We start from the raw sequence: 56093 nt of genomic DNA, 5'->3' as shown, positions 1-56093 counted from the left end.
GGACACCGGCGCCCCGTTCGCCGTCGAACTGCGGGGCATCACCAAGGAGTTCCCCGGAACGCTCGCCAACGACCGGGTCGACCTGACCGTGCGGCGCGGCGAGATCCACGCCCTGATGGGTGAGAACGGCGCGGGCAAGTCCACGCTGATGTCCGTCCTGTACGGGCTGACGCGTCCGGACGCCGGGCGGATCCTGCTCGACGGGCGCGAGGTGTCCTTCGCGAGCCCGAGCGAGGCGATCGACGCGGGCCTCGGGATGGTGCACCAGAGCTTCAAGCTGTTCCCCTCCTTCACGGTCGCCGAGAACGTCGTGTACGCCGCCGAACCGCGGCGCTTCGGCTTCGTGGACCGGGCGGAGGCGGTCCGGCGGGTGGGTGCGCTCGCCGCGGAGCACGGGCTCGCCGTCGACCCGGCGGCGAAGGTCGGGGACCTGCCGGTGGGCGTGCGCCAGCGCGTGGAGATCCTCAAGCTCCTCCATCGCGGCGCCCGCACCCTCATCCTCGACGAGCCGACCGCCGTCCTGACCCCCGCGGAGGCGGACGCGCTCTTCGGTGTCCTGCGCTCCCTCGCGGACGAGGGCCGCACCGTCCTCCTGGTCACGCACAAGCTGCGTGAGGTCATGGAGGGCAGCGACGCGGTGACGGTGCTGCGCGACGGGCGGGTCGCGGCGCGCCTGCGGACGAGTGAGACGAGCGCGGACGGCATCGCGGCGGCCATGACGGGACGCGCGGTGGAACTGGACCGGGTGCATCCGGCGGGCTCGCCGGGCGGCACGGTCCTCGCCGTCGACGGTCTGACGGCGGACGGGGTGCGCGACGTGTCGCTCACCGTCCGCGCCGGGGAGATCGTCGGCATCGCGGGCGTCGCGGGCAACGGCCAGTCCCAACTGATCGAAGCGGTCACGGGGTTGCGGCCGGTCCTGGCGGGCCGGGTCACGCTCGCCGGGCGCGACGTCACGGACGCGTCGGCCGCGGAGCGCCGGGCCGCGGGGCTCGCGTACGTCCCGGAGGACCGCGCGGCGGTCGGCACGGCGCCGGCCGCGACGATCGCGGAGAACCTCGCCATGGGTCACCACCGGGGGCGCGGTCTGCTGCGCCCCGGCCGGCTCCGTGAGCACGCGCGCGTGCTCGTCGAACGGTTCGGCATCAAGGCGGCGTCACCGGGGCACGCGGCGGGCTCGCTCTCCGGCGGCAATCTGCAGAAACTCGTCATCGGACGCGAACTCGCCCACGAGTCCCCGCTGTTGATCGTCGAGCAGCCCACTCGTGGGGTGGACATCGGCGCCGTCCAGACCATCCACGACCACCTGGTCGCGCACCGCGACGCGGGCCACGCGATCCTTCTGGTCTCCGCCGAGCTCAGCGAGATCCGCGGCCTCGCGGACCGGGTCCTCGTGATGTACGAGGGCGGGATCGCGGCCGAGTTCACCCGTGAGGAGGCGGACGAGCGGCGGCTGGGCCTCGCGATGGCGGGCGGCGCACCGACGGGCTCCTCCGACTCCCCCGCCGAGACGCCGGCCCCGCCCGCCTCACCCGCGCCCCTCAAGGAGATCCCCTGACATGGCCGTCGAGAGCCTCTCCAAGGGGCGGTCCGCCGCAGGGCGCGCCCTGCGCTCCGTCGCGGACGGTGCCCTGCGCTCCCCCGCCCTGCACTCCGTCGTCGCCGCCGTCCTCGTCGGGGCGCTCTTCCTCGCCGGGACCGGGGCCGATCCCCTGGGGGCGTACGAGTCCGTCGTCAGCGGCTCGCTCGGGCCCGACGGGATCGGGTCCACGCTGACCACCGGGACCAGCATCCTCGGCCTCGCCGTCGCGCTGGCCGTGCCGATGCGGGCGGGCCTGCTGAACCTGGGCGGTGACGGGCAGCTGGTCCTCGGCGGGATCGCCGCCGCGGCCACCGGCCTCCACGTCCCGCTGCCCGCGCCGCTCGCCGTGGTGGCCGCGCTGCTCGCCGGCATGCTGGCGGGCAGCGCCTATGCCGCGCTCGCCGCGCTCTGCCAGAACCGGTTCGGTGTGCCGCTGCTGGTGAGCAGTCTGCTGCTCAGCTATCCGGCGATGTCCTTCGCTTCGTACCTCGCGCGCTTCCCGCTCAAGGAGGAGGGGTCGAGCCTGCCGCAGACCCGGCGGCTCCCGGAGGGTGTGGAGCTGCCCGCCTTCGGCTCGTCGACGGTCACGGTGGGGCTCGTGCTCGTCGTGGTCGCCGCGGGTGTCTTCGTCTTCACGGACGCCCGGACGGCCACCGGTTACGAGATCCGCATGACGGGGCTCAACCCGCGCTTCGCGGCGTACGCGGGCGTCGACGGGCCCCGGCTCACGCTGCGGCTCATGGCGGTGTCCGGAGCCGTCGCCGGACTCGTCGGCGCGATCGGCGTGCTCAGCTTCCCGTACCGCTTCATCGACGGTTCACTCACCGCCGGCGGGCACACCTGGACCGGTCTGACGGCCGCGCTCCTCGCCTCCGCCGCGCCGGTGGGGACGGCGGTCGCCGCGCTGTTCTTCGCCGCGCTCGACGTCGGCGGCCTCGCCATGGAGCGGGCCACGGAGGTGCCGCGCGAGCTGACGCAGGTGCTCCAGGCCGTCGTCATCGTCTTCCTGGCCGCGCGCCTCCAACTCACCTGGCGACGCGCCAAGAAGCCCGTGCGCCCCGAGGGGGACCTCTGATGTCCGTCGACTCCGCGCTGTTCCACTCGGCGCTCCTCGCGCTCACCCCGATCCTGCTCGCCGCGCTCGGCGGCGCGATCTGCGAACGGGCGGGCGTGTTCAACATCGGGCTCGAAGGCATGATGCTGATCGGCTGCTTCAGCGCGGTCGCGGGCAGCTGGTTCACCGGCAGCGCCTGGCTCGGTGTCCTGTTCGCGGCCCTCTCCTCCGCCGCGTACGCGATGATCCTCGCCGTGGGGACCATCACTCTGCGAGGCGACGCCGTCGTGCTCGGTGTCGCGCTCAACCTGCTCGCGGTCGGCCTGACCGGCTTTCTGCTGCGGACCGTCTTCGGCGTCCAGGGCACGTTCTCCGACCCGGACCTCGCGGGCCTCGGCGGCATCGACCTCGCCTTCCTCGGTCCCGTCCTGTCCGGCCACTCGCCTCTCGTCTACGTCTCCTGGGTGGCCGTCGCCGTCGCCGCCGTGTTCCTCGCGCGCCATCCGTGGGGACTGCGGCTGCGCGGGGTCGGCGAGGCGCCGGACGCGGCGGCGACGCTGGGGGTGAGCCCGGCGAAGTACCAGTACGCCGCCGTGCTCGCCGGCGGCCTGCTCTGCGGCCTCGCGGGCGCTCAACTGGCCCTCGGGAACGTCACGTTGTTCTCGGAGAACATGACGGCGGGGCGCGGCTGGATCGCCGTGGTCGCGGTGATGCTGGGCCGCGCCCGGCCGCTCGGGGTGCTGCTCGCCGGGCTGCTCTTCGGTGTCGCGGAGGCGGTCGGGTTCCGGCTGCAGGGCAACGGTCTGCCGCAGCAGGCGACCGACGCCGCCCCCTATGTGGTGACCCTGGTCGCCCTCTTCCTGTCCACGGCGCGCCGCAGGTCCACGGCGCGCGGCAAGCGCCCCCGGCGCCCCAAGTCTCTGGTAGGAGCATCCTCATGACGTCGCTCATCGACGCACTGCCCGTCACCCGTGTGCCCCGCGCAGGCCTGCCCGCGCAGGCGGTCGTCGTCGGCGACCCGGGCCGCGCGGCCGCCGTCGCCGACCTTCTGTCCGACGCGAAGGAGGTGTCGTACCACCGCGAGTACCGCACCTTCACCGGCACCTGGCAGGGCACCCCGGTCGTCGTCGCCTCGCACGGCGTCGGCGCGCCCGGCGCGATCCTCCTCTTCCAGGAGCTCGCCGAGGCGGGTGTCACCACGATCCTGCGGCTCGGCACGGCGGGCGCGATCCGTCCCGGCATCCGCGACGGGGATCTGGTCATCGCGGACGCGGCGGTGCGCGACGACGGGGTGACGCAGCAGTTGATCCCCGCCGAGTACCCGGCGTTCTCCGCGCCGGAGGCGGTGCTCGCCCTGCAGCGCGCGGCGCGGTCGGCCGGCGCGCCGCACCACCGGGGCGTGGTGTGGACGCGGGCCGCGTTCCAGCCGGGGTTCCTGCCGCTGCCCGGCGAGGCGTACGCGGCCGCCGGGATCGCCGCCATCGAGATGGAGCTGTCCGCGCTCCTCGTCTTCGCCTCGACGCACGGTCTGACCGCGGGCGGCGCGCTGGTCGTGGACGGTGCGAACGCGGATGAGCTGGTCGACGAGGAGGCGCCTTTCTCGACCGGGGCCTACGACCCGCACCGCGACGTGGTCGCCGACGGGGTCGACCGGGGCGCCCGGATAACCTTGGACGCGCTGCGCCTGCTGGCCACGGCCGAACGCTGAGCGACCGCAGATCGCAAACCACAGACCGCAGACCGCAGACCGCAGAGCACCGTCGCGACCACGGAGAACGGAACCGATGCACCCCACTGACCTGCCGGCCCAGGACCGCGGCGGCTCCATAGACCTGCTGGTGCACGGCGGCGACGTGCTGACCGTCGACGCGGCGGGCACCCTCGTGACGGACGGCGCGGTCGCCGTCCGCGGCGGCCGCATCGTGGAGGTGGGCCCCGCCGACCGGCTGCGCGCCGCGTACGAGGCAGCCGAGGAGATCGACGCGCGCGGCTGCCTCGTCCTGCCGGGCCTCATCAACACGCACACCCATCTCGCGATGACGCTGCTGCGCGGCATCGCCGACGACGTCACGCTCCAGGGTTTCCTGGCCCGGGTGATTCCCCGCGAGGCCGAGCTGCTCTCGCCGGACACGGTGACGGCGGGGATCCGCGGCGCCATCGCCGAGTCCGTGCGCGGCGGGGTCACCACCGCGCTCGACATGTACTGGTTCCACGAGGCCGCCGCGGACGCGGCCCGCGACGCCGGCTGGCGGCTGCTCACCGGACCGACGTTCATGGACGTGCCGGAACCGCCGGACGGCCGCCCCTACGGCGAGCGGCTCGGCTGGGCGGCCGCGCACCTGAAGGCGCACGCCCCGGCGCCGGGCACCCGCCCGGTCGTCTTCGCGCACTCCGCGTACACCCTGAACCCCGAGCAGCTCACGGCGATCGCGGCGCTCGCGCGGGAGCACGGCGCGCTGCTGCACCTCCACGCGGCGGAGAACGCGGGCGAGGTGGCGACCGTCACCGAGCAGCACGGCATGCGCCCGGTGGAGCTGCTCGACTCGCTGGGCGTGCTCGGCCCCGACACGCTGCTCGCGCACGCCGTCGACCTGACCGACGCGGAGATCGCGACGCTGGCCCGCACGGGCACGGGCGTCGCGCACTGCCCGGTGTCGAACCTGAAGCTGGGCTGCGGCATCGCGCGCGTGCCCGAGCTGCTCGACGCGGGCGTCACGGTGGGCCTCGGCACCGACGGCGCCGTGAGCTCCAACACACTGGACCTGCTCGGCGCGGTCAAGGTCGCCGCGCTCGTGCACAAGGCGGGCGGCGACCCGACGGCGGTCGGTGCCGAGCAGGCCGTGCGGATGGCGACCATCGAGTCGGCGCGGGCCCTGGGCCTCGACGGCCAGCTGGGTTCGCTGGAGGCCGGCAAGCGCGCGGACCTGATCGTCCTCGACCTGGAGCGGCCGCACCTCACGCCCCGGCACGACCCGTGGTCGATGCTCGCGTACGCCGCGTCGGCCGCCGACGTCCGGGACACTGTGGTGGAAGGGCGCGTCCTGATGCGCGGCCGCGACCTGCTCACCCTCGACGAGCCGGCCGTCCTGCGGGCCCTGCGGGACGCGGCGACGACCTCTGAAGCGACAACCTCCGACGCTGAAGCGACGACCTCCGAAGTGGCACCCTCCGACTCTGAAGCGACAACCTCCGAAGTGGCACCCTCCGTATGACGTTCGAACCCACCCGCGGCTTCACCGGCCGCGCCCGCGCCGCCGACCGCGACCCGCGGCTGCCGCCCGGGCAGTACGACGCGGGCGACGGCTGGCCCGTCCTGTCCGCCGAGGTCACCCCGCGCCTCGCCGCCGCCGACTGGACGTTCCGCGTCGACGGCCTGGTCGCGGCCCCGCGCACCTGGACCTGGGACGAGGCGCACGCCCTGCCCGCCTCCGAGTACCGGGGCGACATCCACTGCGTGACGAGCTGGTCCAAGTTCGGGGTGCGGTTCGGCGGAGTGAGCCTGGACACGTTCCTGGCCGCGGCCCGCCCGCTCCCCGGCGCGACGCATGTGATCGCGTACTCCCACACCGGCTACACCACGAACCTCCCGCTGGCCGATGTGACGGGCGGCCGGGCGTGGATCGTGTGGGAGTACGGCGACGAGCCGCTGCCCGCCGAGCACGGCGGCCCCGCCCGCCTGATCGTCCCCCACCTCTACTTCTGGAAGAGCGCCAAGTGGGTCGCCGGGCTGCGGCTCTCCGACCGCGACGAGCCGGGCTTCTGGGAGCAGAACGGCTACCACCACCGGGGCAACCCGTGGGCCGAGGAGCGCTACTCCGGTGACTGAACCTTCGTACACCCCCTCATCCACGCCGACGCCGACGCCGACGCCGTTCGTGCCGCCCACGGCGTTCGCCGTGCCCGGCCGCATCGCCGTGAGCAATCGCTCCGCCGCCCTGTGGCAGCGCGCCACCGTGCTGGAGATCCGCCGGGAGACCCCGGCCGCCTCGACGTTCCGCCTGAAGGTCCCCGAGTGGCAGGGGCATCTGCCGGGCCAGCACCTGATGCTGCGGCTCACCGCCGAGGACGGCTACGTCGCCCAGCGGCACTACTCGATCGCCTCGGCCCCCGACGGCAGCGGCGAGATCGAGCTGACCCTCGACCACGTCCTGGACGGCGAGGTGTCGGGGCATCTGCACACCGTGGCGCGGGTCGGCGACACGGTCGAGGTGCGCGGGCCGCTGTCCGGCTTCTTCGCCTGGCCCGGCGACCGCCCCGCGCTGCTGCTCGGGGCCGGTTCCGGCGTGGTGCCGCTGATGTCGATGGTCCGCCACCACCGCCTCGCGGGGCTCGACGTGCCGCTGCGGCTGATCGTCTCGGCCTGCACGCCGGAGGACCTGATCTACGCGAACGAGTACGGCGACGAGACCACCGTCGTCCTGACCCGCTCCGAAGGCCGCCTGAACGCGGGCCACCTGGCGCCGTTCCTGGCCGGTGCGGGGCAGCCCGAGGGTGGCTGGGAGGCGTACATCTGCGGCTCCAACGGTTTCGCCGAGCACGCCTCGCGACTGCTGGTGGACGGCGGCCAGCCGGTGGACCGGATCCGGATCGAACGCTTCGGCTGAAGCCGGGCGCCGGGGCCTCCCGCAGGGGACATAATCAGCTCACACATCGGATGTCTGTTGATGGTCAGGCCGATTCCCTGATCGGTTCCCCAATCGATTCCCCGACTCTTGAGGCGAGGTCCCATGGCGGTCACCGACGAGGCCATCGAGAAGATCAAGGGCATGATCGTCTCGGGCGCGCTGCGTCCCGGCGACCGGCTGCCCAAGGAGAGCGAACTCGCCGCCGAGCTGGGCCTGTCGCGCAACTCGCTGCGCGAGGCGGTGCGCGCCCTCGCCCTGATCCGCATCCTCGACGTGCGCCAGGGAGACGGCACGTACGTCACCAGCCTGGACCCTCAACTCCTGCTGGAGGCGCTGAGCTTCGTCGTCGACTTCCACCGCGACGACACCGTCCTCGAGTTCCTCGCGGTACGCCGCATCCTGGAGCCGGCGGCCACGGCGATGGCGTGCGCCCACATCACGGAGGCCGAACTGGACACGCTGACCCAGCAGTTGGACGCCCTCGGCGACGCGCCGTCCGTGGAGGAGCTGGTCGCCTGCGACCTGGAGTTCCACCGCGGCATCGTCCAGTCGTCCGGCAACTCCGTCCTCTGCTCCCTCCTCGACGGCCTCTCCGGCCCCACCACGCGGGCCCGCATCTGGCGCGGCCTGACCCAGGAGGACGCGGTCAGCCGCACCCTGCACGAGCACCGGGCGATCCTCACCGCGCTGCGCGACCGCGACGCGGAAGCGGCCAGGTCGTGGGCGACGGTGCACATCGCGAGCGTGGAGCAGTGGCTTCGCTCGACACTCTGAGACCACGAGGGCGCCGTTTCCCGGCGCCGAGCGTGGGCAGTGATCACGCACTCCCCCACGCAAGGGGGCTGCGGACGGACCCCGCCGACGCCGTAAGGTTGGGGCGTACGCAAGGGAACATCGGAAGGAGGCCTGGGTGATCGAGCTCGAGGGGGTTCCCGAGCTGGTCGACCCGGTCATGGTGGCCGCGTTCGAGGGCTGGAACGACGCCGGTGACGCCGCCTCCGCCGCGGTCGCGCATCTCGACAAGGAGTGGAAGGGCGAGGTGTTCGCGGCGCTGGACGCCGAGGACTACTACGACTTCCAGGTCAACCGTCCGACGGTCTGGCTTGACGGCGGGGTGCGCAAGATCACGTGGCCGACGACGCGGCTCTCGGTGGTCCGTGTCGGTGGCGACAAGCCGCGCGACCTGGTCCTGGTGCGGGGCATCGAGCCGTCCATGCGGTGGCGCTCGTTCTGCAACGAGATCCTGGGCTTCGCGCACGAGCTGGGCGTCGAGCTGGTCGTGATCATGGGTGCGCTGCTCGGTGACACCCCGCACACCCGCCCGGTCCCGGTCAGCGGCGTGACGTCCGACCCGGACCTCGCACGCACCATGGACCTGGAAGAGACCAAGTACGAGGGGCCGACCGGCATCGTCGGCATCCTTCAGGAGGCGTGCACGCACGCGGGCGTCCCGGCCGTCAGCCTCTGGGCGGCCGTCCCGCACTACGTGTCGCAGCCGCCCAACCCGAAGGCCACGCTCGCGCTCCTCAACCGTCTGGAGGACCTGATCGGGCTGCGCATCCCGCTGGGCGAGCTGGCCGAGGACGCGCGCGCCTGGCAGGTGGGCGTGGACCAGCTGGCCGCCGAGGACAGCGAGGTCGCGGAGTACGTCCAGTCGCTGGAGGAGGCCCGGGACACCGCGGAGCTGCCGGAGGCGTCGGGCGAGGCCATCGCCCGCGAGTTCGAGCGGTATCTGCGGCGCCGTGACGGCGGCGACGGCGCGGCGTACCTGCGGGACACGCCGAGCGACCGGACCCGGCCGCCGAAGCCGAAGCCCACGCAGCGACCCGGCCAGGGCACGGAGGGCGAGAGCGACAACGACGACTCCGGTCCGGCCGATTCCTCGGACGACTGAGGGTCCGTAGACGCGTTCAGCACAAGGGGACGGCACCCGTGCGGGTGCCGTCCCCTTGTGCTGCCCATGGCCGAATTGCACGGGGTTCCCTCTTCAACTTCCCTTCAAACACTGTTGCTCAAAAGAGGGGTGGACGTCGCGGCCCGGCCGTAGCAGGGTGTGCCCCGAAACCTGGCGCAGCGCACAGCACGGCACCCGAAGAAGTGAAGGGAGCGGTGAAGCGATGACCGAGCAGGCAGACCCGGCGCGGGACCCCGGAGCCGGCGGACCGGGCCCCGACGGAATGGGATTCACCTACCGAGAAGCCGAACAGGAGCTGATCGTCGTCGCCCGGCCCGAGGCCCGGCTGCGCGTCGGGGAGCGGGACGTCCGCTCGGCCTCCGGCTCCGATGTGTCGGCCCTGAACATGTTCCTCTCCGACGAACAGCTCTCTCTTGAACCGCTGTTCGGCAACGAAGAACGGCTGCGGGCCGCCGCGCCCCCGGCCGGCGGCGACGACGACCTGCCCGACCTGGCCCTCTTCTACCGCGTCCGCGGCGGCGATGACCGGTCGGAGGAGCTGCGGGCGCGGATGGCGGCGCTGCCGGGCATCGACACGGCGTACGTCAAGCCGGGCGCCGTCCCGGCCTCCATCGACCCGTCGCCGACCCAGCCGCACGACCTCGACGACGCGACCCGGCGCCGCAAGGAGGGCATGCCCGTCACGCCCGACTTCACCAGCCGCCAGGGCTATCTGAAGCCGGCCCCCGAGGGCATCGACGCCCGCTGGGCGTGGCAGCGGATCGGCGGCTCCGGCGAGGGCGTCACCGTCATCGACATCGAGGGCGCCTGGCAGCTGCGCCACGAGGACCTCGCCGCGAAGCTCGCGGGCGTCGTCGTCGGCACGCCCATCCAGGACCTGGCCTGGCGCAACCACGGCACCGCGGTGATCGGCGTCCTCGGCGGCGACCGCAACAGCCTCGGCGTCACCGGCATCGTCCCGGAGGCCGTGACGGCGGCCGCCTCCTTCCAGCCCCTCGGCACGGCGGCCACCATCCACGCGGCGGCCGAGCGGCTGAACCGCGGCGACATCATCCTGCTCGAACTGCACCGCCCGGGGCCGAAGTTCGACTTCGAGCCGCGCGATGACCAGAAGGGCTACATCGCCATCGAGTGGTGGCCCGACGACTACGCGGCGGTGCGCCACGCCACCGCGAAGGGCGTGCTCGTCGTGGGCGCGGCGGGCAACGGCGCCGAGTCGCTGGACGACGCGGTCTACGAACACCGGCCCGAGGGCTTCCCGTCCTGGTGGCGCAACCCCTTCAACCCGTCCAACCGCTCCTCCGGCGCGGTCCTCGTGGGCGCCGGCGCACCGCCGCCCGGCACGCACGGCCGCGACCACGGCCCGGACCGCTCGCGCCTGGCGTTCTCCAACTACGGCGCCCGCGTGGACGCGCAGGGCTGGGGCCGCGAGACCACGACGACCGGCGGCTCCTGGAACGGGCCCGGCGATCTGCAGGGCGGCGCCGACGAGATCGCCTGGTACACCGACACGTTCTCCGGCACGTCCTCCGCGTCGCCGATCGTCGTCGGCGCCCTGGCCGCGCTGCAGGGCATGCTGAAGGCCGCGGGCCAGCAGCCGATGACGCCCGACCGGGCGCGTGCGCTGCTGCGCTCCACGGGGTCGCCGCAGCAGGACGCGCCGGGCAGGCCCGCGTCGCAGCGCATCGGCAACCGCCCCGACATCAAGGCGGCGGTCACGAACCTGCTGCCGTCGGCGGTGGGTTCGGGGCAGGCCGAGCGGTACTGGGACGAGCTGCTCCCGTACCCGCCGGAACTCCCGCCGCGGCTCCGGCTGTTCGTGGCCGGGCAGTGGCGCAACCTCGACAATCCGTCCCCCGAGACGCGGCAGGCGGTGCACGCCGCCTTCGCCGGGGGCCGACCGGACGTCCGCGTCTGGTTCTCGGACGACGAGGTCGTCGGCCTCGTCGTCACAGGCTGAACCGATCGATCAGTCCGTCAGTGAGTCCGTGAGTCAGTGAGGGAAGGTGGCACAGGCATGAGTACCACCCCGCAGATGAGTCAACCGGGTCAGCACCAGGGACAGCAGCAGTACGGGCAGCAGCAGTACGGCCAGCAGCAGGGCCCGAGCACGGCCCCGCCGCGGCAGCAGGGACAGCAGCAGTACCAGCAGCAGCCCATCGGCCAGCCGCAGTACGGCTCCCAGCAGGGCATCCAGGGCCAGCAAGGCATGCAGGGCCAGCAGGGCATCCAGGGTCAGCCCGGCATGCAGCAGGTCCCGCCGCAGTTGCGCCAGCAGCTGCAGCAGCTCGGCCAGCAGCAGCCCTTCCAGCACCTGCTCCAGCAGTTCGGCCAGGAGCAGGAGCAGCAGATCCCGCAGGCGCACGCGCCGGAGATCTCCACCCAGACGCTCGCGTCCAACGTAGCGACGGCCTTCTGGGACGTCGTCCAACCGCTTCCCGGCCAGGCGGACATCCTCTATCTGCACATCGACAACGCCTGGCGGGCCTTCGTCAACCCCAGCCCGCACACCCGCGACGAGGTCCAGGAGGCGTTCGCCTTCGGACAGCAGGTGATCGGCTACTACGACACCAACAACCCCGGCTACCTGCTGGCCATCGTGGTCACGAAGTGACCCTCGTGTGAGTGAACGGCGGCGCCGGGCGGAGACTCCTCCGCCCGGCGCCTCGGCGACGACAGCCGCTGTACCGCTACAGGGCCACGCCGAGAAGCGCGTCCACCGCGCGCGACACGATGCCGGGGGCACCCTCGTCCGTACCGCCCTCGGCGTCCTGCCGCGCGGCCCAGCGGTCGACGGCGGCGAGCGCCTTGGGGGCGTCCAGGTCGTCGGCGAGGGCCTCGCGGATCTCCTCGACGAGCGCCTCGGCGGCGGGCCCGTCAGGGCGGGAGACGGCCGCACGCCAGCGGCCGAGCCGCTCCACGGCCTCTTCGAGGACGCCGTCCGTCCACTCCCAGTCCGCGCGGTAGTGGTGCGCGAGGAGGGCGAGGCGGATCGCGGCGGGGTCGACGCCGTCGCGGCGCAGCTTCGACACGAAGACGAGGTTGCCCTTGGACTTGGACATCTTCGCGCCGTCCAGGGCGACCATGCCGGCGTGGACGTACGCCTTGGCGAAGGGGTGCTCGCCGGTCAGGGCCTGGGCGTGGGAGGCGCCCATCTCGTGGTGCGGGAACGCGAGGTCCGATCCCCCGCCCTGGATGTCGAAGCCCATGCCGAGATGGTCCAGGGCGATGGCCACGCACTCGATGTGCCAGCCGGGCCGGCCGCGGCCCAGCGAGCCGCCGTCCCAGCTCGGCTCGCCGTCGCGGGCCGCCATCCAGAGCATCGGGTCGAGCGGGTTCTTCTTGCCCGGCCGCTCCGGGTCGCCGCCGCGCTCGGCGGAGAGCAGCTTCATGGCGGCGGCGTCGAGCCCGGACACCTCCCCGAAGTGGGGGTCGGACTCGACGGAGAAGTAGACGTCGCCGTCGAGGTCGTAGGCGGCACCCAGGTCACGGAGGCGCTCGACGAGCGGCACGATGCCGGGTATCGCCTCGACGGCTCCGATGTAGTGCTGCGGCGGCAGGAGGCGCAGCGCGGTCATGTCCTCGCGGAACAGGGCGGTCTCGCCCTCGGCGAGCTCGACCCAGTCCTTGCCGTCGCGGTTGGCGCGTTCCAGGAGCGGGTCGTCCACGTCGGTCACGTTCTGGACGTAGTGAACCTGCCGCTTGGTGTCGAGCCACACGCGCTGCACGAGGTCGAACGCGTTGTAGGTCGCCGCGTGTCCCATGTGGGTGGCGTCGTACGGAGTGATGCCGCAGACGTAGATACGGGCGACGGGACCGGGGTCGAGGGTGACGAGTCCACCGGTCGCGGTGTCGTGGATCCGGAGGTCGCGGCCCTTGCCAGGAAGGGCGGGGACCTCAGAAGCGGGCCAGGCATGCATGCCCTGAGCCTAACCGGACGGGGCGTCCGTATACGAGTGGGGATCATCGGAACGGTGGCTGATCCCGCACTCTTGCGCGATCGGCCGGTGTGTGCAGGGCCCGGTGCGGGTGATGCGGGTGGTTCTGTGCGGGCGGCTCTGATCAGACCGGTGGCCAGGGAATCGCGGGCCAGTCGCCCGTCGGCTCCGGGTGGCGTCCCGACTCCAGCAGGGCCGCGACCCGCGCGCGCAGCGCCTCGGTCTCCGCGGCGGTGATCAGCCCGCTCAGCCGCTCGGCGAGCGCGGCACCCTCCTTGAGGCCGTCCCGCAGGGCCTGGAGGGCCTCGACCGCCTCATCGGTCAGGGGCTCCCCCGCCCACCCCCACAGCAGCGTCCGCAGTTTGTTCTCGACGTGGAAGGTGACTCCGTGGTCGATGCCGTACAGCCGGCCGTCGGCGGGCAGCAGGTGGCCGCCCTTGCGGTCGCTGTTGTTGATCACGGCGTCGAGCACCGCGAGGCGGCGCAGGCGTACGTCGTCCGCGTGCACGAGGAGCGCCGTCCGCTCCTCGTCGACCTGCGCGAAGCCGACCGCTTTCCAGCCCTCGCCCGGTGCGTCGCCGTCGACCAGGGCGAGCAGTTCCGCGTCGCCCGAGGCCTCGATCCACAGCTGGCACATGCCCTCGCCGTGCGGTCCCGTCCGCAGGACCGTCGGCGGCACCAGGTCCCAGCCGGTGGCCCGCGACACCTCGTACGCGGCGACCTCGCGCTGCGCGAGCGTGCCGTCCGGGAAGTCCCACAGTGGGCGCTCGCCGGCGACCGGCTTGTAGACGCAGGCGGCCTCCTGGCCCTCGTACGCGACCGTGCAGTACAGGACCGCGTTCGAGGCCTCACGGATGCGGCCGCGCACGGTCAGCTCCCCGTGGGTGAGGAGCGTGACGGGGTCGACGCTCACGCTCCCCGCCGGTATCCGTTCTGGCGCGGGCATACATGTCCTTCCGGGTCGAGCGGGAGGCTGCACAGCGGGCACGGCGGGCGGCCCGCGTTCACGACGTCGAGGGCTCTTTTGGCGAAGGCGCGGGCCTGCGCGCCGGTGAGGCGGACCCGCAGCATCGGCGGGCCGTTCTCGTCGTCCTGCAGAAGCCTTTCCTCCGCGGCGGCGAGATCGTCGTCGGAATCGGCGTCCAGCTCGACGAGCGCCTGCGCCTCGACGACCATCCGCTCCTCCTCGCCGTCCCAGGCGAGCGCCATGGTGCCGACCCGGAACTCCTCCTCCACGGGGGAGTCGAGCGGCGCGCTGTCGGCGACCTCGGTAGGTGCGACGGCCGGCACGGGGGCGCTGCCCCCGCTGCGGCGCACGACCTCGTCGAGGAGTTCCTCCATGCGCTCGGCGAGCGCGGCCACCTGGGTCTTCTCCAGGGCGACGCTGGTCACCCTGACCCCGGCGGAGGCCTGGAGGAAGAACGTACGCCGTCCGGGCAGCCCGACCGTTCCCGCGACGAAACGCTCCGGGGGGTCGTAGAGGAACACCTGACGGGACACGACCTGTCTCCATTGGATCGACTGCAAGAGGAGTGCTTCAAAAGGGCTGCTTCAACCGCAAGAGGGCTGCTTCAACCGCTTCACCCTACTGCGGGCGACGATCACGGTGCGCCCGCACCGCCCCCGACTGTCGCGTCGCCGCTCGGCGGCTCCTCGCGCGGCGCCAGCGAGGCGAAGTCACCGGTGTCCCCGAGGCGTACGAGGAAGGGGCGCAGCCGGGTGTAGCGGATGACGGTGACGGAACAGGGCTCCACGGAGATGCGCTGGAAGAGGTCGAGGTGGAGTCCGATGGCTTCGGCGACGAGGGACTTGATGATGTCGCCGTGCGAGCACATCAGGTACACGGCGTCCTCGCCGTGCTCGCGCTCCACGCGGGCGTTCCACTCGCGGACCGCCTCGGCCGCCCTCGTCTGCATGGCCCGCATGGACTCGCCGCCGGGGAACGCGGCCGCGGAGGGGTGCTGCTGGACGACCTCCATCAGCGGCTCGTCGGTGAGCTCGGCGAGCTTGCGGCCCGACCAGTCGCCGTAGTCGCACTCCCCGATGCGGTCCTCCGTGTGCGCCCGGAGCCCGGTCCTGGCGGCGAGGAGCGGCGCCACGGTCTCCTGGCAGCGCTGCAGGGGGCTGGTGACGACCTCGGCCAGCGGCAGGGCCGCGAGCCGTTCGGGCAGCGCGGCGGCCTGTGCGGCGCCCCGCTCGTCGAGGGCCACGCCGGGGGTCCACCCGGCGAGCAGACCGGCGGTGTTGGCGGTGGAGCGTCCGTGCCGGACGAGGATCAGCGTGGGCATGCGGACCAGCCTAAGCGCCGAGGAAGTGCAACCCCCGGGGTGGCTGGGAACAATGCGCAGTGTGATTGTCGACTGTGCCATCTATCGCGAGGGGCGCCGCAGCGAAGGCCCCCAGGACTTCTCCGATGCCCTGGAGGAGGCGCGGGGGACGGGCGACGCGTTCGTGTGGATCGGGCTGCACGAGCCGACGGCGGAGGAGTTCGACGAGGTCAGCAAGGAGTTCGGGCTGCATCCCCTGGCCGTGGAGGACGCCCTCAAGGCGCACCAGCGGCCCAAGCTGGAGGTCTATGACGACTCGCTGTTCATGGTCCTCAAGCCGGTGGTGTACGAGCCGGACAGCGACACCGTCTCCTCCGGCGAGGTCATGATCTTCGTGGGTGACTCGTTCGTGGTGACCGTCCGGCACGGCGAGGGCGCACCCCTCGGCGCCGTGCGCCATCGTCTGGAGGCCGAACCGGACGTCCTGAAGCACGGCCCGACGTCGGTCCTGTACTCCATCGCGGACGCGTCCGTGGACCACTACCTGGAGGTCGCCGACGAGTTGCAGGCCGACCTGGAGGTCCTGGAGGCGGAGGTCTTCTCTCCGGAGGGCGGACGTTCGCGTCCCACGGCGTCGCGGATCTACACCTTCAAGCGGCAGATCCTGGAGTTCCGCCGGGCCACCGGGCCGTTGGCGCTGCCCGTGGCGCGCCTCTCCGGAGCGGGCCCTTTCAGCCCCTCCGTGCCGTTCGTGGACGAGACGGCGCGGCCGTTCTTCCGGGACGTCAACGACCACCTGACGCGCGTCAACGAGTCCGTGGAGGGCCTGGACCGGCTGGTCTCGGACATCCTGTCCGCGCATCTGGCGCAGATGAGCGTGCGGCAGAACGACGACATGCGGAAGATCTCGGCCTGGGCCGCGATGGCGGCGGTCCCCACGATGATCGCGGGCATCTACGGCATGAACTTCGACCACATGCCGGAGCTGCACTGGTGGTGGACCTATCCGGCCGTGCTCCTCCTGATGGCGGTCCTGGAGGTCGTCCTGTACAGGATGTTCAAGCGGCGCGGCTGGATGTAGTGCCGGGTTCGCCGTGAGCGGCGCGTCCCGGTGTGTGCGGCGTCAGGCGAACTCGGCGGCCGATGTCGCGGGCCCGCCCAGCGCGTCGCGGCGCCGGGGCGTCTTCAGGGAGACCATCCGCCGCCAGCCGCCCGCCCTCTCGTAACCGTGCAGGGCGTGGATGCCCGCGGCGAGCAGCTGCCGCTTGGCCGGGGCCCAGCCGAGGACGCGCCCCATGCGCTCCATCACCGCGAGGCTCACGTCGCGGTGGATGCGGATCTCGGCGAGCGCGCAGTCGCGCAGCGTGCGCTGGATGGCGGGGCCGTGCCCGGCGTACGCGAACCGCAGCAACTCCTCGTGGCAGTAGGCCAGATGGTTGTCCTCGTCATTGGAGATCATCCGCACCGCGCGGCCGATGTCCGGGTCGTCGGCGAAGTACCTGAGCAGCAGCCGCATCTGCTCGGAGGCCCGCTGCTCGGTCACCCTGCTGTGCGCGAGGTAGGTGACGATGTCCTGCACGGTGAGGGGCTCGGCGGCCTTCAGCCGGTCGTGCGCGAGGCCGATTCCGTGCCGCTCCAGGAGCATCGTGTAGTCGGTCTCGGGCGGGACGTCGACGGGCTGCAGGCCGCGCTTCTTCAGCAGGGCGCGGAAGATGCGGCCGTGCTTGTCCTCGTCGGCGCCGTGCCGGGCGATCTTGGGGGCGAGCGCGCGCTCGGTCTCCGGGACGAGTGCGGCGATGCGCCCGTTCTCCCAGCCGCCCTGGGCCTCACCGCTGGCCGCGATGGAGCAGAAGAGCCGGAACGACTCGTCGTTGTCGAGGATCTCTCTGAAGACACTCCTGGCCGACAGCATCACTGGCACCTCCATGCCCGACATGCCCTGCGCGCGGACCTGCGCGAAGAACGAGTCAAGTGCGAGGTTCCACCAGGGGCAACAGCTGTACAGGTCAGCTCCGCCGAACGAAGGACACCGGCACCGCCACGAGGCCGTAACCGTCGGCCCTGTGCGGCGTTGTTCCCGGTGACGGCCGTGGCGGGGAAGACCCCCCGAGCCCCCACCACGGCCGCGGACTTCCTCTTCCGCTACGCCAGCCCGGCGCGCTCCAGTGCCTCCGTGCCGGCCCGCAGCGCCGTGATCCGCTCCTCCAGCGTGAAGCCGGCGGGGGCCAGCGTCAGCGTGGTGACCCCGGCGGCGGCGTAGGCCCGCATCCGGTCGGCGATCCGGTCCACGGAACCGAGCAGCGTGGTCGAGTCGATCAGCTGCTGCGGCACGGCGGCGGCCGCCCCGTCCTTGTCGCCCGCCAGGTACTTGTCCTGGATCTCGGCGGCCTCCTTCTCGTACCCCATGCGCTGCGCGAGCTGGTTGTAGAAGTTCTGCTTCCGGCTGCCCATGCCCCCGACGTAGAGGGCGGTGTACGGCCGGAACATGTCGGCGAGGGTGTCCACCTGGGAGTCCTCGCCGACGGCGAGCGGCAGCGTCGGGACGACGTCGAAGCCCTCCATGGTCCTGCCCGCCTTCTCGCGCCCGGCGCGCAGGTGCTTGACCGCCGTCTCCTCCAGGTGCTCGGCGGCCGGGAAGATCAGCAGGGCGCCGTCGGCGATCTCGCCGGTCTGCTCCAGGTTCTTGGGGCCGATCGCGGCGACGTACAGCGGGATGTGCTCGCGCTGCGGGTGGACGGTCAGCTTGATGGGCTTGCCGGGGCCGCCGGGCAGCGGCAGCGTCCAGTGCTCACCCTCGTACGAGAGGCGCTCCCGGGTCATGGCCTTGCGGACGATCTCGACGTACTCACGCGTGCGTGCCAGCGGCTTGTCGAACTTCACGCCGTACCAGCCCTCGGAGACCTGCGGGCCCGATACGCCGAGGCCCAGCCGGAAGCGGCCGCCGGAGAGCGAGTCGAGGGTCGCCGCCGTCATCGCGGTCATCGCCGGCTGCCGGGCCGGGATCTGGAAGATGGCGGACCCGATGTCGATGCGCTCGGTCTGCGCGGCCACCCAGGACAGCACCGTCGCGGCGTCCGAGCCGTACGCCTCCGCGGCCCAGCACACCGCGTAGCCCAGCTTGTCGGCCTCCTTGGCCACGGCGAGATTGTCCGCGTCCATCCCCGCGCCCCAGTAGCCGAGGTTGATCCCGAGCTGCATGACAGATCCCCTTACCGCTGTACTCATGAGTAACGTCCCTGTGCCGGGGACTGTAAAGGGTGACCGAGTTCTCCACAATCACTGGTTCGTCCACAGGCCCGCCCACCGCCGGGGCCCGGCCAGTAATCTCAGCGCCCATGGAGCAGAGGCATCTCGGCCGGACCGGCCTTCGCGTGTCCCGCATCGGACTCGGCACCCTCACCTGGGGGCACACCGAGGAGAACGACGCCGCCGAGCTGTTGAAGGTGTTCTGGGAAGCGGGCGGCACCCTCGTCGACACCGCCGATGTGTACGGCGACGGGGAGGCCGAGTATCTGCTCGGGCGTCTGGTCGAGCGGCTCGTGCCCAGGCGCGACCTGATCATCGCCACCAAGGCGGGCAGCGTCCCGGACCCCGAGCGGCGCTTCGACGGCTCGCGCGGCCACCTGCTCGCCGCGCTCGACGCCTCCCTCACCCGCCTCAACACGGACTATGTGGACCTGTGGCAGGTGCACGCCTTCGATCCGGAGACACCTCTGGAGGAGACACTGCAGGCCCTCGACATAGCGGTCAGCAGCGGGCGGGCCCGCTATGCGGGGGTCTCCAACTTCTGCGGCTGGCAGCTCGCCAAGGCCGCCACGTGGCAGCTCGCACCGCCCGGCACCCGCACCCGCCTGGCCAGTACGCAGATGGAGTACTCCCTGCTCCAGCGCGGCGTCGAGCGGGAGGTGCTGCCCGCGGCCATCGACCTCGGAGTCGGCCTGCTGCCGTCCTCGCCGCTCGGCCGGGGCGTGCTCACCGGGAAGTACCGCCACGCCACCCCCGCCGACTCGCGCGGCGGTTCGGACCAGTTGGCGCCCTTCGTCGCGCCGTACCTCGACGACACGGCGGGCCGCATCGTCGACGCGGTCGCGACGGCCGCCGAGGGGCTCGCGGCCACCCCGCTCCAGGTCGCCCTCGCGTGGGTGCGGGACCGGCCGGGAGTGACGGCCCCGATCGTCGGCGCGCGCAACGCGCAGCAGCTCACGGCCGCGTTGTCAGTGGAGCCCCTTAGTCTTCCTGACGAGATCTGCCAGGCGCTCGACGACGTGTCGGCGCCGGTGCACCGCTATCCCGATCACGACTGGAGCACGCTGTGAGTACGGAACCCGCTGCCGCGGAGGACCCCGAGGCCGCTGCCGCGGAGCAGGCGGAGTCGCCCGGCGCGGAGGAAGCCGCGCCGGACACGTCGGGGACGCCGGAGCCACCGGAGACACCGCAGGCACAGGAGGCACAGGAGGGCGAAGTCGAGGGCGAGGCCAAGACCGAGGGCACCGAGCTGTCCGAGGCCGAGGCGGAGATCGCCGCGCAGCGGGAGCTGCGGGAGCGGATCGAGCAGCGGAAGGCGTCGAAGCAGGGACCGATCGGGGCCGGCGCGAAGCTGAGCGGGACCGCCGCCGATCTGCTGGCCGCCGTGCGGGCCGTGGAGAGCGGCGAGAAGCCCGTCGCGAGCGCCTTCCGTGACCCGCAGCCCGCACCGCGCAGGCCCGCACCGTCCGCCGCCCCGGAGCCCGTGCGCCCGCAGCAGCCGGAGCCGTCGCGGGCGCCCGCGACGGAGACCGTCGAGGCCGTCGCCGCCGTGCTCGCCGAGGGAGGCGCGCCGCCCGCCCTCGCCGCCCCGGCGGCGGCCGCGCTCGGTGAGGGTGCCGACGGGCTGCTGCGCGAGGACCCCTGGCAGTTGCTGCGGGTCGCCGGGGTGCGGCCCGAGCAGGCCGACGGGTTCGCCAGGGCGCTGCTCGGCCCGGAGTGCGGCCCTGACGACGAGCGCAGGGGCCGTGCGATCACCGTGTGGCTCCTGGAGCAGGCCGCCCTCGCCGGGCACACGGCGCTCGACTCCGCGGCGCTGACCGCCGCGCTCGGGCAGCGTGCGGTGCCGGACCCGGACGCGGCCGTGCAGAGCGCGCTCGCCGAGGGCGACGCACTCGTCTTCCAGGACGCCCTCGAAGGGACCGAGGTGCCGACCCGGCGACCGGACGGCGAGGGCGGGCGGGGCGGCGAGGGGGCCGAGGGGGACGAGCAAGACGCCGTCGAGGAGCCGGAGCGCCCGGTCCGCGTCCTGATCGGCCTGGAAAGGTACGCACTCGCGGAGGAGAGCCTCGCCGACGGCCTCGCCCGGGTGATCAACTCCCTGCCCAAGGAGGACGGCTCCGGCCCCCGGGACGCCGACTGGGAGGCCGCCGCCGCGCAGTCGTCGGGGAGCGCCGCCGAGCTGATCCGTGCCGTCGCCGGGCACGGCCTCGTGCTGCACTCCGGCGGCGAGGAGGCCCGCGCCGAGCCCGCCGCACTGGTCGCCGCGGCCACCGCGCTCGGCCTGCGGGTGTGCGCCGCCGCCCACAGCGCCGACGGACGCCGTCGCCTCGCGCGGGCGACGGGCTCGGAGGAGACCGCGGTGACCGTGGCGGGCCTGCTCTCCGGGGCACAGGGCCCCGGACGCGACGCGGACGGCGCGCTCGCGCTCGACCTCCTGGTCGTCCTGGACGCGCCGCAGCTGGACGTGGAGACCGCCGCGATGCTCGTCGAGTCGCTGCCGGACGGCGCCCGCCTGGTGCTCAGCGGCGACCCCGGCGTCCTGTGGTCGGCGGGCCCCGGCCGGGTCTTCGCCGACCTCCTCGCCGCGCGCTGCTGCCCGCAGGTCGTCTCGCGCACCCCCGACCCCGGCCCCCTCGGGGAGCTGACGTCCGGCATCGGCATCGGCGAGCTGAACCAGGTCGAGGCGCCCGGCAAGGAAGTCGTCCTCGTCCCGGTGCGGGACGCCGCAGAGGCGATCCACCGCACCGTGCAGCTCGTCGCGGACTCGGTGCCGAGGGCGATCGGCGTGCCCGCGGAGCAGACGCAGGTCATCACGCCGGGCCACGGCGGCGCGGCGGGCACCCGCGTGCTCAACGCGGCGCTGAAGGAACGGCTGAATCCGGGCCCCGGCCGGTTCGGCGGCTTCGACCCGGACGACCGGGTCGCGCACGTCCCCGCCCCGGGCCGCACGACGCTCGGCCGCGTGGTGCGGGCCGACGCGGAGGGGCTGCACCTGGAGTGCGACGGCGCCCCCGTCGTCGTACCCAAGGAGCGGGTGGAGCGGGAGGTGCGGCACGCGTGGGCGCTCACCGCGCACCAGGCCGCGGGGCAGCGCTGGCCCGCGGTGGTCGTGGTGCTGCCGGGCGACGCCGCGCAGGCGCTGACCCGCCCCTGGGTCTACACCGCGTTCAGCCGCGGGGAGCGGCACCTGTCGGTCGTGCAGGGCGTGGAGCAGGCGCTGCCTCGCGCGGTCGCGGAGCGCCTCTGGAAGGACCGGACGACGCGCCTGCAGACGCTGCTGCGCCCGCAGGTGCCCGCGGAGCCGGCCGCGGCGGCCTGAGCCGGCGGCTCGCGCGAGAAATGCGCTCGCCGCCCCCGGGAGAGGAGGCGGCGAGCGCAGGAGCGATTCGCCACGGAGGCGCGTCAGCGACGAGCTGTTCCGTCGGTGTCGTCGTCGGCGTCATCGGTGTCGTCGATCTCATCGGTGTCGTCTGCGTCGTCGATCTCGTCGAGCGGCACCGGCACGTCGGGGTCGATGTCGACGTCCGCGTCGAGGCCGTCGAGCCCGTCGTCGTCCGCTTCGTCGTCGAAGACCACGCTGACGTCGAAGCGGCACACCACCCGGTGCGGGTCGGCGTGGTCGAAGGGGGCGTCGAGCCACTCCCCCGGCTCGGCCGCGGTGTCCACCGCGGTGACCCAGAGCGTCGAATCGCCCTCCTCCAGACCGAACTCCTTGTGCCGGGAGGAGATCTCGTCCGGTTCGAACTCGCCGAAGAGGACGCCGAGGGCGCTGTGCACGGTGTCGGCCGAGCCGTTGCTCCCCGCGCCGCCCGCGTCGAGGTCGGCGACCCGCTGGGCCTGGGCCAGGAGCCGCTGCGGCTCCGCCACGGTGTAGTCGCGGCGGATCAGCACGCTCAGCGCGTTGGCCTCCTCCGGGCCCTGGTAGGGCGGCAGTGCGTCCTCCGTGCCGGGGATCTCGAAGGGCGTGACCTCGTCGTAGCGGTCGTAGAGGAGCTCGTCGTACTCCTCCGCCGCCGCGGCGAGTTCGTTGAACGCTTCATAGACGGCCGGATCGTCCTCGCCCGACCTGCGTTCGACCGCGGCCAGGTGGCGGTCGAGCGCGGTCTTGACCGCCTCGGCGGCGGCACGTACCTCGGCAGCGGTGGGCTGCGCAGCATCAGACATAGTGCAGACGCTATCCGTACCGGGCCCGTGCCCGCACAATAGATGCGATGCCGGAATACGAATTTGTCGACGTGTATGTACCGCGCGGGGTCACCCGCAAGGAAGCCACACGCCTGCTGACGGACCACGCAGAGTACGGACACTGGGAGTTGGACCGCCTGAGACTGCACCCCGACGGGAGCCGCAGAGTGCGGCTGAAGCGGCGGATCATCCGCCAGGTGCGGGCCACCTGGTGAGTGCCGCGCGCCCGGGGACGCCGGGCCGCGGCGCGGGAAAGACGGAGCGGGCCCCACGACGGTGGGGCCCGCTCCGTTCGGCGTGCTCGGACGGCGGGGTGGCTCAGGCGGCCGCCCGGGCCCTCCGGTAGAGCACCGCGCCCGCGAGCAGCGCGCCCGCGCCGAGCGGCAGTGCGACGCCGAGCGGCAGCTCACTGCCCGTCGAGGCGAGCTGCGACGTCCCCTCGGGCGGCGTCACGAGCTGCGCGCCCGGGTCGCCGCGGTCGTCGATCGGGGTGAGCGGGTCGTGCGGCGACTGGGAGCCGCCGGGGGTGCCGGGATCGCCGGGCTTCCCCGGCTTGCCCGGGTCGCCGGGCTTCCCGGGCTTGCCGGGGTTGTCCGGCTTACCGGGGTCGCCCGGCTTGCCCGGCTGCTCCGGCTTGCCCGGCTGCTCGGGCTTGCCCGGGTGCTCGGGGTCGGTCGGGGGCTTCTCGCCGCCCGGCGGCTTCCCCGCGTCTCCGGAGTCGTTGGCGCATTCGTTGCCCATGGCGGGGTTGCCGAGGCCGCCGATGGTGACGCTGTTGCCGCAGACGTTGACCGGAGCGTTGATCGGCAGCTGCACGTTGTTGCCGGAGCCGACGCCGGGTGAGTCGCCGGCGTGACCGTCGGCCTTGGCTCCGCCGCCGGACGGCTTGTGCGAACCGCTTCCCTTGCCTGAGGTGTTGGCGCAGTGGTTTCCTGCCGCCGGGTTGAGGACGCCGACCACGTTCACGGTGTTTCCGCACACGTTGACCGGAACGTCGATGGGGAGCTGGACGCTGTTGCCCGCCAGCACGCCGGGCGAACCCGAACTGCTTCCCCTCGCGCCCGAATCCGCCTGTGCGTGACCGCCGGTCGCGGCGAGCACGCCGGTCGCGGCCGCCACGGTGATCAGGCCTTTACGCGTGACCTGTCGCATAGCTGTTCCCTGCCTTTTGCCGTACATCCGGAATACGCCCGGACCCGCTGGCCCGGACGTGGAATACCCGTCGGCCCCGGAGCGCATGGCGTGCACTCCGGGGCCGACAAGCTCAGACCCTTAACGGGTGAGGCGCGGCAACGTCACTTGTTGACGCAGTAGTTGCCGAAGGTGGGGTTCAGCAGACCGATCACGGAGACCGTGTTGCCGCAGGCGTTCACCGGCACGTGCACGGGCACCTGGACGACATTGCCCGACGCGACGCCGGGGGAGTTGACAGCGGCACCCTGGGCACCGGCGTCGGCAGTGGCGATGCCCGCACCGGCGAGCACGAGACCACCGGTGGCAGCCACAGCGGCGACGACCTTCTTGAGCATTATTCCTCCTAGTTGGCAATGCAGTCCCAGCCGCGGACTGCATCACCTGTAACGAGGAGGGATCTCCATGGCTACGAGCCTATGGTCTCATTCACTCTTTTCAGTCAAGTACGTACGCACTGGCGATTGTTGGAGATACGTTTCGGTCAGGAAGCCTCGATGAAGCGGTCCAGCACCCGGACGCCGAACTTCAGGCCGTCGACCGGCACCCGCTCGTCGACGCCGTGGAACATGCCCGCGAAGTCCAGCTCCGGGGGCAGCTTCAGCGGCGCGAAGCCGAAGCCGCGGATGCCGAGGTCGTCGAAGGACTTGGCGTCCGTGCCGGCCGAGAGCATGTAGGGCACGGCGCGGGCGATCGGGTCCTCGGCCCGCAGGGCGGTCTGCATGGCGTCGACGAGGGCGCCGTCGAAGGTGGTCTCCAGGGCCTTGTCCGCGTGGACGTCCTCGCGCTTGACCCGCGGACCGAGGATCCGGTCCAGATCGGCGAGGAACTCCTCCTCGTACCCCGGCAGGTAGCGCCCGTCGACGTGCGCGGTGGCCTGCCCCGGGATCACGTTCACCTTGTACCCGGCGCCGAGCTGCGTCGGGTTGGCGGTGTTCTGCAGGGAGGCGCCGATGAGCTTGGCGATGCCGCCGAGCTTGGCGAGCGTCGCGTCCATGTTCTCCGGGTCGAGCTCGGTGCCGAGGGCGTCGCCGAGCTCGTCGAGGAAGTGCCGCAGCGTCTTGGTGACCCGCACCGGGAACTTGTGCCGCCCGAGGCGCCCGACCGCCTCGGAGAGCTCGGTGATCGCGTTGTCCTTGTGGATCATCGAACCGTGACCGGCGGTGCCGTCCACGGTCAGCTTCATCCAGTGCATGCCCTTCTGGGCCGTCTCGACGAGGTAGAGCCGCAGGTTCTCGTTGACGGTGAAGGAGAAACCGCCGACCTCGCTGATCGCCTCCGTGCACCCCTCGAAGAGGTCCGGGTGGTTGTCGACCAGGTACCGCGCGCCGTACGTGCCGCCCGCCTCCTCGTCCGCGAGGAACGCCAGGACGATGTCGCGCGGGGGCTTGCGGCCGCTGCGCATCCGCTCCCGTACGACCGCGAGGGTCATCGCGTCCATGTCCTTCATGTCGACGGCGCCCCGGCCCCATACGCAGCCGTCCGCGATCTCCCCGGAGAAGGGGTTGTGCGTCCAGTCCGCGGCGTTGGCGGGCACGACGTCCGTGTGGCCGTGGATGAGGAGCGCGGGCCGCGACGGGTCCTCGCCCTCGATCCTCGCGACCGTGGAGGCCCTGCCGGGGTGGGACTCGAAGATCTTCGGTTCGAGTCCGACCTCGGCGAGCTTCTCCGCGACGTACTCGGCGGCCTTGCGCTCCCCCGGGCCCGAGTGGTCGCCGTAGTTGCTCGTATCGATCTGGATCAGTTCGCGACAGAGGTCGACGACCTCGTCCTCACCGGTGACGGCCTTGCCCGTGCTGGACCCGCTCACGCTGGTTCCTCCCGCATTCGCTGCTGGTGGTCCCCTTCATCCTCCCTCTCCGGAGCTCCGCGCCCAAGGGCGGGCGGGTGTCGTCACGCGCCGTTCACAGCGGACCAGGGGGGTGATCGAGTACCCCTGGAGGCCTGGTAATGTTCTCTCTGTCGCCGCGGGGAACACCCCGCCAAGACAACACCCGGTCCGGGTGGCGGAATGGCAGACGCGCTAGCTTGAGGTGCTAGTGCCCTTTATCGGGCGTGGGGGTTCAAGTCCCCCCTCGGACACAAGCAAGGCCCCAGTCGCGAGACTGGGGCCTTTCGCGTGTGCGGTCGGCCACGGATGACAGGTCAGGTCGGCCTCGGATCAGGGCCGGCCTGCACAGTCGCGCCAGTGGGCGTGGTTGCGGCGGGCGGCCCGCGTGTCGTCGTGCCGCTCGCCCAGCGCGGAGCCGTAGCTCTCGGCGAGCTCGGCGAAGGCGGCCGCCGCGCGGTCGGGGTGGCCGCTCACCCCGAGCCAGTGCGCGTGCTGCCACCGGCAGCTCAGGGAGCGCACGTCGCCGGGGCCGAGCGCCCCCGAGGCGTCCACGGACAGCTCGGCGAACAGGTCGGCGGCCGAGGCCGCGTCCCCGCCGATGCCGCACCACCGGGCCCGCTCGTGCCGTGCCTGGAGCGTGTCGGGGTGGGTCGGCCCTCGTTCGACGGCCAGCCGCTCGACGAGCCGTGCGTACCCCTGGGCGGCTTCGGCCGCGTGTCCGTTCTCGCCCTCGGCGTGCGCCAGGGCCCGGTGCGCGAGGAGGGTGAGCTCATGGCGTTCGCCGAGCACGTGGTCGCACTGCGGCGCCAGCCCCCGCAGGGCGGTCAGCGCGCCGGCCAGGTCGCCGGCCTCTGCCGACGCGAGGGCCCGGCGCAGGCGCTCCGGCACCTCGGCGGGTGTCAGCGGGCGGAACGCGGCGTTCACGGCGAGGGCCAGCTGGTCGCTCGTCCCCGTGCCGCACCGCTGGGGCCTCGGCTCCCCCTTCGCGGCGAGGACCCGGGACGTGTGCCGGTAGACGGCCTCCAGCGTGAGCAGTTCCCGCTCCGCGGCGGAGCCGTCGCGGAGGAACCTGATCAGCTCCCCCGTGAACAGCGTGTGCCGGTCGCCCAGGGGGGCGCGGGCCGGGGCGTTCGCGGGGGCCGAGGCCAGGACGAACGTACCGGCGATCTCCAGCTGGCCGAAGTAGAGCGACGCGGTGTCCCCCATGGCCTCGATGGCCCGGCCCGAGAAGCAGCAGTCGAGCAGCAGCACGCGGTTCCTGGCGGGCGCGGACGCCATCGTCTCGCGGATCAGGTCGAAGCGCAGGCTCGACCAGCCGAGCAGCTTGGTGTCGCTGCCGGTGAGCAGGAGGTGGAGCAGGCCACGGTCGTCGAGTGCGCCGTGCCCCGCGAAGTAGACGAGGAACATGTCCTCCACCGCGCTCGCCGCGCGGCTGAGCGCCTCCCCCACGCGCTGGGGCTCCTTGACGTCCCGCAGCACTGTGCAGCGCGCCTCGGGCAACGCGCAGTTGCCGGGTCCTGTGAGCAGGGAGCGGAGGTCGTCGAGGTTGTTGTGGACGGCGGGGAGCGGGGGCAGTTCGTCGTCTTCGTAGCTGCCGCAACCGATGAGTACCGCATGCGAGTTCGAGCCGCTGGCCAGCCGCACGTCGTCCCCCTCTTGCCGCACCGCACCGCTGCCCAAATGATAGCGAGGCAACTCATTTGAGGAGTGGTGCTCTTACCGCTGTCCGAGGTTTCGGGCATGCTGGCCAATCCGAAGTCGGCTGCGACGGGTGGGGTTGGTCATGGGACGTTCGGACACGATGGACAACGCCGGCGAGTTAGGGCGCGAGGGAGGCCCGCACCAGGCTTCCGCCGTCTGCACGGCGTTTCAGAACCTGGTGGCCGATGCCGCCCTCGCCCTGGAACCGGACGCCTTCGCCTCGGCCGTCCGGCTGCTCGACTCGGTCAGGACGACCGGCAGCTGCCTCTACGTGATCGGCAACGGCGGGAGCGCCGCCACCGCGAGCCATCTGGCGTGCGACCTCGCCATGACCTCGGGCCCGCACGCCGCGGGCCTGCGGACGAACGCGCTCACCGGCAACACGCCGCTGCTCAGCGCGCTGGCCAACGACATCGGGTACGACCGGGTCTTCTCCGAGCAGCTCGCGCGCCTGCTCACGCCCGGCGACGTCGTGGTGGCCATCAGCGTCAGCGGCGACTCCCCGAACATCCTCGAAGGCCTCAAGACGGCGCGGGCGCGCGGCGCGCGCACGGTCGGGCTGCTCGGGGGCTCCGGGGGGAGCGCCGCCGCGCTGGTCGACGTGCCGCTGCTGGTGGACAGCGAGGTGTACGGGGTGGTGGAGACCGTGCATCTGGGGCTCGTGCACTCGCTGGCCCTCGCCCTGGGCACGGGCAGGGGCCACCCCCGGGACATCCTGGATCCGTCGCTCGACGGAATCCAGGGCTGACGGTGGTCCACGGGCCCGCGCGGGCGCCCCGTGCGCGTACGGCCGATGTGGTCCTCGTCTCCGACCGGGGCCCTGTGACGTTCCGGTCCACCCCGTCGGGTCCCGCGCCGGAACGGCGGTCGGGCAGTGTGACGTCGCTGCTCGACAGGTCGGCGCGCGCCCTGCGCGAGGACGTGTGCTGGCTGGCTCCGTCGACGAGCGACGAGGACCGCAGGGCGGCGCGGGAGGGCCGGTTCGACGGGCTGGGGCTCGGCTATGGATTCCTGCCGGTTCCGTGCCGGGCCGCGGACTACCGGCGGTACTACGAGGACGCGGGCGTACGAGGGCTCTGGTACGCGCTCCACGATCTCTGGGACGACCTTCCGCACGACCCCGGCCCGGGCGCCGCAGGTCCGGGGGCGTTCGGTGACGGTGCGGCTCTGCGGTCGTACCAGAAGGTGAACCGGGCCGTCGCCGCCGCGGCCGCAACCCGCTGTCATCCCCGTACCGTCGTCTGCTTCCAGGACTACCAGTTCGGCACCGCGCCCGGGTTCCTCCGGGCCCGGCTGCCGACGCAGACGGTCGGCTTCTTCCTGCACGCGGCCTTCGCGGCCCCGGCCGCTCTCGCGGTGCTGCCCGGGGTGGTCCGGGGGCTGCTGCTGCGCGGCATGCTCGCGGCGGACGTCCTCGGCTTCCAGAGCGAGCGGTGGGCGGACTCCTTCCTGCGGCTCAGTGAGGAGGCCGGGCACGAGGTCGACCGCCGGGCCGGGGTCGTCCGGCACGGCTGCCGGCGGACGCTGGTCCGCCGCTATCCGGCCCCGCCCGACCAGGAGTACCTGTCCGGCGTCTTCGGCACCCGGGAGGCGGACCGGTGGGCCGGCACCTTCCGCCGGCTGCGGCAGGGGGCGCGGCTGCTGGTGCGGGTGGACCGGCTGGACCCGGCGAAGAACGTCCTGCGGGGCTTCGAGGCCTTCGCGCTGCTGCTCGCCGACCGTCCGGAGCTGCGGCGCCGGGTCAGGTTCGTGGCGTGTCTGACGCCTTCGCGGCCCGGGGTGCCGGAGTACGCGTGGTACGCGGCCCGGGTCCGGGACGCCGTCGCCGCCATCCAGCGGGACCATCCCGGGGTGCTGACCGTGTACTGGGAGGAGGACCGGGTGCGGGCCATGGCGGCGCTGCGGGAGTACGACGTCCTGCTCGTCAACTCGGTGCACGACGGGATGAACCTGGTCGCCCAGGAAGGGGTGCTGGTGAACCGGCGGGACGGCGCGGTCGTCCTGTCGGCGCGGACCGGGAGCGCCGAGCGGCTTCGCGCGGGGGCCGTTCTCGTCCATGACCCGCGCGATGTGCGCGAGACCGCTTCGGCGCTCCGGCGGGCGCTCGCGATGCCGTCGCACGAGCGGGCGGGGAGGTCGCACCTGATGCGCGCGCCGCTCCTCGCGACCTCGCCCGAGGGCTGGCTGCGGGCACAGCTCGCCGACCTCGTGGCGGTCCGCGACGGGACGGGGCCGTAGCGCCGCCCGGCTTCCGTGCCGCCGGGAAGGCGGGATGGCAGGGCAGGCAGGGCAGGCAGGGCAGGCAGGGCAGGTGACGACAGGGCCTAGGTCGCCGTCCGGTCGACCAGGTCGCGGAGGGCTTCGTGCACCGCGTCCGTGCGCGGGTCGCCGAGCCGTTCCAGGTCCTCCAGCGCGAGGGTGTAGTAGACGGCGGCTTCCTTGAGCCGCCCCATCGCGGCCATGGTCGCGCCCAGGTTGAGTGCGGTCGTCGCGGCTCCCGGCTCGTCGCCGAAGGACCGTCTGATGCGCAGTGCCTCGTCGAAGGCGGCCAGGGCCTCCTCGTCGCGTCCGGCCGTCCGGTAGGCCTCGCCGAGGTGGTTGAGCGAGGTGCCCTGGCCGAACAGGTCCTTGATCTCGCGCTGGATGCCGAGGGCGCGGAGCCAGCAGCTGATCGCCTCCTCGATGCGGCCGAGGTCGCGGTGGGCGGTGCCGAGGCTGTTGAGGTCGATGCCTTCGTTCCAGCGGTCCTTGATCTCGCGGTGGATGGCGAGTGCTTTGTTGGAGCAGCGGATCGAGTCCTCTATGCGGTTCATCCGCCGGAGGGCGCCCGCCAGGTTGTTGAGGGAGGTCCCTTCGCCGTACTTGTCGCCGATCCTGCGGCGGATGGCCAGGGCCTCCTCCCAGACCTCGACGGCCTTCTCGAACTCCTGCGTGCCGCGGTAGGCGTTGCCGAGGCTGTTCAGCGTCCAGGCCTCTCCCCTGCGGCAGCCGGAGCGCCGCGCCCCGCGCAGGCCCAGTTCGTGGGTGACGATCCAGTCGCTCAGGAGCTTGCGGACGTTGAAGAAGCTCCACAGGACGACGGGCAGCTGCCAGGCGATCGCGTCCTGCTCCCACTGCACCGCCTGCCGGACCAGCGCGATGAGATGGGTCCGCTCGGTGTCGCACCACGCCAGCGCCTCCGCGCCGTCGGCGAAGCGGAGCGGCCGGCACCGGTCGGGCAGTTCGTCGAGGTCGATCCGGCGCCGGTGGGGCATGAGCTGCCTGTTCGCCGCGTCCGCCGTGTGCAGGTACCAGAGCAGACAGCGCCTGACGGACTCCCGCCGGGACTCCGCGGACTCCTCCTCGTACGCCCGCTCGGCGGCGTAGTCGTGGATGAGGTCGTGGAAGCGGAACCGGTCGGGCGCGACCTGTTCGAGCAGGTGGCAGTCGATCAGGCCCCGCAGATACAGGTTGGTGCGCATTCTGGAGTCGCCGGTCGCGGCCGCGGCGGCGAGCAGGCTGAACTCGCCCGTGGGGTGCAGGCCGAGGATGCGGAAGCAGCGCGCGCTGCCGGCGCTCAGCGCGCGGTACGACCAGGAGAAGGCGACGCGCACCTCGCGCTGCTCGTCGCCGGTGTCCTCGACGGCCGCGGCGAAGGTGTCGAGCCGGTGCCGCTCGTCGCCGAGGCCCTCCAGGAGGTCGGCGATGGGCCACTGCGGATACGCCGCGACGCGTTCGCCCACGATGCTGAGGGCCAGCGGGAGATGGCCGCAGCCGGCCGCGAGTTCCTCGACCGCGCCGCGTTCCTGCAGCACGCGGTCGCCGCCGACGATGCCCGTCAGGAGCTCGACTGACTCCCGTTCGCTGAGGGTGTCGAGGCGGATGCTGCGCGCGCCGTAGCTCCCGACCAGGCCCTGGAGGCGGTTCCGGCTGGTCACGATCACCACGCAGGTGGAGCTGCCCGGCAGCAGGGGGAACACCTGGGCCGTGTTGCGGGCGTTGTCCAGGAGGACCAGCATCTTCCGCTCGTGCAGCAGGGTGCGGAACAGGGCCGCGCGCGGTTCGAGTTCCTGCGGCACCTTGGCGGACGGCACGTCCAGGGCGTGCAGGAAGTCGGCGAGGACCTCCGCGGGTTCGAGCGGGTTGCCCGGGCCGTGGCCGCGGAGGTTGACGTAGAGCTGGCCGTCGGGGAACGCGTCGCGGGACCGGTGCGCCCAGTGCACCATCAGCGCGGTCTTCCCGACGCCGGGGGCGCCGCCGACGGAGGAGATCACCGCGGTGTCCGGGCCGCCCTTCCGCGGCTCCCCGAGAAGCAGGTCCAGCTCGGCGAGTTCACTTTCCCGGCCCACGAATCCGGGGCGGTCGAGCGGGAGTTGGTGGGGCACCGGGAGCGGCGGCCGGTCCGCCGTCCGCGCTTCGGGCGACTGGAACCGCAGCAGGCGCTCGATGATCCTGCGGCCGAACTCCGGGTCGTCCGTGACGGCCCGGGACAGCTCGTCGACCGAGCCGGCCGCGGGGCGCAGGCGGTCCGCCTCCGATGGGCGCTCCCGGTACCCGCCCGATGTGCGCAGCCGGTCGGTCCGCTCGTCGAGCAGCCTGCGGAGCCCCTCCCAGCTGGTCTGCGAACCGGTCGTGGGAGCGTCGCGCGTGGGCGCGCCCGCGGCCGGTCCTCGGATCTCCCCTGCTGACACAGATCCACCCCCGTGGGGTCAAGGCGAGTTGGGCGGATTATACGTCTTGCACAAGGATGCGAGACGTGTCCCGGACAGGAGGTCCGGGTATTCTCGCGGCGTCCGGTTCTCCTTGAGGAGGGTGCGTGACGAACGCATCAGCAGATGCCCTGGTCCTTTTCGGCGCGACCGGAGATCTGGCGCGCCGGAAATTGTGGCCCGCGCTCTACCGCTTGTCGCTGTCGGACCAGTGGGTGCCCCCGGTCGTCGCTGTCGGACTGCCCGGTCCCGGCCGGGCCGGTTTCGAGAAGTTCGTGGCCGCGGCCGTGCACGACATGTGCGGCCCGGCGGACGGCACGGTGGTGCGGCGGCTGCTGGCCGGGACCTGCTTCGTCGAGGGGGACACGACGCGGCGGGGCACGCTGGAGGAGGTGGCGGAGGCGCTGCGCCCGGCGGCCCGTCCCGTGTACTTCCTGGGCGTTCCGCCGCCGCGGGCCACCGCGACGATCGCGACGATGGGGGCCGTACGCCTCCCGCCGGGCGCCGTGCTCGTGGAGAAGCCTTTCGGCAATGACCTGGATTCGGCCCGGCGGCTCAACGCCTCTTTGCTCGAGGTGTTTTCCGCCGACTCCGTCCTGAGAATCGATCACTATCTCGGGAAGGAGGCCGTCGAGAATCTGCTGGCTTTTCGTTTCTGCAATCCCTTTCTGGAGTCGGCCTGGGACCGGAGAACCATTTCCCGGGTGCAGATCACGCATTGCGAGGTCAGGGGTGTGGACGGCCGGGGGGCGCTGTACGAGGGGATCGGGGCGGTCCGCGACGTGGTGCAGAGCCATCTGCTGCAGCTCGTCGGGATAGTGGCGATGGAGCGCCCGGCCGACCACACCGCGGAGGCCTTCCGCGAGCGGATCGCGGAGGCGCTCGCCGGGGTGCGTCCGGTGGCTCCCGGGCACCTCGTCCGCGGGCAGTACGCGGGGTACCGGGCGGAGGCGGGGGTGGCGGCCGATTCGACGGTGGAGACCTTCGCGGCGCTGCGGCTCGACCTCGACGCCGAGCGGTGGCGCGGGGTGCCGTTCCTGCTGCGCTCCGGCAAGGGTCTCGCCGCCACGGCGATCGAGGTGGTGGTCGACTTCGTGCCCACCGAGCACCGTCTCTGGTTCGCCCGGAAGGAGCCGGGGCCGGCCCGCGTCCGCTTCCGGATCGGCGGTGACGGCGGGGCCGTGCTGACGCTCAACGCCCGTGGGCCGGGGGCGGATCCCGGTCCGGTGCCGGTCGATCTCCGCCTCGACCTGGCGGACGTGCCGGCCGCGGACACCTCCGGGGGCGCGTGGGAGGCGTACACGCATCTGCTGTCGGACGCTCTGCTGGGCAGGACGGGACGGTTCGTGTCGATGCGCACCGTGGAGGAGTCGTGGCGTGTCGTGGCGCCCGCGCTGGAGGTGCGGGAGGCGCCGCTGGAGTATCCGCGGGGTTCGTGGGGGCCGCGGAAGTCGGCGGACCTGGCGGGGGGCGAGGGCTGGTGCGTGCCTCTCCCGTGACGGGCGGGGTGCGTGCGTCTCCTGTGACGGGCGGGGTGCCTGCCTCTCCCGTGACGGGCTGGGTGCCTGCCCCTCCCGTGACGGGCCGGGCGTGTCCGTCAGCCGGTGGCCCCGGGTCCTGTCTCCGCGTCCCGGAGCGCCATGCGGTAGGCACCCCGTACGCCGACCAGCGGGTCGAGGGCGAGCCGCACCGGGATCTCCGCGAGGAGGTCGTGGTGGCAGGCGCCCGGACTGACGAAGCGGTGCAGGAACTCCGTCTCCGCGCACAGGAATTCCGCCACCCCGGGGGCCTGGAGAACCCCGCTCGTCAGGGTGACGGTGCCACCGGCGGGCAGGCACACCAGGACCACGCCGCGCAGGTACTGGCCGAAGAGGGCGGCGAACAACCGGACGACCTCGACGCCGCAGGGGTCTCCGGCGAGCGCCGCCGAGGTGATGACCGGGGCGACGGCGGCCCCGGCCCCGCGCGCCCGGGTCACCCGCTCGTCGAGCGCGGGGGCGGGTGGCGTGCCGCGGCGCACGTAGTCGTACATCCGGTCGAAGCCGCGGAGCCCGCCGATGGACTCCTCGACGGTGACGGCCCCGTCGAACTCCGTCCTGAGGCTCGCCAGATAGCCGGCCTCGAAGTCGTTCTCGGGCTGCCAGGTGACGTGTCCCGACTCGGACGTGTGCACCACGCCGTGCGCGTCCAGGAGCGCGCTGCCGACTCCGCTGCCCACGGAGACGGCGAGGAGCTCGCCTCCACCGGCGGTCGGGTCGTGGCGGGTGCGCGGCTCGTGGCGGGTCAGCGGCCGCACCTCGTCCGGGCCGAGGTCCGCCATGCCGTGCGCGGTGGCCGTCATGTCGTTCACGACGCGCACCCGGACGCCGTGCCGCTCCGCGAACCCGGCGCGGTCGAACGGCGGCCAGGCGGGGAGGTTCGTCAGCTGCACGGTGCCGTGCGCGGGGACGCGGCCCGCGACCGCGAGCACCATGGTCGCCGGCCGCAGGTCCGCCTGGTGGAGACAGGTGACCAGCAGCTCCTCCAGAGAGGGGTGGTCGGCTGTCCGCACCTTCAGTTCCACGTGTTCCGGGTCTCCGGTCCGTCCGCCGCGCAGCCGGGAATGGGTGCCCCCCACGTCGAACGCGGCCACCGCTGTACGCACTGCATCACCACTTCGGAGTCGGGTCGGGCCAATTGACGTACGGCCGGACCGAGTTGTCGTGGGGCACAGTATGACGAGACGTCCATGCGCGGGCGCGGGCGCGGAAACGGATTTCGGTGGTGCGGCGATGTCGGTACAGATCCAGGTGACAGGCGGCCCGGCGGGGTCCGACACGACGCTGGTCCGGGAGCTGCACGCCTGGCTGCAGCGGGAGGACGAGCTCCGGGGGCGCGTCCGGCTGCGGAGCGCAGCCCCCGCGCCCGGGCAGATGGGCGCCATGACGGAGCTCGTCCTCACCGCGGTCAGCAGCGGCACGGTCGCCGCGCTGGTCGCGTCCGCGCAGCTCTGGATCAAGCAGCGCCGCGCGGACCTCTCCATCGTCGTCCGGCACCCCGACGGCAAGGAGGTGGAGATCGACGCGCAGCAGATCTCGGGGGCCGAGGAGTTCATCCGAACGGTACTGCGCGACGCTGACCCGGCCCCTTGACGGCGGGGCCGCCGCCCCTCCCTGACGGCCGGGCCGCCCCCCCCTGACGGCCCGGACCCCAGCCCCCTCAGGACCCGCCGGCGCCTGCCAGCTCCTTCAGGGCGATGTTGAGCCGGAGGACGTTGACGCGGGGCTCGCCGATGAAGCCGAGGGTCCGCCCGTCGGTGTGCGTGTCGACCAGCTTCTGGACCTGCCGGACGTCCAGGTGGTTCCTCGCGGCGACGCGGTGGACCTGGAGGTCGGCGTAGGCCGGGGAGATGTGCGGGTCGAGGCCGGAGCCGGAGGAGGTGACCGCGTCGGCGGGCACGTCGGAGGGCTTGACCCGGTGGTCCGCGGTGGAGTTGTCCTTGACGACGGCCGCCTTGGCGTCCTTCACCTGCCGGATGAGGTCCTTGTTGTCGCCGGAGAGGTTGGTGGCACCGGACAGGAGCAGCTTGTACTGCGTGTTGACGGTGTTCTCGCCGAGGCCGTTGGAGGGGCGGGGCTGGAACCACTTGAGGTCCGGTTCGGCCGTCTCCTGGCCCTTCTTCAGGGGGAGGTCGTAGCGCTGGCCGATGAGTTCGGAGCCGACGACCTCGCCGTCCGCGCTCACCTCGGAGCCGTTGGCCTTGTCGTGGAAGAGGGCCTGGGCGGCGCCGGTCACCGCGAGCGGGTAGAGGACGCCGCAGACCACGGTGAGGACGAGCAGGGCGCGCAGTCCCGCGCCGAGCAACCGGGCGGTGTTTCCTACGGAGTTGTTCATGGCCGAGTCACCCAATGCCGGGGATGAGAGAGATGAGTACGTCGATGATCTTGATGCCGATGAACGGGGCGACGAGTCCGCCCAGGCCGTAGACGCCGAGGTTGCGCCGCAGCATCCGGTCCGCGCTCATCGGCCGGTACCGCACGCCCTTCAGGGCCAGCGGCACGAGTGCGACGATGATCAGCGCGTTGAAGACGACCGCGGAGAGGATCGCGGACTCCGGCGACGACAGGTTCATGATGTTGAGCTTGTCGAGGCTCGGGTACGCCACCGCGAACATGGCCGGGATGATGGCGAAGTACTTCGCGACGTCATTGGCGATCGAGAAGGTCGTCAGGGCGCCCCGGGTGATGAGGAGCTGCTTGCCGATCTCGACGATCTCGATGAGCTTCGTCGGGTTGGAGTCCAGGTCCACCATGTTCCCGGCCTCCTTGGCGGCCGAGGTGCCGGTGTTCATGGCCACGCCGACGTCGGCCTGGGCGAGCGCGGGAGCGTCGTTCGTGCCGTCGCCGGTCATCGCGACCAGCTTGCCGCCGGCCTGCTCGCGCTTGATCAGCGCCATCTTGTCCTCGGGCGTGGCCTCGGCGAGGAAGTCGTCCACGCCTGCCTCGTCCGCGATGGCCTTGGCGGTGAGCGGGTTGTCGCCGGTGATCATGACGGTCTTGATGCCCATGCGGCGCAGTTCGTCGAAGCGCTCGCGCATGCCCTCCTTGACGACGTCCTTGAGGTGGATCACCCCGAGGACCCGGGCGCCGTCAGCGTCTTCCAGAGCCACAAGCAGCGGCGTGCCACCAGCCTGTGAAATGCGGTCGTTGAGTTCCTGCGCATCCTCGGCGACCTCGCCACCACGTTCCTTCACCCAGGCGACGACCGAACCGGTCGCGCCCTTGCGGACCTTGCGCCCGTCGACGTCCACGCCCGACATGCGGGTCTGCGCGGTGAACGGCACCCACTCGGCGCCGGTCAGCTCGCCCTGGTGCCGCTCGCGCAGACCGTACTGCTCCTTGGCGAGTACGACGATGGAGCGGCCCTCGGGCGTCTCGTCGGCCAGCGAGGAGAGCTGGGCCGCGTCGGCGACCTCGGCCTCGGTGGTGCCGCGCACCGGCACGAACTCGGCGGCCTGGCGGTTGCCGAGGGTGATGGTGCCGGTCTTGTCGAGCAGCAGGGTCGACACGTCGCCCGCGGCCTCGACGGCCCGGCCCGACATGGCGAGGACGTTGCGTTGGACCAGGCGGTCCATGCCCGCGATGCCGATCGCGGAGAGCAGCGCGCCGATGGTCGTCGGGATGAGGCAGACGAGGAGTGCCGTCAGGACGATCATCGAGGTCTGGTCGTCGGCCCCCGCGTAGATCGCGAAGGGCTTGAGCGAGACGACGGCCAGCAGGAAGACGATGGTGAGGGACGCCAGGAGGATGTTCAGGGCGATCTCGTTGGGCGTCTTCTGGCGGGCCGCGCCCTCGACCAGGTTGATCATGCGGTCGATGAACGTCTCGCCGGGCTTCGTCGTGATCTTGATGACGACGCGGTCGGAGAGGACCTTCGTGCCGCCCGTGACGGCGGACCGGTCACCGCCGGACTCGCGGATGACGGGGGCCGACTCGCCGGTGATCGCGGACTCGTCGACGGACGCCACGCCCTCGACGACGTCACCGTCGCCGGGGATGATGTCGCCCGCCTCGCAGACGACGAGGTCGCCGATGCGCAGGTCGGTGCCGGGCACCGACTCCTCGACGTCCCCGGTCAGGCGGCGCGCCACGGTGTCGGTCTTGGCCTTGCGCAGGGTGTCGGCCTGCGCCTTGCCGCGGCCCTCGGCGACGGCCTCCGCGAGGTTGGCGAAGACCGTGGTCAGCCAGAGCCAGGCGGTGATCGCCCAGCCGAACCAGTCCCCCGGGTCCTTCACGGCCAGCACGGTGGTGACCACCGAGCCGATCAGGACCACGAACATGACCGGCGACTTGACCATGACGCGCGGGTCCAGTTTGCGGAAGGCGTCCGGCAGGGACTTGAGCAGCTGGGCGGGGTCGAAGAGGCCCGCGCCGACCTTGCCGGCGTCGGCGGACGTGTGGCCGGTGGGGACGTCATGGTGGGGGGCGCGGTCCGCGGTGGCGACGGGTGCCGCGCCCCCGCCGGACCGGTCGGCCCGGTCGTCCCTGTCGTGCTGTGTGGTGTGAGTGCTCATGACGCCAGCCCCTCGGCAAGCGGTCCCAGCGCGAGCGCGGGGAAATAGGTGAGACCGGTGATGATCATGATGGTGCCGACCAGCAGGCCGGTGAAGAGCGGCTTCTCGGTGCGCAGGGTGCCCGCGGTCGCCGGGACCGGCTGCTGCTCGGCGAGCGAGCCCGCGAGCGCGAGGACGAACACCATCGGCAGGAAGCGGCCGAGCAGCATCGCGAGGCCGAGCGTGGTGTTGAACCACTGCGTGTCTGCGCCGAGGCCCGCGAAGGCCGAGCCGTTGTTGTTGGCCCCGGACGTGTAGGCGTACAGGATCTCGGAGAAGCCGTGCGCGCCGGAGTTCGTCATCGAGTCGGCCGGGGTGGGCAGGGCCATCGCGACGGCCGTGAAGCCGAGGACGAGGGCCGGGGTGACGAGGATGTAGCAGGCCGCCAGCTTGATCTCGCGGGTGCCGATCTTCTTGCCCAGGTACTCCGGGGTGCGTCCGACCATGAGTCCCGCGATGAACACGGCGATCATCGCCATGATGAGCATGCCGTAGAGGCCCGATCCCGTGCCGCCCGGCGCGATCTCGCCGAGCTGCATGCCGAGCATCTGGATGCCGCCGCCGAAGCCGGTGTAGGAGGAGTGGAAGGAGTTCACGGCGCCGGTGGAGGTGAGCGTGGTGGCCACCGCGAAGATCGACGAGCCGGCGACCCCGAACCGGGTCTCCTTGCCCTCCATCGCGCCGCCCGCCAGGTCGTAGGCCGGGGCGCCGTGGTGGAACTCGGTCCACATCATCAGCGCGGTGAAGCCGATCCAGATCGTCGCCATGGTGGCGAGGACCGCGTAGCCCTGCCGGAGCGAGCCGACCATCCGGCCGAAGGTCCGCGTCAGCGCGAACGGGATGAGCAGGATCAGGAAGATCTCGAAGAGGTTCGAGATCGGGTTCGGGTTCTCGAAGGGGTGCGCGGAGTTGGCGTTGAAGTAGCCGCCGCCGTTCGTGCCCAGCTCCTTGATGACCTCCTGGGAGGCGACGGCGCCGCCGTTCCACTCCTGCTTGCCGCCCATGAACTGGCCGACCTCGTGGATACCGGAGAAGTTCTGGAGGGCGCCGCAGGCGACCAGGACGAGTGCGCCGATGACGGCGATGGGGAGCAGGACACGGACGGTGCCGCGCACCAGGTCGGCCCAGAAGTTGCCGAGCTCACCGGTGCGGGAGCGGGCGAAGCCGCGTACCAGAGCGATCGCGACGGCGATGCCGACGGCCGCGGAGACGAAGTTCTGCACGGCGAGGCCGCCGGTCTGCACGACGTGGCCCATGGCCTGTTCGCCGGAGTACGACTGCCAGTTGGTGTTCGCCACGAACGACGCCGCGGTGTTGAACGCCTGGTCCGGGTCGATGGACGTGAAGCCGAGCGAGCCGGGCAGCGAGCCCTGGAGCCGCTGCAGCAGGTAGAGGAAGAGGACACCGGCCGCGGAGAAGGCGAGGACGCCGCGCAGGTACGCGGACCAGCGCATCTCCGTGTCGGGATCGGCACCGATGGCCTTGTAGATCCACTTCTCGACGCGAAGGTGCTTCTTCGAGCCGTAGACGCGGGCCATGTAGTCACCGAGCGGGCGGTGTGCCAGCGCGAGCGCCGCTATCAGCGCGAGCAGCTGGAGCACACCGGCGAGGGCGGGGCTCATATCCGTACTCAGAACCTCTCCGGAAAGACGAGGGCGAGGACGAGATAGCCCAGGAGAGCGACGGCCACGACGAGGCCGACGATGTTCTCGGCGGTCACAGCTTGGTCACCCCCTTGGCGACGAGGGCCACCAGCGCGAAGACCGCGATCGTGGTGACGACGAAGGCCAGGTCGGCCATCGTGAGCTCCTGAAGGACGTGGACGGTGCAGTGCTTGCTCGGACGGTTAGAGGTAACCGCCCTTTCGGCCGCCCACGACCTTCGTTGACACCCTCCATACGGCGCGTTCAGCCGTCTTGACGGCTCTCTTACGGAACGCTGAGCTCGGCGAGGCGCGCCAGGGCGTCGCGTGCGGAGTCCCGCTCCGCGTCGGTGAGCGGGAGCTCGGCGGCCCGGGTCAGGAGCCGCTCGGCCAGGTCGTCCTCGCCGAGCCGCCGGGCGATGTCGCCGCGCAGGACGAGCAGGCGCAGTTCCTGCTCGGGAGTGGGCCGTTCGTCGGTGAGCCCGAGCGCCCTGTCGATGATCTTGGCGGCGCCCGGCAGATCCTCCTTGGAGTCGGCGAACAGGTCGGCCATGTGCAGTGCCCGCGCGTAGGTGCCCTTGGGGACGGGGCGCATCGACTGGTCCTCGCTGATCGGCTGCCCGACGCGGATGCTGTTGCCGCCGGGGTCGGTCATCAGGAACTGCCGCATCCCGTACGACATGTCCTTGAGCGGCCCGATGCGGGGCAGCCCCCGGGTGGGGATCTTTCCGTACGCCGCCTTGAGCCCGGCGCGGAAGGCCGTGTGCAGGGCCGCCACGTCGTCCGTGAGGACGTAGCAGCCGGAGTAGGACTCCCGGGGGTCGTACTCCTTCATGGCGAAGAACTGCAGCTCGATGGTGCCGCGTTCGACGGCGGCGTACGGATAGGGGCTCTTCTGCAGGAAGGTCGTCTCGAAGCCCAGCGCGGTGTAGAAGTCGACCACCGGCTGGATGGTCCGGCACGGGAGGAGCGGGATCGTTTTCTCGGGCATGCGCGCAGCCTAGTCAAACTTGAATAGCTTGAACAGGAAGGCCGCCCCGCCCGGACGGGATCAGCCGGTCAGGGCGTGGCCCGTCGTCGCGTCGACGTGGGTCGGGATCTCGTCGTGGCGGTCGCCGACCGTCAGGGTGCCGGTGGGTTCGAAGAGGAGAATGCGGGCGCCCCCGGGGGCGTACGGGCGGTGTTCGATGCCGCGCGGGACCGTGTAGACCGAGCCCTGCGGGAGCGTGACCCGGCGCTCCCCCGCCGGTTCGCGCAGGTCGATGTGGAGCTCGCCGCCGAGGACCAGGAAGAACTCGTCGGTGTTGTCGTGGACGTGCCAGACGTGTTCGCCCTCGACCTTGGCGACGCGTACGTCGTAGTCGTTGACGGAGGTGACGATGCGGGGGCTCCACAGGGCGTCGAAGGAGGCGAAGGCCTGGTCGAGGGCGATGGGTTCGGTGTTCACGGCGGTGGGTTCAGTGTTCATGAGGTGATCCTCCGTTGTGCCGGGCCACCGCCACGAGTGCTAGAAATCGCACATGCCGCAAGAATCCTCGCAGCCGCCCGCCGGGCGGCCGCCGCACCGCGTCGTGGTCGTCGTCGACGAGGGCACCAACCCCTTCGAAGTCGGCGTCGCCACGGAGGTGTTCGGACTGCCACGGCCCGAACTCGGCCTGCCGGGCGCGCTGTACGAGATCGTCCTGTGCGCCCCGAGGCCGGGCGTCCGCATGAACCACGGGTTCTTCACCCTCGCCGGCGTGCCCGGACTCGACGCCGTGGACACCGCGGACACGCTGATCATGCCGGGCCGGCCCGACAACACCGTGCCGCGCGCACCGGACGTGCTCGCCGCGATCCGGCGGGCCCACGCGCGCGGTGCCCGGATCATGAGCTTCTGCACCGGCGCCTTCGCGCTCGCCGAGTCGGGCATCCTCGACGGCCGCCGGGCGTCCACCCACTGGCAGTGGGCCGACTCCTTCCGTGAGCGGTTTCCGGCCGTGCAGCTCGAACCCGACGTGCTGTTCGTGGACGACGGCGACATCCTCACCGCGGCGGGCAGCGCGGCCGCCATCGACCTGGGTCTGCACATCGTCCGCAAGGACTTCGGCGCGGAGGTCGCCAACTCCGTGAGCAGGCGACTCGTCTTCGCGGCGCACCGGGACGGCGGACAGCGGCAGTTCGTGGAACGGCCCGTTCCGGAGGTGCGGGACGAGTCTCTCGCGCCGGTGCTCGCCTGGGCGCAGGAGCGGCTCGGCGACCCCCTCACCGTGGCGGGGCTCGCGGCCCGCGCCGGGGTGAGCACCGCGACCCTGCACCGGCGCTTCCGGGCCCAGCTGGGCACCACTCCGCTGGCCTGGCTGACCGGCGAGCGCGTGGCGCTGGCCTGCCGACTCATCGAGCGCGGCGAGGAGCGTCTGGACGTGGTCGCGCACCTCAGCGGTCTGGGCACCCTGGCCAACCTGCGGGCCCGGTTGCGCCGCGAGACGGGGCTGAGCCCGTCCGACTACCGGCGGAGGTTCGGCCCCGGCACGCCCGTGGCGGCTGGCCGGATCCCGGCTGCCGCCACGGCCCGCACCCCGTGAAGACTGGCCTGTCCCACCCTCGCCACCCAGCAGACTCGCCACCCAGCAGAGGCGGACCGCCATGCCGAACGGAGCGCAGATCCTGATCAACGGCCTTGTGGACGCGGGTGTCCGCGCCTGCTTCGCCAACCCCGGCACCTCCGAGATGCACTTCGTGGCCGCGCTCGACGAGACGCCAGAGCTGCGGCCCGTGCTGTGCCTCTTCGAGGGTGTGGCCACCGGCGCCGCCGACGGGTACGGGCGGCTGACGGGCCGCCCCGCGTGCACGCTGCTGCACCTCGGGCCCGGCCTCGCGGGCGGCCTGCCCAACCTGCACAACGCGCGGCGGGCCGCGACGCCCGTCGTCAACGTCGTCGGCGACCACGCCCTGCACCACAAGCGGCTCGACGCGCCCCTGGAGTCCGACATCGGGGCGCTGGCCGGCACCGTCTCGGCCTGGACCCGGCGCACCTACTACGCCACCGAACTCGCCGGTGACGTCGCGGCCGCCGTCGCCGCGGCGACCGGTCCGCCCGGCGCCGTCGCGACGCTGGTCGTGCCCGCCGACGTGTCCTGGTCGGATGCGGGCGAGCCGCCCGCATCCGTGCCGGCCGTCCCGGCGCGGCACGGCCTGGTGTCCGTGGATGCCGTGACGGGAGCCGCCGAGGCGCTGCGGTCCGGTGCGGACGTCGCTCTGCTGCTCGGCGGGGCGGCCGTGCGCGGGGCCGGGCTCGCGGCCGCGGGGCGGATCGCCGCGGCGACGGGGGCGAAGCTGCTGTGCGAGACGTTTCCGGCCCGTCTGGAGCGGGGCGCGGGGCGGCCCGCCGTCGAACGGCTCGGCTACTTCGCGTCGGGCGCCCTCGGCCAACTGGCGGGCCTGCGGCACCTCGTGCTCGCCGGTGCCGCGTCACCGGTGGCCTTCTTCGCCTATCCGGGGCAGAGCGGGGCGCTGGTCCCCGAGGGGTGCGTCGTGCACCGGCTCACGGCCGGCGCGGAGGACGTGACGGCGGCGCTCGAAGGGCTCGCCGAAGTGGTCGGGCCCGGCGTGGGCCGCGTACAGGAGGAGGCGGGCAGGCCGGCGCTGCCCAGCGGTGAGCTGACCGCCGAGTCGGCGGCTGCCGTGATCGGGGCGCTGCTGCCGGAGGGTGCCGTCGTCGTCGACGAGGCCAACACGTCGGGGCTGTGGCTGCCCGGCGCGACCGCCGGTGCCCCGCCGCACGACTGGCTGACGCTGACCGGTGGCTCGATGGGGCAGGGGCTGCCGCTCGCGGTGGGGGCGAGCGTGGCCTGTCCCGACCGGCCCGTGCTCGCGCTGGTCGGGGACGGCGCGTCGATGTACACGCCGCAGGCGCTGTGGACGCAGGCGCGGGAGGGGCTCGACGTCACGACGGTCGTCTTCGACAACCGGTCGTACGCGATCCTCAATCTGGAGCTGGGGGCGGTGGGCGCGGCCGCGGGCGAGACGCGGGCGCGCCGGCTCCTCGACCTGTCGGGGCCGTCCCTGGACTTCACCGCGCTGGCGCGCGGGATGGGGGTGCCCGCGGAACGGGCCACGACGGCGGAGGAGTTCGCGGCTCTGCTCAAGCGGGGCTTGGCGGAGCCGGGTCCCTTCCTGATCGACTGTGTGGTGCCGCCCCTGGCGTGACGCCGGCCCCGCCGTCCCGTGTCAGGTGTCCCACAGCCCTTCGTGGCGGCGGTGTGCGTCCGTCAGGCCCTCGTTGAAGTACTTGTCGTAGTACTCCGTCTCCACGTGGTGGACCTGGAGCCACACCCCCGGGACGTGGATCGCGTCCGTGTGGGCGGGGAAGCGGCGGTGGGTGCGCAGGATGTACTCGCAGATGTCCCGCGCGCAGTCGATCACCCGCTCCTCGTACTCGCTCGCCTCCGCGAGGTACCGCAGGCCGTACTCCTCCTTGTAGATGCGGGCGAAGACGTCCTTGTCGCCGTAGGTGCCGCCGGGGCCGAACTTGGCGCGGATCACCGCGTCGACCGCCGCCGTCATGGTGCGGTGCGCGGGCGGGCACGCCGCCTCGATGAGGGGCTGGCCGTCGGGTGCGGTGAGGCCGACCGGGTGGGAGCGGAGGTTCGCGTACTTGGGCAGCGGGACGTGCCAGCGCCACAGGTCCGGCAGGCGCCAGCGCGGGGTGACGAAGGTGAAGCCGAGCATCCTGCCGTACGCGCGGGAGAACTTCGGGTCGCCGAGGGCTATCTGGGGGTTGATGGAGGCGTGGATCCAGGCGCCGAGACCCATCGCCTCGGCGCTGAGCATGAGGTTCTGCAGGAGCAGGTCCGCCTCGATCTGGGTGCGCAGCGGGCCGAGTGCGCCGAGCGGCAGCTTGATGTCGCCGTTGAGGAAGCCGTTCTTGACCCACTTCTTCACGCCCGCCGGCCGGTAGAGGTTGCGGTCGTCGACCAGGGTGGGGCGGACGTCGTCCGGCTGGGTGAGCAGGTACATCAGGGCGTTGATGTACTGGTGGGAGAGGTCCACCACCGGGAAGAGGACGGTCGTCCCGGGGAGGTTGGACAGGAAGCGGTTCGAGTCGAGGTAGGCCGGGAAGTCGCGCCGGTCCTCGGGGACGTCCAAGCGGTGGTCCAGGACGCGGACCTTCGCCTGCCGGGCCCGCTCGACCAGGCTCGTCGCGTCGAGCGGGGTGGTGGGGGCCGGGTCCAGTCTGCGCAGGAAGTACGTGCCCGAGTCGTTGATCAGGAAGAAGTGCGTGCCCTGCGCGTTGTCGGGGCTGCCCGCGGTGCGGCCCGCCATGGTCATGTTGGGCTTGGCCATGATGGGCTTGCCGTCGCGCGGGTCGTCGAAGGGCCGGTCCGGCATGGTGAGGCCGGTGCAGCCGGTGAGCGCGATGAGCACCGCCTCCTCCAGCTCGGTCAGGGGCCGCGGCTCGTGCGGCGAGCGGTAGCTCATCGAGCCCGCGGGGACGGCGGCGCCGCGGCTCACCCGGTGGGTGCGGCGGCGCCAGACCGTCTCCAGGAGGGGCCGGGCGAACAGGTCCGCGAGGCCCGGGTGGCCGGGGTCGCCGTCAGCCGTCCGCACGCCCGCCACCGTCACTGATCGGCTGCACCTGGCGCCACGGCGCGAACGCGCTGGCGCCGCGCGGCAGCAGCCCTGCGAGGTCCGGGCAGTGCCGGAGGAGGACGGATTTCATGCCGCCCTTCTGGACCCAGTCGATGCCGAGCGGCGTGTAGATCTCGGGGCGGAAGTCGACGGTCAGGAAGCGGTCGCTCTGCAGCCGCCGGGTGGCCATCAGGATGAAGACGCGGAACGCCGTGTCGCTGAAGCCGAAGCCGTGCGGCGGGTTCTCGGCGAACAGGCCGACCACGGTGTCGATCTCGTCGACGGAGCGGTAGACGTCCTTGAGGCGGGCGACGGTCTCGGGATCCTGCGACAGGTCCTCGAAGCGGCGGATGCGCTGCTTGTGCAGGCCCTCGCGGAAGTCGTTGTAGCGGGGCACGCCACGCCTGCGGGTGCGGACGAGGTCGACGACGGACAGGTCGATGATCTCGCCGTCGCGCTCGAAGTGCTGGAGCGCGCGCGGGAAGTTGTGCAGGGTGATGGCGCCCGGGTGGGAGATGCCGAAGGAGTACAGCGTGTCGGCGAGGCCCGTCTTGCGGATGGCGGCCTCGGCGGCGGCGCCCTGGATGTCGTGGAAGCCCAGGGTCTCCAGGCGCTGCCCGAAGTGGTGCTCGCGCATCTCGAAGTCGTCGGGGATCAGCGGGTGCATGCGGTAGACGGTGACGAAGTCCTCCGTCAGGGAGTACGGCGCGCCGTGGTGGTCCGGCAGCGTCCTGGGTATGCCCGTCAGCGAGTGCGACTCGAACAGCCAGAGGCCGAGCTTGTTGAGCCAACTGCTCGGCGGGCCCTCCCAGTTGGTGCGCAGGCCGATGTCGATGGCCTCGGTGGCGAGGATCGCCGGGGTCCACTCCACGGTGTGGATCTTGGCGATGAGGGCGGAGACGACGAGGCGCGCGGTGTGGTAGACGCTCTCCTGGCTCATCGACGGGTAGGCCTGCCGCAGCGCGTCGCAGACGGCGTTGTGCTCGCGGGCGAAGAGGGTGTGCATGGCGCTGAGGCCCATCCACCAGCTCTCTGCGAAGCCGGTCAGCGGAATGCCGTTCGGGCCGATGGGCAGGTGGCCCTCCTCCAGGCGGAGTTTGGCGCCGCCGTCGGGCTCGCGCAGGAACCGGGCGGTGTGCTCGTTCTCGCCGTACACCTCGGAGCCGTCCCACCAGTGCGACGCGGTGTTGGCGAAGAGGATCGGCGGCTGGTCGCCGGGGAGTTCGACGCCTTCGTTGTCGGCGAAGCGCATCACGCGCTCGGCGGGCCCGCCCGGGGTGTTGTACCAGGTGGTGCCGGGCGGCAGCGGCACCTCGACGGACTTGCCGCCGGGCTTGTGGCGGCGGTGGTTGACCCAGTCGTGGACCTGGAACTGGATCCAGGCTGCGGCCAGGACGTTCAGCGAGGTGGCGGGCAGGAACGTGTCGCGGTGCAGCAGCTCACGGCTGACGGTGACCGGGTTGGGGACGTCGAAGAGGTCGGGCCGGTAGACGGGCTTGAGGTTGCGTCCGAAGGGGGCGCCCACGGCTCCCATGGCCGGCCTGGAGAGGTCGTTGTACGTCCCGTCGTAGGAGCGGACGGTGCGCAGCTGCTCGTCGACCGGGGCGGGCACGGACATGGTCTTCGGCGGCGCCTCGTGCACGTCGGTGTCGATGAGGTTGAAGCGGCGCAGCGCCTTGCGGAGGAAGACGAGGTTGAGCAGACCGGCCTGCAACGGCAGCTTGTGCCACGGCACGTAGCGGTTGAGCAGCCGGAGAGCCGCGTCGGCGGGCACGCCGACCACCTTGTTGCGCAGGGGTTCCTCGGTGACGAACCGCAGGCCGTGCCGGTGGGCGGCGCTCGCCTCGTACGCCGCCTTGCGGGCCCGGTTGAGGTTGCCGAGCGGGCGGAAGTCCTCCGTGGTGAACCAGGGGTTGAAGCCCATCACCTCCACGCGGCCGCCCGCGGCACGCGCCTCGGCGGTGTCGAGGTCCTGGCTGGGGATGGTGAGCGTGGCCACGGGCACGGCGGGGGCGACAGACTCCAGCCACTCCACCGAGCCGTCCTCGACCGGGGTGCGGCGCTCGTCGACGTACCGCTGCAGGCACAGCTCGAAGGTGATGTCCTGCCGGGCGAGCCGGGTCTCGAGGTCGCGGCGCAGGTACTGCGGGTCGCGGCGCTCGGGGTCGGACTTGGCGGTGGCCGCGCCGCCCGCGGGGCGCAGCAGGTAGCGGACCGGGCCTGCCTCGCCCCACAGGATGGCGCTGCGGCTCCAGTACGTCTCGGCGGCGAGGCTGTGCACGGTGCGCCGGGTGGCGGCCCGGACGTTGCGGCGCATCCTGGTGGCGGTGGCGAGGCCGACGGTGAGGGGCAGTTCGACGAAGAGCGCGACGGCTTTCCGCAGCCGGGTCGTCGCGCCCGCCATGGCCTTGGCGAAGGCGACGAACTCGCGGGCGTCGCGGGCGTGCGAGACCGGGTGGTTGGTGGCGAGCAGGTCGTGGTGCTCCTCGGTGGAGACGGCCACGCGCACGGCGGCGCCGCGCAGGTCGGGGGCGCCGTCGGCCTGCCGGATGCCGCCCGCGTTGGAGAGCCGCACGGTCGCCGGGTACTCGGCGCCGAGCTGGGCGAAGCCGCAGCGCAGCGTGTCGGGCAGGTCGTCGTGGAAGCGCAGGCGGGCGTTCTCCACGCCGAGCGCGGCCTTCTCGTGCTGGACGCGCCCGATGTCCGCCGCCCGGGCCGCGCGCCGGTTCTTCTCCTGGACCTTCATCAGTTCCTTGGCCAGTCGCTCGAAGAGCCGGCGCTCCGCTTCCGGGCTGCCGCCCAGATAGCGCTCGTAACTCTGCTGGTGCTGTCCGGTGTCGGCCATCGGGCGCCTCTTCCTTCGCACGTTCCTTCGCACGGCTGGTGGCGGTACTGCGTACGGGACAGGGGGGCAGGCAGACGCTACTGGCGGCACCGGTCGGCCGCAGCGATGGTTCCCGCCTATGTGCGGGGCCGCCCGGGTGCCTCGAACTGGCGGGCGGGCCAGGGCGTTTGGGCCCGTGGGCGGGGTGGTCCCGGGTGCGGCGGGCGACGGCGGGTGTTCCGTTCACACCCCGTGTGAGTCTCCGTTCCCATCAGTCCCACGCGCGGGGCGCGCGCGATGGCCAAGTCCCGTCGGGTGCCGGCCGCCGCGGCGCCGGCGAGTTGACGGTGTGCCGGGCCGGTGGTGTGCTCGCAACTCCGTTGCAGTCACCGCTCGTTGTGGGGGAACGCCATGCGGGACGACTTCGCCAGGGGGCCGAGCTTCGCGGAGCTGCGCCCGTTCAAGGAGCCCACCGAGGGCGCGCCGGGGCACCCGGCCTTCCCCGTCCACCGCGACCTGGTGGACCTGCTGGCCGCGGACAAGGGCCTGCCGGACACCGAGGGGCCCGTCCCGCACACCATGGCGACGTGCGCGGCGTACGCGTACGCCGGTGCGGGACGGGTCGGCGACCCGCGGACCGTCGCCATGATCATGTCCAGGCTGGGCCTGGAGGAGAACCGCTGCCGGGTCTTCGAGCAGCGGGTGGACGCCATGTACATCGCGTCGGCCGCGTATCTGATCCAGGACAAGGACCGGCGGGTGGTGATCCTCTGCTACCGCGGCACCCAGCCCGAGGACATCATCAGCATCCTCACCGATGCCGACGTGCGCCCCGAGACGCTCTGCGTGGACCTCGCGGGCGAGCGTCACGAGGTGCACGCGGGCTTCTACCGCAACATGCGCGCCACCCGCCATCTGATCATGCAGGCCCTCGACCGGGCGGCCCGCGGCGAGTCGGTCGACCCCGAGGAGAAGGGCGTACGCGGCGACGGCATGGAGGCGCTGTACATCACCGGGCACAGCCTCGGCGGGGCGATGGCCGCGCTGATGGGTGTCGTCCTGGCCCACGAGCCGCGCTTCCACTCCGTCGCCGAACGGCTGCGGGCCGTCTACACCTTCGGCCAGCCGCTGCTCGGCGGGCCCGAGTTCGCCGACGCGTGCGCGCGGGCCACCGACCACCGGGGCGAGTACGTGCTGCGCGACCGGCTGCTGCGCTACATCTTTGACCGTGACGTCGTGCCCGCGCTGCCGCCGCGCCCCGTCGGGCCGTACGCCCCCTTCGGCCGTGAGCTGCACTACCGCAGGCCCCGCGGGGTGGCCGAGGGGACGCTCGCCTTCGCGGCGGAGACGGCGATCGACGCGGTTTCACTCCCGGGCGACCTGCTGCGCGGGCAGCTGCGCCGGATGGCGGGCCGCAGGGCGCGGGCGGCGGGACGCTCGCTGGCCGAGCTGGCGCGGGGGTCGCGGGCCGGCGGCTGGGCCGAGGTGCACGACCCGGGCCTGCACTATCCGCAGATGGACAGCCTCGCCGGGCTCGCGGTGGTGGCGCCGCTGGCGTTCTTCGCGGCGCGTCTCGCGTTGACGCGGACGATTCCGTTCACGTATTCGTTCGAGGACCACGGGCCGGGGCACTACGTCAACGCGCTTACTCCGCCGGGGGTGTTGAGCGAGTTCGGGGATGTGCGGTGAGGTACTTCGTCCCTAGTCGATAAAGGTGCCGTCGACGTACACCCATGCCCCGTCGACGCGCTCGAAGCGGCTCTTCTCGTGCAGGGAGTCGGGGCGGCCGCTGTCGGTGTAGCGGGCCCGGAACGTGACCGTGCCCGTGGTGTGGAACGCCGTGCCCTCCGTGGTTTCCTCGATGTCCAGGCCCACCCAGCGCAGCGCCGGGTCGAACTCGACGCGCGGCGGCCTGGTCCGCGGGTGCCAGGTGCGCAGCAGGTAGCCCTCGTCCCGTACGGCGAAGGCGCTGTAGCGGGAGCGCATCAGCTCCTCGGGGGTGGCCGCTGCGGCCTCGCCGCGGTGCAGCCTGCCGCAGCACTTCTCGTACGAAAGGGGCTGCCCGCAGGGGCAGGGCGTGGCGGTGGGGCGGGGCGCGCGTCGGGACATGGCGTCCATTGTCGCCGACCGTCCGCGGCTCCCGGCTTCAGGGCGCGAGGATGTCCAGCTCCTCCAGGGCGCCGAGGGCGATCTCCCGCGTCAGCGCCTCGGCGCGCACCGCGTCGCCCTCCCTGACCGCCTCGGCGACCTGGACGTGCAGGGTGACGGCGGGCGGGTCGGGGTCCTCGAACATCACCTGGTGCGCGGTACGGCCGGTGAGGACCTCGGCGACGACATCGCCGAGCCGGGCGAACATCTCGTTGCCGGACGCGTTGAGGATGACCCGGTGGAAGGCGACGTCGTGCTTGAGGTAGCCCTCCAGCTGGTGTCCGCGCGAGTGGGCGACCATCCCGAGGGCGCACTCGGTGAGCTCCGCGCACTGGGCGGCCGTGGCGTGCCGGGCGGCGAGCCCCGCCGCGACCGGTTCGACGGCCGACCGCAGGACGGTCAGGGAGCGCAGCTGCCGCGCCCGGTCGGTACCGGCGAGGCGCCAGCGGATGACCTGTGGGTCGAAGACGTTCCACTGCTCGGCGGGCAGCACGGTGACGCCCACGCGGCGGCGGGACTCGACGAGGTGCATGGACTCCAGGACCCGCACCGCCTCCCGCATCACGGAGCGCGACACCTCGAAGCGCTGGCCCAGCTCGTCGGTGCGCAGCACGCTGCCCGGCGGGTACTCGCCGGCGGTGATGGCGGGCCCGAGGCTTTCCAGGACGCGGGAGTGCAGCCCCCGGGCGTGTGCGGTCATGACGGAAGCCTACGAGGAGCGGCACGGGAACAATAAGTCAGACTTTTATGTCACAGACTCTTGAATTCGTCAGACCTAATGGGTTTCAGTGACGTGAACAACCGACCGATGTCGATGAAGACAGCGAGGCAGTACGCGATGCAGGATCGGCGCACCCCCCACGTCGTCGTGGTCATGGGCGTGGCAGGGACCGGCAAGACCACGATCGGGCCCCTGCTCGCGGACCGGCTCGGCGTTCCCTACGCCGAGGGCGACGACTTCCACCCGGCGGAGAACATCGCGAAGATGTCCTCCGGCACGCCGCTCACCGACGACGACCGGTGGCCCTGGCTCGACGCCATCGGCGCCTGGGCGCACGGGCGGGCCGGGCTCGGCGGGGTGGTCAGCAGCTCCGCGCTGAAGCGGAGCTATCGCGATCGGCTGCGGGCCGCCGCTCCCGATGTCGTCTTCGTCCACCTCACCGGTGACCGGGCCCTCATCGAGGACCGGATGTCGCATCGGCAGGGGCACTTCATGCCGACGGCGCTGCTCGACTCGCAGTTCGCCACGCTTCAGCCTCTCGGGGCGGACGAGGCGGGCGTCGCCGTCGACGTCGCCGGGTCCCCGGAGGAGATCGCCGACCGGGCCGTCGAGGCGCTCGGTCGTCTTGGCTGAGCGCTCCCGCCGGTAGTTCTTCGACTGCGGGCCGCTTGTGGCTGGTCGCGCAGTTCCCCGCGCCCCTGAGGGGCGCACCCCGTACCCACGTCCAAGGAAGCCACCGTGACCCATCTCAGCGTCGAGATGTTGGCAGCGGAGTCCGTCGAGCCGATCACCTCGGCGGGCCATGCCCAGCTGGGGATCGCCGTCCTCGCGGGCATCGCCGTCATCGTCCTGCTCATCACCAAGTTCAAGCTGCACGCCTTCCTCGCGCTGACCGTCGGGTCGCTCGCGCTCGGCGCCTTCGCGGGGGCGCCGCTCGACAAGGCCATCACCAGCTTCACCGGCGGCCTCGGCTCGACGGTCGCGGGCGTCGGTGTGCTCATCGCGCTCGGCGCGATCCTCGGGAAGCTCCTTGCCGACTCCGGCGGGGCCGACCAGATCGTCGACACGATCCTCGCCAAGGCGGGCGGGCGCGCGATGCCCTGGGCGATGGTCCTCATCGCCTCGGTGATCGGCCTGCCGCTCTTCTTCGAGGTCGGCATCGTGCTGCTGATCCCGGTCGTCCTGATGGTCGCCAAGCGCGGCAACTACTCGCTGATGCGGATCGGCATCCCGGCGCTGGCCGGCCTCTCCGTGATGCACGGGCTCATCCCGCCGCACCCCGGCCCGCTCGTCGCGATCGACGCGGTCAAGGCCAATCTCGGTGTCACGCTCGCGCTCGGCGTCCTCGTCGCGATCCCGACAGTGATCATCGCGGGCCCCCTGTTCTCGAAGGTCGCGGCCCGCTGGGTCGACGTACCGGCTCCCGAGAAGATGATCCCCCAGCGCCCGTCGGAGGACCTGGACAGGCGTCCCGGCTTCGGCGCGACGGTGGCGACCGTGCTGCTGCCCGTCGTGCTGATGCTGGCCAAGGCGCTGGTGGACATCGTGGTCGACGACCCCGAGACCACCGTGCAGCGGGTCTTCGACGTCATCGGGTCGCCGCTGATCGCCCTGCTCGCCGCGGTGATCGTCGGCATGTTCACGCTGGGCCGGGCGGCCGGGTTCACCAAGGACCGGCTGTCGACGACCGTCGAGAAGTCCCTCGCCCCGATCGCGGGCGTGCTGATGATCGTGGGCGCGGGCGGCGGCTTCAAGCAGACGCTCATCGACGTCGGCGTGGGCCAGATGATCCTCGACTTCTCCAAGGACTGGTCGATCCCCGCACTGCTCCTGGCCTGGCTGATCGCGGTGGCCATCCGGCTCGCGACGGGCTCCGCGACGGTCGCGACGATCTCCGCGGCGGGTCTGGTGGCGCCGCTCGCCGCCGACATGTCGACCTCGCACACGGCGCTGCTCGTGCTCGCGATCGGTGCGGGTTCGCTCTTCTTCTCGCACGTCAACGACGCGGGGTTCTGGCTGGTCAAGGAGTACTTCGGCCTGGACGTCGGCCAGACGATCAAGACGTGGTCCGTCATGGAGACGATCATCTCCGTGGTGGCCGGAGCGCTGGTCCTGCTCCTGTCCTTGGTCATCTAGCGCGCCGTGTCCCGGGGCTCCGCCCCGGACCCCGCTCCTCAAACGCCGGAGGGGCTGACTTGGTCAGCCCCTCCGGCGTTCTGTTCACGCCCCCGGTGAGGAGGACGCCTTCTCCAGTTGGAACGCCTCGTTCCCGAGGCCGATCCGCGCATGGGCCTCCGGGTTCCTGGAGCGGAGGACCAAGCCGTAGAGGACGCCGATCACCGCCGCGGCGAAGATGACGCCGGGCAGCACCCAGCTGAGCGCCGACCCCTCGCCCGCGCCGACGAGGACGTCGAAGTCCTTGACGGTGTAGCCCGCGATGACGAGCAGTCCCACTGCGGCGAGCGCGGACGCGGCGATCCGCCAGGCCTGGGCACGCGCGGCGCCCCGGCGGGCGAAGAAGACGATGACGGCGACGGACGCGGTGGCCATCAGCAGGATCACGCCGAGGGCGCCGATGTTGCCGCCCCAGGTGAACAGGTGGAGGACGGGCGCCGTCGGGTCGCCCGCCTTGCCGTCGTCGGCGAGGGCGAAGCCGATCACGACGACGACGGAGACGACGGTCTGGAGCAGCGACCCCGTGCCCGGCGCGCCCGTGGCCGTGTTGGTGCGGCCGAACGCGGCGGGCAGCAGCCCCTCGCGGCCCATCGCGAACGCGTACCGCGCCACGACGTTGTGGAAGCTGAGGATCGCCGCGAACATGCCGGTGACGAACAGGACGTGCAGGACGTCGGTGAAGGTGCCGCCGAGCCGGGACTCGGTGAGGCCGAAGAGCAGGCCCGCGCTCTGTTCCTGGGCGGCCGGGACGATGCCGGACGGGCCGGCCGCGACCGTCAGCGCCCAGGAGCTGAGCGCGAAGAAGACGGCGACGAAGCCCACCGCGAAGAACATCACGCGGGCGACGACGACCTGCGGGCGGCTGGTCTCCTCGGCGTACACGGGAGCCTGCTCGAAGCCCGTGAAGGCGGCGATGCAGAAGCAGAGCGAGGTGGCCACGCCCGCGCCGGTGAGCGTGTCCGGGTTGAACGCGTGCAGCGACAGGCCCTCCTTCGCCGGGTCGACGACGGCCGCGATGTCGAAGATGACGACGAGCGCCACCTCGATGAGGAGCAGTACGCCGAGCACGCGCGCGTTGAGGTCGATCTTCAGCCAGGCGAGGACGCCGACGAGGGCCACGGTGACCAGCGCCGGTATCCACCAGGCGACCTCGACCTCGAAGTACGTCTGGAGCAGCCCGGACACCTCGAAGCCGAGCAGTCCGTAGAGGCCGGCCTGGAGGGCGCTGTAGGCGACGAGGGCGACCAGCGCGGCGCCGGCGCCCGCGGTGCCGCCGAGGCCGCGGGATATGTACGCGTAGAAGGCGCCGGCGTTGTGGACGTGCCGGCTCATCTCGGCGTATCCGAGGCTGAAGAGCGCGAGGACGACGCCGAGGATGAGGAAGAGGAGGGGCTGCCCGACGACGCCCATCACGCCGTAGGTGGTGGGCATGACGCCGGCGACGACCATCAGGGGGCCGGTCGCGGCGAGCACGGAGAGCAGCAGTCCCGCCGTGCCGAGCCGGCCCGCGCGCAGCGCCTGCTCCTGCCCCTTGTACGTGCTGATCCCGGTGCCGCCCGCCGGGTCGCTGGGGGATCTGGTTCCGCTCGGGCTCGAACTTCCCGTCGCCATGGCGCGGTTGTCCTTTCGGGGTTTCGGAGAGTGCTTCAGGCCGCGCCGAACGCGGTGGCCCGCGCGGCGGTGAACGCCTCGTACGGGTCCCGGTCCGGGTACGACCAGGGGGCCGGGGTCGCGTGCCGTCCGATGCGGTGGAAGAGCGCGGCGGCTTCGGCCGCCCTGCCCTCGCAGGACTTCGCGTGGGCAAGGAAGTTGAGGTCGACGTGGCAGCGCGGGTGGGCGGGCTCGTCGGGCGTCTCCCACTCCAGCCACCAGTCGAAGGCGGCCTTCATGACGCCGCGGGCGCGCCGCCCGACCCAGTGTCCGGACGCGGCCGGGTCGGGCGGTTCCAGGCCGGCGGTGGCGAGGACGCGGTAGCGCTCGGCGTGCGCGACGACGGGCAGCACCGCGAGCGGCGAGTCGGCGGGCGCCTGTTCGGCGGCCCAGGCCGCGAAGTCGTACACCTCGTGCATCGGGTCCTGGCCCGCGCCGGGGCGCCGCTCGGCGAGCCGGGCGACCATCAGGTGGTGGGCGTGGTGGTGTTCGGGGTGGCGGTGCCGGATCTCGTCGAAGAGGCGTACGACGTCCTCCTCGTGGCCCAGCGAGCGTTCGAGGAGGAGCAGCGCGAGGATCGGGGTGGGGTCGGCGGGGACGCGCGCGGCGGCGTCGCGGCAGCGGGCCCGCACCCGGTCCGAGCGCTCCTTGCCCCTCAGCGCCTTGTGCACGGCGGCGAAGGCGAGCAGCACTTCGGCGTCGTGGCTCTCGGGCTCGGCGAGCTGCCAGTCGCGGGCCCACGCGGTGGTGGTCGGCTCCTGGCCGAGTACGTCGAAGCGGTGGCCCCTGCGGTCCCAGTCGTCGCCGGTGGCGGCGAGCAGTGCGCGCGCCTCGGTCCAGCGGCCCTGCGCGAGTGCCGCCCGGGCGGTGACGAGTTCGGCGTCGTCGAGGGCGGCGTCGAAGGCGTACCCCGCGGCCTTTTTGCGGGAACGGCCCAGTGGGGGTGGGGGTGGTGACACCGCGGGACGTCCTCCCCGGCGCGGCTTGCGAGCGGATGATCACGCACAGC

Annotated in this window: 49 protein-coding genes and 1 tRNA gene (1 of these 50 cut by a window edge); 25 read left to right on the top strand and 25 right to left on the bottom strand. The window is 72.4% G+C overall.

The features are described from left to right. The 11 genes from ACZ7LU_RS26755 to ACZ7LU_RS26705 all read left to right on the top strand — a co-directional run. Positions 1–1558, top strand: the 3' portion of a protein-coding gene (locus ACZ7LU_RS26755) for an ABC transporter ATP-binding protein (protein WP_471918233.1). 17 nt of this gene lie to the left of the window's left edge; only the last 1558 of its 1575 coding nucleotides appear in the window; the start codon falls outside the window, past its left edge; the stop codon is at positions 1556–1558. 1 nt (position 1559) lies between these two features. Beyond that, the gene (locus ACZ7LU_RS26750; RefSeq protein WP_471918232.1) at positions 1560–2657 is read left to right on the top strand and encodes an ABC transporter permease; all 1098 of its coding nucleotides are present in this window, start codon (positions 1560–1562) and stop codon (positions 2655–2657) included. Beyond that, positions 2657–3577, top strand: a complete 921-nt coding sequence (locus ACZ7LU_RS26745) for an ABC transporter permease (protein WP_471918231.1) — start codon at positions 2657–2659, stop codon at positions 3575–3577. The genes ACZ7LU_RS26750 and ACZ7LU_RS26745 overlap by 1 nt, the downstream gene beginning before the upstream one ends. Next, on the top strand, positions 3574–4344 hold the full coding sequence (locus tag ACZ7LU_RS26740) for a nucleoside phosphorylase (protein ID WP_398309770.1): 771 nt from the start codon (positions 3574–3576) through the stop codon (positions 4342–4344). Before ACZ7LU_RS26745 ends, ACZ7LU_RS26740 begins: the two co-directional genes overlap by 4 nt. A 76-nt stretch (positions 4345–4420) precedes the next feature. After that, on the top strand, positions 4421–5848 hold the full coding sequence (locus tag ACZ7LU_RS26735) for an amidohydrolase (protein WP_471918230.1): 1428 nt from the start codon (positions 4421–4423) through the stop codon (positions 5846–5848). Beyond that, positions 5845–6462, top strand: coding sequence for a sulfite oxidase-like oxidoreductase (locus ACZ7LU_RS26730; protein ID WP_471918229.1), 618 nt, complete (start codon positions 5845–5847; stop codon positions 6460–6462). The genes ACZ7LU_RS26735 and ACZ7LU_RS26730 overlap by 4 nt, the downstream gene beginning before the upstream one ends. After that, positions 6455–7240 (top strand): ferredoxin reductase, encoded by a 786-nt coding sequence (locus ACZ7LU_RS26725; RefSeq protein ID WP_471918228.1) that lies wholly within the window; start codon positions 6455–6457, stop codon positions 7238–7240. Before ACZ7LU_RS26730 ends, ACZ7LU_RS26725 begins: the two co-directional genes overlap by 8 nt. 123 nt (positions 7241–7363) lie before the next feature. Beyond that, entirely contained in the window at positions 7364–8035 is a 672-nt protein-coding gene (locus tag ACZ7LU_RS26720) for a FadR/GntR family transcriptional regulator (protein ID WP_471918227.1), read from the top strand. Positions 8036–8171: 136 nt separating this feature from the next. After that, complete coding sequence (locus ACZ7LU_RS26715) at positions 8172–9155, top strand: PAC2 family protein (protein WP_398309783.1); 984 nt, start codon at positions 8172–8174, stop codon at positions 9153–9155. Positions 9156–9378: 223 nt separating this feature from the next. Then, positions 9379–11136 carry a S8 family peptidase gene (locus tag ACZ7LU_RS26710; protein ID WP_471918226.1) on the top strand — a complete coding sequence of 586 codons (1758 nt, stop codon included), beginning with the start codon at positions 9379–9381 and terminating at the stop codon, positions 11134–11136. A gap of 57 nt (positions 11137–11193) precedes the next feature. Next, the gene (locus ACZ7LU_RS26705) at positions 11194–11790 is read left to right on the top strand and encodes a hypothetical protein (RefSeq protein WP_398309789.1); all 597 of its coding nucleotides are present in this window, start codon (positions 11194–11196) and stop codon (positions 11788–11790) included. Between the two features lie 76 nt (positions 11791–11866). On the opposite strand, the gene mshC is transcribed toward ACZ7LU_RS26705, so the two are convergent. The 4 genes from mshC to ACZ7LU_RS26685 all read right to left on the bottom strand — a co-directional run bounded on the left by mshC (position 11867) and on the right by ACZ7LU_RS26685 (position 15402). Next, the gene (gene mshC / locus ACZ7LU_RS26700; RefSeq protein WP_398309792.1) at positions 11867–13096 is read right to left on the bottom strand and encodes a cysteine--1-D-myo-inosityl 2-amino-2-deoxy-alpha-D-glucopyranoside ligase; all 1230 of its coding nucleotides are present in this window, start codon (positions 13094–13096) and stop codon (positions 11867–11869) included. Between the two features lie 142 nt (positions 13097–13238). After that, a complete protein-coding gene (locus ACZ7LU_RS26695; RefSeq protein ID WP_468314706.1) occupies positions 13239–14060 on the bottom strand; it encodes an SCO1664 family protein in 822 nt (273 codons plus the stop codon). After that, the gene (locus ACZ7LU_RS26690) at positions 14024–14614 is read right to left on the bottom strand and encodes a DUF3090 domain-containing protein (protein WP_398309798.1); all 591 of its coding nucleotides are present in this window, start codon (positions 14612–14614) and stop codon (positions 14024–14026) included. The genes ACZ7LU_RS26695 and ACZ7LU_RS26690 overlap by 37 nt, the downstream gene beginning before the upstream one ends. A 101-nt stretch (positions 14615–14715) precedes the next feature. After that, positions 14716–15402 carry a histidine phosphatase family protein gene (locus ACZ7LU_RS26685; RefSeq protein ID WP_471918225.1) on the bottom strand — a complete coding sequence of 229 codons (687 nt, stop codon included), beginning with the start codon at positions 15400–15402 and terminating at the stop codon, positions 14716–14718. A gap of 61 nt (positions 15403–15463) precedes the next feature. Here ACZ7LU_RS26685 and corA point away from each other — a divergent pair, with 61 nt between their 5' ends. After that, the gene (gene corA / locus ACZ7LU_RS26680; RefSeq protein WP_398310245.1) at positions 15464–16462 is read left to right on the top strand and encodes a magnesium/cobalt transporter CorA; all 999 of its coding nucleotides are present in this window, start codon (positions 15464–15466) and stop codon (positions 16460–16462) included. A gap of 42 nt (positions 16463–16504) precedes the next feature. Here the strand turns inward: corA and ACZ7LU_RS26675 are convergent, their stop codons facing one another. Beyond that, positions 16505–17293 (bottom strand): ferritin-like domain-containing protein, encoded by a 789-nt coding sequence (locus tag ACZ7LU_RS26675; RefSeq protein WP_468091378.1) that lies wholly within the window; start codon positions 17291–17293, stop codon positions 16505–16507. A 230-nt stretch (positions 17294–17523) separates the two neighbouring features. Next, entirely contained in the window at positions 17524–18579 is a 1056-nt protein-coding gene (locus ACZ7LU_RS26670) for an LLM class F420-dependent oxidoreductase (RefSeq protein WP_471918224.1), read from the bottom strand. Positions 18580–18716: 137 nt separating this feature from the next. Here ACZ7LU_RS26670 and ACZ7LU_RS26665 point away from each other — a divergent pair, with 137 nt between their 5' ends. After that, a complete protein-coding gene (locus tag ACZ7LU_RS26665; protein WP_398309806.1) occupies positions 18717–19697 on the top strand; it encodes an aldo/keto reductase in 981 nt (326 codons plus the stop codon). Beyond that, on the top strand, positions 19694–21946 hold the full coding sequence (locus ACZ7LU_RS26660) for a helix-hairpin-helix domain-containing protein (RefSeq protein WP_471918223.1): 2253 nt from the start codon (positions 19694–19696) through the stop codon (positions 21944–21946). Before ACZ7LU_RS26665 ends, ACZ7LU_RS26660 begins: the two co-directional genes overlap by 4 nt. A gap of 83 nt (positions 21947–22029) precedes the next feature. On the opposite strand, the gene ACZ7LU_RS26655 is transcribed toward ACZ7LU_RS26660, so the two are convergent. Continuing rightward, positions 22030–22791 (bottom strand): hypothetical protein, encoded by a 762-nt coding sequence (locus ACZ7LU_RS26655; RefSeq protein ID WP_471918222.1) that lies wholly within the window; start codon positions 22789–22791, stop codon positions 22030–22032. A gap of 47 nt (positions 22792–22838) precedes the next feature. Here ACZ7LU_RS26655 and ACZ7LU_RS26650 point away from each other — a divergent pair, with 47 nt between their 5' ends. Next, positions 22839–23027: a DUF5703 family protein gene (locus ACZ7LU_RS26650; RefSeq protein ID WP_355810220.1), complete on the top strand. Its 189-nt coding sequence runs from the start codon at positions 22839–22841 to the stop codon at positions 23025–23027. Between the two features lie 103 nt (positions 23028–23130). Here ACZ7LU_RS26650 and ACZ7LU_RS26645 read toward each other — a convergent pair whose 3' ends face one another. The 3 genes from ACZ7LU_RS26645 to ACZ7LU_RS26635 form a co-directional block, all read right to left on the bottom strand. Then, positions 23131–23964 (bottom strand): chaplin, encoded by an 834-nt coding sequence (locus ACZ7LU_RS26645; RefSeq protein WP_468314721.1) that lies wholly within the window; start codon positions 23962–23964, stop codon positions 23131–23133. 143 nt (positions 23965–24107) lie between these two features. Next, on the bottom strand, positions 24108–24341 hold the full coding sequence (chpH, locus tag ACZ7LU_RS26640; protein ID WP_398309817.1) for a chaplin ChpH: 234 nt from the start codon (positions 24339–24341) through the stop codon (positions 24108–24110). Between the two features lie 146 nt (positions 24342–24487). Next, complete coding sequence (locus ACZ7LU_RS26635) at positions 24488–25813, bottom strand: M20/M25/M40 family metallo-hydrolase (RefSeq protein WP_398309820.1); 1326 nt, start codon at positions 25811–25813, stop codon at positions 24488–24490. A gap of 187 nt (positions 25814–26000) precedes the next feature. On the opposite strand from ACZ7LU_RS26635, the gene ACZ7LU_RS26630 reads away from it, so the two are divergent. Further along, positions 26001–26085: transfer RNA gene (locus ACZ7LU_RS26630), tRNA-Leu, on the top strand. 79 nt (positions 26086–26164) lie between these two features. Here ACZ7LU_RS26630 and ACZ7LU_RS26625 read toward each other — a convergent pair. Beyond that, on the bottom strand, positions 26165–27478 hold the full coding sequence (locus ACZ7LU_RS26625) for a caspase family protein (RefSeq protein ID WP_468561556.1): 1314 nt from the start codon (positions 27476–27478) through the stop codon (positions 26165–26167). A 139-nt stretch (positions 27479–27617) separates the two neighbouring features. On the opposite strand from ACZ7LU_RS26625, the gene ACZ7LU_RS26620 reads away from it, so the two are divergent. Together ACZ7LU_RS26620 and ACZ7LU_RS26615 are read left to right on the top strand one after the other, a co-directional pair. After that, a complete protein-coding gene (locus ACZ7LU_RS26620; RefSeq protein ID WP_398309826.1) occupies positions 27618–28283 on the top strand; it encodes an SIS domain-containing protein in 666 nt (221 codons plus the stop codon). 2 nt (positions 28284–28285) lie between these two features. After that, positions 28286–29773, top strand: coding sequence for a trehalose-6-phosphate synthase (locus ACZ7LU_RS26615; protein WP_471918221.1), 1488 nt, complete (start codon positions 28286–28288; stop codon positions 29771–29773). Between the two features lie 86 nt (positions 29774–29859). On the opposite strand, the gene ACZ7LU_RS26610 is transcribed toward ACZ7LU_RS26615, so the two are convergent. Further along, positions 29860–32205, bottom strand: a complete 2346-nt coding sequence (locus ACZ7LU_RS26610; RefSeq protein WP_471918220.1) for an ATP-binding protein — start codon at positions 32203–32205, stop codon at positions 29860–29862. Positions 32206–32330: 125 nt separating this feature from the next. On the opposite strand from ACZ7LU_RS26610, the gene ACZ7LU_RS26605 reads away from it, so the two are divergent. Beyond that, positions 32331–33722 carry a glucose-6-phosphate dehydrogenase gene (locus tag ACZ7LU_RS26605; RefSeq protein ID WP_471918219.1) on the top strand — a complete coding sequence of 464 codons (1392 nt, stop codon included), beginning with the start codon at positions 32331–32333 and terminating at the stop codon, positions 33720–33722. A 98-nt stretch (positions 33723–33820) separates the two neighbouring features. On the opposite strand, the gene ACZ7LU_RS26600 is transcribed toward ACZ7LU_RS26605, so the two are convergent. Then, positions 33821–34867, bottom strand: coding sequence for a glucokinase (locus tag ACZ7LU_RS26600; RefSeq protein ID WP_471918218.1), 1047 nt, complete (start codon positions 34865–34867; stop codon positions 33821–33823). Between the two features lie 127 nt (positions 34868–34994). On the opposite strand from ACZ7LU_RS26600, the gene ACZ7LU_RS26595 reads away from it, so the two are divergent. Continuing rightward, complete coding sequence (locus ACZ7LU_RS26595; protein WP_398309837.1) at positions 34995–35354, top strand: effector-associated constant component EACC1; 360 nt, start codon at positions 34995–34997, stop codon at positions 35352–35354. Between the two features lie 67 nt (positions 35355–35421). On the opposite strand, the gene ACZ7LU_RS26590 is transcribed toward ACZ7LU_RS26595, so the two are convergent. From ACZ7LU_RS26590 to ACZ7LU_RS26565, 6 genes are all read right to left on the bottom strand, one after another. Beyond that, complete coding sequence (locus ACZ7LU_RS26590) at positions 35422–36096, bottom strand: potassium-transporting ATPase subunit C (protein ID WP_471918217.1); 675 nt, start codon at positions 36094–36096, stop codon at positions 35422–35424. Between the two features lie 7 nt (positions 36097–36103). Next, positions 36104–38275, bottom strand: a complete 2172-nt coding sequence (gene kdpB, locus ACZ7LU_RS26585; RefSeq protein WP_468718153.1) for a potassium-transporting ATPase subunit KdpB — start codon at positions 38273–38275, stop codon at positions 36104–36106. After that, positions 38272–39936, bottom strand: a complete 1665-nt coding sequence (gene kdpA / locus ACZ7LU_RS26580; RefSeq protein ID WP_398309845.1) for a potassium-transporting ATPase subunit KdpA — start codon at positions 39934–39936, stop codon at positions 38272–38274. Before kdpA ends, kdpB begins: the two co-directional genes overlap by 4 nt. Positions 39937–39944: 8 nt before the next feature. Continuing rightward, positions 39945–40034 (bottom strand): K(+)-transporting ATPase subunit F, encoded by a 90-nt coding sequence (kdpF, locus tag ACZ7LU_RS26575; protein ID WP_033264828.1) that lies wholly within the window; start codon positions 40032–40034, stop codon positions 39945–39947. 208 nt (positions 40035–40242) lie between these two features. After that, the gene (locus ACZ7LU_RS26570; RefSeq protein WP_471918216.1) at positions 40243–40947 is read right to left on the bottom strand and encodes a bleomycin resistance protein; all 705 of its coding nucleotides are present in this window, start codon (positions 40945–40947) and stop codon (positions 40243–40245) included. 60 nt (positions 40948–41007) lie between these two features. Continuing rightward, positions 41008–41424: a cupin domain-containing protein gene (locus ACZ7LU_RS26565; RefSeq protein ID WP_471918215.1), complete on the bottom strand. Its 417-nt coding sequence runs from the start codon at positions 41422–41424 to the stop codon at positions 41008–41010. A gap of 52 nt (positions 41425–41476) precedes the next feature. Between ACZ7LU_RS26565 and ACZ7LU_RS26560 the strand changes: the two genes are divergently transcribed. Both ACZ7LU_RS26560 and ACZ7LU_RS26555 read left to right on the top strand, forming a co-directional pair. After that, complete coding sequence (locus tag ACZ7LU_RS26560; protein ID WP_468091152.1) at positions 41477–42520, top strand: GlxA family transcriptional regulator; 1044 nt, start codon at positions 41477–41479, stop codon at positions 42518–42520. A gap of 61 nt (positions 42521–42581) precedes the next feature. Next, positions 42582–44144, top strand: a complete 1563-nt coding sequence (locus ACZ7LU_RS26555) for an acetolactate synthase large subunit (RefSeq protein WP_471918214.1) — start codon at positions 42582–42584, stop codon at positions 44142–44144. Positions 44145–44165: 21 nt separating this feature from the next. Here ACZ7LU_RS26555 and ACZ7LU_RS26550 read toward each other — a convergent pair whose 3' ends face one another. Continuing rightward, complete coding sequence (locus ACZ7LU_RS26550; RefSeq protein WP_468314750.1) at positions 44166–45545, bottom strand: hypothetical protein; 1380 nt, start codon at positions 45543–45545, stop codon at positions 44166–44168. Beyond that, positions 45532–48411 (bottom strand): peroxidase family protein, encoded by a 2880-nt coding sequence (locus ACZ7LU_RS26545; RefSeq protein ID WP_471918213.1) that lies wholly within the window; start codon positions 48409–48411, stop codon positions 45532–45534. The genes ACZ7LU_RS26550 and ACZ7LU_RS26545 overlap by 14 nt, the downstream gene beginning before the upstream one ends. Positions 48412–48801: 390 nt before the next feature. Between ACZ7LU_RS26545 and ACZ7LU_RS26540 the strand changes: the two genes are divergently transcribed. Next, the gene (locus tag ACZ7LU_RS26540; RefSeq protein WP_471150242.1) at positions 48802–50079 is read left to right on the top strand and encodes a lipase family protein; all 1278 of its coding nucleotides are present in this window, start codon (positions 48802–48804) and stop codon (positions 50077–50079) included. Positions 50080–50091: 12 nt separating this feature from the next. On the opposite strand, the gene ACZ7LU_RS26535 is transcribed toward ACZ7LU_RS26540, so the two are convergent. Together ACZ7LU_RS26535 and ACZ7LU_RS26530 are read right to left on the bottom strand one after the other, a co-directional pair. After that, positions 50092–50499, bottom strand: a complete 408-nt coding sequence (locus ACZ7LU_RS26535; RefSeq protein ID WP_468091162.1) for a YchJ family protein — start codon at positions 50497–50499, stop codon at positions 50092–50094. 37 nt (positions 50500–50536) lie between these two features. After that, on the bottom strand, positions 50537–51238 hold the full coding sequence (locus tag ACZ7LU_RS26530; RefSeq protein WP_398309869.1) for a FadR/GntR family transcriptional regulator: 702 nt from the start codon (positions 51236–51238) through the stop codon (positions 50537–50539). Positions 51239–51376: 138 nt separating this feature from the next. Between ACZ7LU_RS26530 and ACZ7LU_RS26525 the strand changes: the two genes are divergently transcribed. Further along, positions 51377–51892, top strand: coding sequence for a gluconokinase (locus ACZ7LU_RS26525; RefSeq protein WP_398310253.1), 516 nt, complete (start codon positions 51377–51379; stop codon positions 51890–51892). A gap of 105 nt (positions 51893–51997) precedes the next feature. Beyond that, positions 51998–53395 carry a GntP family permease gene (locus ACZ7LU_RS26520; RefSeq protein ID WP_398309872.1) on the top strand — a complete coding sequence of 466 codons (1398 nt, stop codon included), beginning with the start codon at positions 51998–52000 and terminating at the stop codon, positions 53393–53395. Between the two features lie 84 nt (positions 53396–53479). Here the strand turns inward: ACZ7LU_RS26520 and ACZ7LU_RS26515 are convergent, their stop codons facing one another. Further along, entirely contained in the window at positions 53480–55045 is a 1566-nt protein-coding gene (locus ACZ7LU_RS26515; protein ID WP_398309874.1) for an APC family permease, read from the bottom strand. A gap of 35 nt (positions 55046–55080) precedes the next feature. Next, positions 55081–56043, bottom strand: coding sequence for a hypothetical protein (locus tag ACZ7LU_RS26510; protein ID WP_471918212.1), 963 nt, complete (start codon positions 56041–56043; stop codon positions 55081–55083). Between the last annotated feature and the right edge of the window lie 50 nt (positions 56044–56093).

This window comes from Streptomyces sp. NPDC039462 (assembly GCF_055639375.1).
The sequence above is the reverse complement of the archived record's forward strand: the minus strand, read 5'-3'. Positions and strand labels throughout refer to the sequence as shown.

Bases quoted from the DNA above. Each gene is read 5' to 3' on its own strand.
- ACZ7LU_RS26735 (WP_471918230.1), top strand. From the start codon at position 4,421: ATGCACCCCACTGACCTGCCGGCCCAGGACCGCGGCGGCTCCATAGAC.
- ACZ7LU_RS26555 (WP_471918214.1), top strand. From the start codon at position 42,582: ATGCCGAACGGAGCGCAGATCCTGATCAACGGCCTTGTGGACGCGGGT.
- ACZ7LU_RS26565 (WP_471918215.1), bottom strand. From the start codon at position 41,424: ATGAACACTGAACCCACCGCCGTGAACACCGAACCCATCGCCCTCGAC.
- ACZ7LU_RS26685 (WP_471918225.1), bottom strand. From the start codon at position 15,402: ATGCCCACGCTGATCCTCGTCCGGCACGGACGCTCCACCGCCAACACC.
- ACZ7LU_RS26540 (WP_471150242.1), top strand. From the start codon at position 48,802: ATGCGGGACGACTTCGCCAGGGGGCCGAGCTTCGCGGAGCTGCGCCCG.
- ACZ7LU_RS26645 (WP_468314721.1), bottom strand. From the start codon at position 23,964: ATGCGACAGGTCACGCGTAAAGGCCTGATCACCGTGGCGGCCGCGACC.
- ACZ7LU_RS26535 (WP_468091162.1), bottom strand. From the start codon at position 50,499: ATGTCCCGACGCGCGCCCCGCCCCACCGCCACGCCCTGCCCCTGCGGG.
- ACZ7LU_RS26750 (WP_471918232.1), top strand. From the start codon at position 1,560: ATGGCCGTCGAGAGCCTCTCCAAGGGGCGGTCCGCCGCAGGGCGCGCC.
- ACZ7LU_RS26730 (WP_471918229.1), top strand. From the start codon at position 5,845: ATGACGTTCGAACCCACCCGCGGCTTCACCGGCCGCGCCCGCGCCGCC.
- ACZ7LU_RS26515 (WP_398309874.1), bottom strand. From the start codon at position 55,045: ATGGCGACGGGAAGTTCGAGCCCGAGCGGAACCAGATCCCCCAGCGAC.
- ACZ7LU_RS26710 (WP_471918226.1), top strand. From the start codon at position 9,379: ATGACCGAGCAGGCAGACCCGGCGCGGGACCCCGGAGCCGGCGGACCG.
- ACZ7LU_RS26670 (WP_471918224.1), bottom strand. From the start codon at position 18,579: ATGCAGCTCGGGATCAACCTCGGCTACTGGGGCGCGGGGATGGACGCG.
- ACZ7LU_RS26655 (WP_471918222.1), bottom strand. From the start codon at position 22,791: ATGTCTGATGCTGCGCAGCCCACCGCTGCCGAGGTACGTGCCGCCGCC.
- ACZ7LU_RS26695 (WP_468314706.1), bottom strand. From the start codon at position 14,060: ATGCCCGCGCCAGAACGGATACCGGCGGGGAGCGTGAGCGTCGACCCC.
- kdpA (WP_398309845.1), bottom strand. From the start codon at position 39,936: ATGAGCCCCGCCCTCGCCGGTGTGCTCCAGCTGCTCGCGCTGATAGCG.
- ACZ7LU_RS26745 (WP_471918231.1), top strand. From the start codon at position 2,657: ATGTCCGTCGACTCCGCGCTGTTCCACTCGGCGCTCCTCGCGCTCACC.
- ACZ7LU_RS26570 (WP_471918216.1), bottom strand. From the start codon at position 40,947: ATGCCCGAGAAAACGATCCCGCTCCTCCCGTGCCGGACCATCCAGCCG.
- ACZ7LU_RS26650 (WP_355810220.1), top strand. From the start codon at position 22,839: ATGCCGGAATACGAATTTGTCGACGTGTATGTACCGCGCGGGGTCACC.
- ACZ7LU_RS26620 (WP_398309826.1), top strand. From the start codon at position 27,618: ATGGGACGTTCGGACACGATGGACAACGCCGGCGAGTTAGGGCGCGAG.
- ACZ7LU_RS26595 (WP_398309837.1), top strand. From the start codon at position 34,995: ATGTCGGTACAGATCCAGGTGACAGGCGGCCCGGCGGGGTCCGACACG.
- chpH (WP_398309817.1), bottom strand. From the start codon at position 24,341: ATGCTCAAGAAGGTCGTCGCCGCTGTGGCTGCCACCGGTGGTCTCGTG.
- ACZ7LU_RS26590 (WP_471918217.1), bottom strand. From the start codon at position 36,096: ATGAACAACTCCGTAGGAAACACCGCCCGGTTGCTCGGCGCGGGACTG.
- ACZ7LU_RS26560 (WP_468091152.1), top strand. From the start codon at position 41,477: ATGCCGCAAGAATCCTCGCAGCCGCCCGCCGGGCGGCCGCCGCACCGC.
- ACZ7LU_RS26525 (WP_398310253.1), top strand. From the start codon at position 51,377: ATGCAGGATCGGCGCACCCCCCACGTCGTCGTGGTCATGGGCGTGGCA.
- ACZ7LU_RS26720 (WP_471918227.1), top strand. From the start codon at position 7,364: ATGGCGGTCACCGACGAGGCCATCGAGAAGATCAAGGGCATGATCGTC.
- kdpB (WP_468718153.1), bottom strand. From the start codon at position 38,275: ATGAGCACTCACACCACACAGCACGACAGGGACGACCGGGCCGACCGG.
- ACZ7LU_RS26705 (WP_398309789.1), top strand. From the start codon at position 11,194: ATGAGTACCACCCCGCAGATGAGTCAACCGGGTCAGCACCAGGGACAG.
- ACZ7LU_RS26740 (WP_398309770.1), top strand. From the start codon at position 3,574: ATGACGTCGCTCATCGACGCACTGCCCGTCACCCGTGTGCCCCGCGCA.
- mshC (WP_398309792.1), bottom strand. From the start codon at position 13,096: ATGCATGCCTGGCCCGCTTCTGAGGTCCCCGCCCTTCCTGGCAAGGGC.
- ACZ7LU_RS26665 (WP_398309806.1), top strand. From the start codon at position 18,717: ATGGAGCAGAGGCATCTCGGCCGGACCGGCCTTCGCGTGTCCCGCATC.
- ACZ7LU_RS26545 (WP_471918213.1), bottom strand. From the start codon at position 48,411: ATGGCCGACACCGGACAGCACCAGCAGAGTTACGAGCGCTATCTGGGC.
- ACZ7LU_RS26530 (WP_398309869.1), bottom strand. From the start codon at position 51,238: ATGACCGCACACGCCCGGGGGCTGCACTCCCGCGTCCTGGAAAGCCTC.
- ACZ7LU_RS26675 (WP_468091378.1), bottom strand. From the start codon at position 17,293: ATGCTGTCGGCCAGGAGTGTCTTCAGAGAGATCCTCGACAACGACGAG.